The following is a 57,671-nucleotide window of genomic DNA, read 5'->3' as shown; positions in this document are numbered from 1 at the left end:
TGTAGCGATTGTCGTAGGTGATGTAGGGGTGATCCAGGTCCACCCAGTAGCCCATCTCTGAGGTGAGCTTGCGCCACTCAGCGGTATACTTCATCACCTCCTTGCGGCACGCTTCATTGTACTCATTGACAGAGATCTTGGTGCCGATGTCTGCCTTGGTGATGCCGAGCGTCTTCTCCACACCGATCTCTACTGGCAGTCCGTGGGTGTCCCACCCTGCCTTGCGGTCGACGAGGAAGCCCTCCATGGTCTTGTAGCGACAGATAATATCCTTGATCGTGCGAGCCATGACGTGGTGTATCCCCGGCATACCATTAGCTGAGGGAGGACCCTCGTAGAAGATAAACCTCGGTGCCCCCTCGCGCCACTTGAGTGAGGCTTCGAATGGGTCTTCTCTCTTCCACAACTCCAGTACCTCCCGATCAATACTCGAGAGGCTTAGCTGATCGTAAGTCTTATAATTCTTCTTCGTCATGCTCGTATCTGCTCATTCCTCAGCGTCCCCTCTTCCCTCAGAGCGGACGCTGAGCGAAGTACGACTGGGTACCTCTGCATTTTTGTCACGCAAAGATACGCTTTTTTGTCCCCTCGGACTAATACCGGTATTAGTGAAACCTAATATCGGTATCAGAGAAATCTTTTATCGGTATTAGAGAGATCTTTTATCCGTACAAGATAAGGCCCACAGGGAGCGCCGTAAATCAGCTGTGCTCGACCCCCTATTTGGGTGCCCCGGGAAAAAGACAAGAGAGAGACAGGCGTATCGGCCCATCTCTCTCTTATCTTAATATAAGATTGGTGTGTTACTTTCTGTCTCTCAGCCTATACATAGACCGGACGGTCATCTCGTCGATCGCTATGGCGCGGTACGCTAGTACGTCCAGCACAATAGCCAGCAGGGGGAGGATGGCTACCAGCCACTTAAGCCGCCAGCCCATATAGCCCTCGCCCAGCGCTGAGATAAAGCTGTAGGTGGTAACGCCCGCCAAGATCATTACTCCGACTGTCAGTAGGATATTGAATACCGTGAGGCGCATCTGGAGGGGTCTCTTCTTGTAGAGGAATATCGTGACAAGGCTGACGAAGATGATGATGAAATTGAGTATCATCAGTGGCCACTCAAAGGTGACAAGCTCATCCCCGGCACCCAGCTGTGTAAAGCCTGTAGTGTCTCCCTCGAAGAGGGTGTCCGAGGACGTGATCACCACGTAGGGGAAGAAGAGCGGCGCCAGCATGAGGAGCGCTGCGAGGAGGAGCCAGAGTGATTGTTTCCGCTGTATCATCCCGTGGCGTCAGTCGTCCATGATGTTGTCCATCAGGTCATCGTCCATCTTGTCTAAGGGCAGATGCCAGGTAAGCTCTCCTTCCTCAAACTCCTTGATCGCCATCAGGAGAGGCTTGGGCTGCTTCTCGAAGTACTTCGAGAGCTCAGCCTGCTCGTTGTTGATCTCCTCGACGTCCTCACCATCATCGGTGGTATAGGTCGAGAATTCCTTGACCTTGTCATCGAATTCCTGCTTCATGTCGGCAGCGATCTGATTGGCCCGCTTTGCCATGATCAGGATGGAGTCATAGATATTCCCCGTAGGCTCGACAAACGCATTGATGTCGCGTGTCACGAGGGTCTGGGGTGCATTTTTGCTCTTATTGTCCATTTGTGCTTCTTGGATCAAGTGATCGTGATGTGAATTATGTGTGCTTACTCGTCATTGCCATCGATGAGACGATAGGCAAAGTCGTAGTATTTATTCGCTTCCTTGCGATGCTTCCCCTCAGGAAATTCGTTGACGAAAGCGAAGTACTCATCTCTGAGGGAGCGTACCCGCTCCTGCTTTTTGGACTCAATGCTATACCTCGCAATCTCGTAGAGTGAGGAGAGGACGTAGAAGTGTATGTCCTCCCTGTACTTACTGTACGGGTAGTCCTTCAGAGCATTGCGCCCTGTGATGATGGCTGACTCGTAGTTATTGAAGATGTAATTACCGAGGTTGTAGTACAGCTCGACATTCAGCAGCTCCTTGAGTGCAAGGTTCTCCTGGAGGTCAAAGAGCAGCTGGGTAGCCTCCTCTGCCTTCTCGCTCTGGGGGTAGAAGTCGAGGAAGAGCTGCAGCTCCTTGATCGCACGGTAAGTAGGCTCCTGGTCAAGACGCGGGTCGGGCATCTGCTTAGCCAGACCATAGCCGCTGTAGAAGCGGGCCAGCTCGGTGTACTCGCCATTGGGGTAGGTGGTGTAGTATTTCTCAAAGACGTCTGCTGCCTCCCGATAGTTCTTGTTAGCATAGTAGCTCTTAGCTAGGAGGTAGAGGGCTTCCTCACCCTCCCCGGTGCCACGGAGATAGGGTACTACCGTCTCAAGCAGCTCTGCGGCTTGCTTGTACTTCTCAGTATTGTAGTACTTCTTGGCGTACGAGTAGCGCTCTGTGACGTCGGTGCTTTGTTGCACGCGCATATACTCACCGCACGAGGAGGCGATCAGTAGGATGAGTGTGCTTAGGAGGAAGCAGGCTGGATAATGTTTCCGGATCATTATTCTCTGAGTATATAACGTGCAAATATACCGCTTTTTTTGAGATGAGTGCATCACTCACTTTTTTTGGCTGGGTGCATTCCTTGCTTTTTCTATCCTTTCTCTCCCGGAGGTGGTCTTTCTTTGGGGATAAAATGGTAGATTTGTGTGTCTCGATCAAGTTAGCAAACCATTCAATAATTAATATCCTTATATAGTATGAGTCAAACTTCTATCAATGCAGCTGCTCGTGATGTCCTGAGAGACTTGGCGGCGATGTCTGTGGGGGCAGTGAGCGGTATAGTCATATACAACGCCCTGAAGAGCCGCTATCGTAGAGTGGAGACGCCCACGTCCCTGATTGACTCTATCACTTGCTACGAGGGACGGCATCCCTCATCGGTACTGACTTTTGGGTGGGATGAGGATGAGAAATTTTCCTGGGCAAGACGGATCTCTTTGGATAAGGAGGGCAACCGCCTACATGAGTCACTTATAGAGGCAGAGGTATACGACCGGAAGCTGCTCGTCGTGGAGACCGACTGCCTGGAGGAGTGCAATACGCCCGAGATCACTACGGTCGATCTTGACCCCTTCGGTATGGGGACGTCTCTCTCCTTCCGCCGGACGAGTGGTCGAGAGGAGCACTGGGATCTGAGGCTCTATGGCGGTCAGCTCGACAGCATCATCAGTCAGGATGGTGAGATGGATGTGACCTGGGACACGGAGGGCAATATCATCTCTATCACCGGGCACGAGGGGGAGTATCGCCAGGAGATGACCTACTACAGTAATGTGGGTAATCGGGTATTCCCTGACCTGAATTACCTCAATGATGTGAGCTCTGTCAATTTCCTCTCCAGCTTCATACTCGGCTCCAGGTCCTCCAACCTCATCTCCTCTATGGTGATCCGCCGACCGGACTACCACTACCACTTACTTGCCTCCTACCTCTGTGACCGCTTTGACCAGCCCCTACAGGTACGGCACGAGATCAAGGAGATCAAGGACGGGGAGGTCAAGGAGTCTACCCGTCGGTACGACATTAAGTACCTCTAATTTATAGCGCATTAGATATTCACACTAACTATTTTTGTATAAATGGATGATATAAGAGCCTTGCTCCTGAGGATTATCACTGGCTTTGACCTCGGGATCGAGCATGGATCCTTTGCCTACGAGATGCTCGTGCTGGGGATCGTCGTTGTATTCTTGGTGATTGTGGACTTCTTACTCCGGCTGATCTTTATCAAGGGTCTGAGGGGTCTCTTGGGTAAGATTCCGTGGTTCAATAGCTCAACGGCCGATGCGCGCAGTAAGAAGGTCCTGAGTAAGCTTGTGAGCCTGATCGTTACCTCGATATTCATAGGGCTACTTACACTGCCGTTTCCCAATGGCGGTGCGTGGTATGTCGGCTTGTTGTTAGTGGCTCGACTTTGCCAGACTTATTTCTTCTTTAGCTTACTGACTGCTGTCATCGACACCGGTCGGGCGTGGATGCTCAGGCAGCCACAGTATAGGGACAATCCTATGGTCGCACTCCTGCAGGCCTTTAAGGTGCTGGCCATATTCCTTGCGGTCTTGGTGGTGATATCGCTACTCTTCCGCATCGATATGAGCACGATATTCGGCAGTCTCGCAGCACTCTCAGCAGTGCTGATGCTGATCTTTAAGGACACCATCCTTGGGTTTGTAGCCAGTATACAGCTGACAGGTAGCGATATGGTCCATGTGGGCGACTGGATCACCGTGCCGGGTAAGAGCGTCGATGGCAACGTCATGGAGATCTCTCTTACGACGGTCAAGGTGATGGGCTTTGATAACTCGATGTACACAATCCCTCCCTATGACTTAGTGAGCAATCCGGTGCAGAATTGGTCTAATATGCAGCGCTCCAATGCCCGTCTCTGTGCTCGCTCGATCTATATCGATATCTCCTCGATACGTTATGCGGATGATCAATTGATCAAGCGTCTGCGTCAGTCGGGTATGCTGAGTCAGGTAATGGATCAGCTGATTGCCGAGGTGGAGGATGAGAATAAGAAGCAGAGCCTGACGGATGACTTGACGCGGGTCAGGGTGACCAACCTGGGGCTCTTCCGGAATTATGTGCTTAAGTTCCTCGAGCAGTCCGAAGCTGTCGATCACAACTACGACGTGATGTGCTTCCAGAAGCCGATGACAGAGATGGGACTGCCGCTCCTCGTACGGTTCTTCACAAAGACCTCCAACTGGGGGATGCATGAGACCATAGCTGCCAATACCTTTGAGCACCTGATGGCAGTGATCTCGCTCTTTGACCTCAAGATATATCAGAAAGTATCCTCCAGCAACTTAGCCTCAGCTACAGAGTCAGAGCTTAAGGAGATGCTTGCGACTAAGCAGGCTGCAGCGGACTCAGATACCGAAGAGGCAAAGTGATCTGAGGGTCACGCTTGGTAATAAAAAAGGGAGATGCGCCCAACCGGTGCATCTCCCTTTTTGGTGTTGGTATGGTCGGGGGCTATTGCTTGCCGGATCGCTTCCGGATCTGCCTCTCGTACTCTATGACAGCCTTGGCGATCTCATTGGCGATCTTGGTCTGCCCACTCCGAGAATTGATGTAGCGCTCTTCGTCTCTATTGGTGATGAAGCCGATCTCGATGAGGACGCTCGGCATGGCAGCCTCACGCAGTACCAAAAAGCCCGCTTGGCGTACCCCTCGGTCGTATCGACTGGCGGACTTGAAGCCGCTCTGGACCAGCTTGGCAAGTCTCAAGCTATTCTCCAAGTGCTTATTTGCCATGAACTGGAAGATGATGTACGACTCGCTTGAGGTGGGATCAAAGTCCTCATACTTCTTTGAGTAGTTGTCCTCCAGGAGGATGGCGCTATTCTCCTTCATCGCCACCCTTAGGTTGTCCTCTGTCCGGTGAAGTCCGAGCACATAGGTCTCTGTACCGCTGGGGGAGTGGCTGTTGCTAGCGTTGGCATGGATGGAGACAAAGAGGTCAGCATTTTTCTTGATCGCAAACCGGGCTCTGTCCTGCAGACCGATGAAGTTATCGTCTGGTCGGCTGTAGTAGACCTTGATCTCTGGTGCCAGTTCATTGATCTTGGCTCCCACCTTTTTGGACACCGCAAGGACGACATCTTTCTCGTAGGAGACTTTGCCCTTTGCTCCGCTGTCGTGTCCCCCATGTCCGGCATCGATAACCACGATAAACCGTCCCTCCTTGTCCCTCGCATAGAGAGAGGGAGATCCGAAAAGGGCCAGGAGCAGGATCGCAATGAGGGTGCAGGTGGGTGACACTCCGAGGTATGAGGTAGTATGGAAATGGTATCTGGTCATATGGTATGAAAAGCTTGATGGACCGGAAATATACCGAAATTGTCTGGATGGAAGGATAAAGAAAGCCTGAAACTACTCAGGAAAAGTAGTCTCAGGCTTTGCATAACTGTGGTTAGTGAGTCTCTACGGACGCACGAAGTTCTTACTCGGCAGGCGTTTCCTCAGACTCAGTCTCCTCGTCGCTCTTCATGATGATCTTCTGGAGCTCATCGGCAGTCACCTCTTTGGTCTCTACAGTGATCAGGTTGTCCTCGTGGATCTTCTGGGCGACCATCTGGCGAAGCATATTCTGCTGGGTGTTGTAGCGGAAGTTCTCATTGCTGAGGGCGCGCTGTACCTGTCCCTCGATCATGTCCTCCGTGGGAGAGGAGAGACCGATCTGTGCCAGCTGGTTGATCACGTAGGAGCGGGTGAAATTCTTCAGATCCTCCTCAGTGACCTCAAGGCTGTACTTGTCTGTAAAGTGGTTGATGATTATGTCAAGCTTAAGACCCTTCATCAGCTCCTTGAAGTTGCTGTCGATCTCCTCGTCGGACTGATCCTTAGCCATCTCGGAGCCCTTGTACCACTCCTTGATAGTCTCCTCTGCGAGGTCCACCTTGTCGGTCTTCTCTTCGGTGATGAGACTGATGAGATCCTCGGTGAACTTATAGTCAGCATTGGCCTTGATATTCTGCTCCATCTTGGACTTCAGCTCCTCGCGTGCCTCCTCCTCGGTGTGCACCTTGTCGGGACCAAAGACCATATCGAAGAACTCCTGATTGAGCTCCGCACGCTGTGAGTAGCTGATCTCCTTGATCTCGTAGGAGAACTCGCTCGCCTTGTACTTCTCCACCTCCTCATCGGTCATGTCGTCAAGGTGGAAGAGCGCCTTAAGCTCAGACTTCTGACCGCCATAGGCTTTGTAGGGATTGAAGACTACGATGCTGTCCTTGGGGGCGTTCTCAAACTTCGCCTTCTCCTCCTCGTCGGTCATAAAGTCCACGTAGATCGTGGTCCGATCGAGCTGAATACCTCCCTCGCGGGGTGAGTCTCCATCAAGCTCTGCCAGTGCTCCGGATACGAAAGCATTGGGGACAATGTGGTCTCCGTCAACGAACTTGGAATTGGCCCTCTGGAGCTGCTCCATCTGCTTAGTCACCTCCTCGTCGTCCACGGTGGGCTGGTAGTAGGTAAGGGTGTCCTCGCTGCTGAGTATGTCGTCGCTCAGAGTGGGGATCAGCGCCAGGTGAAAGGTGATGGTCATCTCATCCTGCAGCAGCTTATCTCCCTGGTTGAGCTCCTTTGGCATAATGGGCTGACCGATAGTCTTCAGCTCCTTCTCCCGGATGAAGTCCATAAGCTTCGAAGTAACAGCCTCGCTTACTGCATCGACGTGGATGCTGTCACCGTACATCTTAAGGATGAGTCCCTTAGGCACGTGACCCTTGCGGAATCCGCGCATCGAGGCGTTGGCGCTGATGTTATTGAGACGCTTTTTGTAGTCCTCTGCGTAGTCCGACTTCTCGACAGTTACGTCTATGCGGGCAAAGTTATCTTTCTGCTCTGCGAGAGTGATATCCATTGTTATGTCTTTATGTGATTTGGTTTCAGTTGTTAGCGTGCAAAGTTAGCATTTTTGCCTCTATTGCCCAACCCTCAGGCTGACTCGGCATAAGTCCTGCGCCTGTAGCAGGGCCATCTAGGGGGGGTAGGGGTCGAGACCTGTTACTCGCTCGCCTTCTTGGTCATTGCCGGGCTTATGTCCCCTTGAAGTAGAGGTCGATGACAACGATCTCGGACCTGCTCCCGATGCGTAGACGCGAGGTGGAGGCACCGTAGCCGGAGGAGATGATGAGTGTGCCGTCTCCAGAGGGGTGGCAGCCGTAGTTGTGGCTAAAGAGAAGCGGCTGGAAGATCTGCATCGGGAAGATCTGCCCGGCATGGGTGTGTCCCGTGAGGGTGAGGTCTATTCCGCTGACATCCGGGTCCCTCTCCCAGTGCTCACGAGGCCGGTGCTGTAGCAGTATGGAGGTCGACCCATCAGGAACCTGTTCCGCTAAGCTACTGAGTGGCACCACGTCCTTATCCAAGGCTTTGTAGTAGTCTCTGCCTATGAGGTAGAGACCTGGGCGGAGTCTCACGACGCTGTCGCGGAGCAGTTTCCCGAGCGAGGAGATCCACTGCACATTCTCATCCAAGTCACCATAGTACTCATGGTTGCCAAGGACGAAGTAGAGACCTTGGACCTTCTCTCTTAGGTGGGCGAAGTGGTATGCCGCCGTGAGGGTGTCCACATCGCTTAGATTTCTATCGATCAGGTCTCCCCCGATGAAGACATAGTCCGGTGAAGCTTGCTCAATCATTTGCTCCATCCTTGCAAGATGCTCCTCCCCGAAGAGTTCGCCCAAGTGGATGTCAGTCACGAGTGCTATCCGTACGCTGTCCGAGAGCTTCTTGTCCGGCAGCACGATGCGGTAGCGGGTGGTGATTGGCTCCCGTACATTTCTTCTCCCTGCGATCATCACCGGAAGGATCAGTGATAGGCAGAGTAGGGCGGTCACGCGACCGTAGTGGCTCTTCGTGGCGCTGTCGAGGAGTGCGAAGAGTGCGGCAAAGTAGATCTCAGCGATGAGTAGGTCTGTCACCAGCTCGGGTGCTCTGCCCTTCAGGAGTGAGGTGGTCAGGATAAGCCCTATGGAGAGGATCGGAATAGCGATGACGCTCCACTTTTGCACCTTACGGAGCAACTGATCGCCGGGGACCCGACGTCCGACGTAGCGGCAGAGGGCATAGCCCAGTGCGATCTGTACGAAGACAAAGATAATGTATCGCATGCTCAGTCACGTTGCTTAGTCCGATGATAGGGGTGAGCCAGCTTGCGGAAGTAGGATGAGGTCATCGTCATGCATAAGATCATCGACAGTACATCCGCTACTGGTAGTGCGGTCCAGACGCCGGTGAGACCCATGACACGCGGCAGGATCGCCAGTGCAGGCACGAGGAAGATCAGCTGTCGAGAGAAGCTCAGCAGGAGGGCACGGGCAGCCTTACCAAGACTCTGGAAAAACTGTACTCCCGTCACCTGGATACCCACAGCCCACATAGCGGCGAGCTCGATCCGTAGCCCTACCTTGCAGACTGCGATCAGCTGAGGGTCAGACGTGAACGCCCGAGCCACGATCTCAGGCCATATCAGGGTCACGGAGGCTCCAAAGACACCGATCAGGAAATTCATCTTCCGAGCGATCCGGAAGGTATCTCTCACTCGCCCGAGGTTCCCGGCCCCATAGTTGTAGCCAAGGATAGGCTGTGTCGCCTGCGAGATGCCGAACATAAACATCAGCGTCAGCATAGCCACGCTCTGGATCACTCCATTGGCTGCCACCGCTAAGTCTCCGCTGTAGAAGTCTATCGGGGAGGTCATCCCGTAGTCGTAGAGCAGTCGATTCTTATAGATATTGACGATGCTCGCCATCAGGTGGGTCACAAAGGGAGCCACACCGATAGAGACGATCGCGAGGGTGTAGCCCCAGTTGAACTTGAAGTTTCTCACCCTAAGCTTGACGTTGGTATCCGGTCGAGTAAAGTGGTGGAGTACCCAGATCATACCGATAATCATACTGATCACGGTGGCGAGGGCGACCCCTGAGATACCCATATCGAATACGAAGAGGAACACGGGGTCGAGTACAAAGTTGAGTACCGCACCGATGAGCATCGTCTTCATCGCCTTTTTGGGATAACCGGTTGCTCTCATCACCGCATTGTACGAGTAGGTGATGTTGGCAAAAATATTTCCCGGCAAGACGATATTCAGATAGTCGAGGGCATAGGGCAGGGAAGCCTCCGAGGCACCAAATTGCATCAGAAGTGGCCGTGCAAACATCATCAGCAAGACGATCACAAGGCTGCTGATCGTGAGTGATAGGAGGAAGGCACTGCCCAGCATTTTCTCTCCCTCCTCTCTCCTCTGCTGCCCGAGCAGTATGGAGATCCTCGAGGCGGCACCCATGCCGACGAGGGTACCTACAGCCTGGGTTACGCCCATCACGGGCATAGTGACCGAGAGACCGGATAGGGCCAAGCTATTGACCCCTTGTGCAATATATATCCGGTCGACTACATTGTATAGGGTATTGACGACAGCCCCTATGACTGAGGGCCAGGCGTAAAATTGTAATAGTTTCTTGATCGGAGCGGTGCCGAGGATGTCGGCATTCTCCATGTTGATTCTTTTGTCTTCTCTCTTCATCCAGTGTTTTGTCGTTCATCCGTGACGACTGACATCTACGAGGGCGGTCTCCTTAAGTATCTGTATCTCCTTTCCCTGTAGTGCTATCATCCCATCCTCCTCTAGGGATCGCAGGACTCTGGTGGCATTGCTGGTGGTCATATTGCTCAGACCACCCAGCACGCCCCTCGTCAGTCTCACCCGGAGCGTCTGTCCGTCCTCCTCTCTCCCGAAGATCTGATCCAAATAGAGCAGCGTCGAGGCCATCCTCCCCGGCATGCGACGTGTATTGAGTACGATAAGGCGCATATCCTTAGTATGCAGAGTCCTGAGAGCTCGTGTCAGGAGTAGCTTGGAGGCCCGTGCATTATTGTCTACCACCATCTCCACGATCTCTGCGGGGAGAGCGAGGACGAGGCACTTCGTGAGCGCCTTGCAGGTGTACCAGTCCTCCATACCGGTGAGCAGTCGCGCAAGCCCCAGCATCTCCTTACCGGTAAAGTGTATGGGCACTTCGCCATTGTATAGATAGTAGGTCAGTGCCTGACCCTCTACTAAGGTGATGACTCTCCGCTCCTCTCCCCGCTCCTTAGGCGTGTGCGGGTAGATACGCTCCCCCTCCTCACAGGTGTACACCTTGCTCCGTAGGATGAATACCTCCCTCTCTCGGTCCGTGAGACAATCCCACAGCTCCGGGATCAGCTTGGAGATGTGGGGAAAAGGGGTCCTCGACTCAGAGGTATGATGCGACATATTTCTCCTGTCTCGGCGCTTGACTCACTTCAGGAGTGGCTTAAGGTCCTCAAATGCCTGCTCCGGCTTGACGTGCTCATAGAGTATGTCGTAGACCGCGTCCGCAATCGGTATCTCTACGCCATATCTCTTATTCACCTCATGGATGCACTTTGCTCCATAAAAACCCTCTGCGATCATCTCCATCTCGAGCTGCGCCTCATAGACTCCGTAGCCCTTGCCTAAGAAGTTTCCGAAGGTCCTATTACGGCTGTAGCGGGAGTAGGCGGTCACCAAGAGATCCCCTAAGTAGGCAGAGTCGTAGACCTGCGGTCGACTCTCGGTGGCGGTGCGGATAAAGCGCTTGATCTCTCCGGTGGCGTTGCAGATCAGCACTGCCATAAAGTTGTCTCCCAGCTTCATCCCCTGAGTGATACCAGAGGCGATGGCGTAGATATTCTTCAGCACGCTGCTATACTCAATGCCCCTCACGTCGGTACTGATCACAGTATGGACATAGGGCGCATGAAATAGCGGGGCAAGCCGTAGTGCCGTCTCCTCGTCCTCGCAGCCAATCGTGAGGTAACTGGTCCGATCTATCGCCACCTCCTCAGCGTGCGTGGGACCGGAGATGACAGCGATCTGAGACATCGGTATGCCAAATTCGCTGGACAGGAAGTCTGATACCAGCTGATAGCTGTCGGGGATAATTCCCTTGACAGCATTGAGGAAGACCTTCCCCTTATACTTCTCCGGATCAACCTTCTGCAGTATGCCCTTGAGGTATGGAGAAGGGGTGCAGAGGAGCAGGGTGTCGCTCTCCTCTACCAGCTCTGTGAGGTCGCTGTAGAAGTGGACCTTGGAGGTGTCAAAGCTGACTGAGGTGAGGTAATTGGGGTTATGCCCTTGCTTCTTGAAAGCCCGGATCTGGCTGCGGAACCTGAAGTACCAATTGAACTCCTGACCTGTCTCGTGCAGGATCTTGGCTAACGCCGTAGCCCAGCTCCCGCTACCGATGAGTCCGATCTTGGTCGCCGGTGTGGCGGAAGACTTAGGGTCTGTCGCACTCTTAGAGGCTGTCTCCTTCATACTCACTCGCTATCAGAGTCCGCTTCCTCCTCCTCCACTTCGCCCTTGGGCTGAGATATAGGCTTCATCGTGGGGAAGAGCAGTACCTCCTGGATCGTATCCTGCTCAGTCAGGAGCATCGCCAAGCGATCCATCCCTATCCCGAGACCACTCGTTGGGGGCATACCATACTCCAAGGCTCGGACAAAGTCTTGGTCGATAAACATGGCCTCATCGTCTCCCTTCTCTGACAGTCTCAGCTGATCCTCAAAGCGCTCCAGCTGGTCGATCGGGTCATTGAGCTCGGTGTAGGCATTGGCAAGCTCGCTGCCATTGATCATCAGCTCAAAGCGCTCCGTCAGTCCGGGCTTGGTGCGGTGCATCTTCGTCAGCGGTGACATCTCCACAGGGTAGTCGGTGATGAAGGTGGGCTGGATCAGGTGCTCCTCGCAGATCTCGCCAAAGAGCTCATCGATTAGCTTGCCCTTACCGAAGGAGTCGTCCACCTCGATCCCTAGCTCCTTGCACTTGGCCCTCAGCTCCTCCTCGGTCTTGTCGGTGATGTCGTAGTCCCCATACTCCTTGATGGCATCGGTCATGGTGAGTCGCCGGTAGGGAGCCTTGAGGTCGATGGTCTTGCCATCCAGCTCCACGGTCGTCTTGCCATTGACCTGAAGTGCGGTGTACTCGAGCAGCTGCTCGGTCATCTCCATCATCCAGTTGTAGTCCTTGTAGGCGACATATACCTCCATCCCGGTAAACTCGGGATTGTGCGTACGATCCATCCCCTCGTTGCGGAAGTTTTTCCCAAACTCGTACACAGCATCGTACCCTCCGACGATCAGTCTCTTGAGGAAGAGCTCGTCCGCTATCCTCAGGTAGAGAGGGATATCCAGAGCATTGTGGTGGGTGACGAAAGGACGAGCCGACGCTCCGCCGGGGATCGTCTGCAGAATGGGCGTCTCCACCTCGAGGAAGCCGCGAGAATTGAAGAAGTCCCTGAAGGCACTATACATCTTCGTCCGTTTGATGAAGATGTCTCTATTCTGCGGATTTACGATCAGGTCCACATACCGCATACGGTAGCGTTGCTCCGGATCGGTAAAGGCATCATAGGTCTCCCCATCCTTTACCTTCACGACCGGGAGTGGTCGGAGAGACTTGGAGAGCAGGGTAAGCCTCTGCACATGGACACTGATCTCGCCCATCTTGGTGCGGAAGACAAAGCCCTCCACCCCGATGATGTCGCCAATGTCGAGGAGTTTCTTGAAGACCACATTATAGAGTGTCTTATCCTCCTCGGGGGCTATGTCATCGCGAGTAATGTAGAGCTGTATCCTGCCCTCGCTGTCCTGGAGCTCTGCAAAGGAGGCCTTGCCCATGATCCGTCGAGACATCAGCCGCCCGGCTATCCTCACCTGTCGAGGATGCTCCTCATCATCCGAGAAATGGTCCTTGATGTCCTGCGAGGTGGCATCCACCACATACTCCTCAGCGGGGTAGGGGTTGATCCCCAGGTCACGCAACTTCTGTAGGCTATCACGACGCAGGAGCTCCTGCTCACTATATTGTCTCTCCATGTCTTTTCTGATGATGAGTTCTTAACTGATTAGAGTACAAGTGTATCATGGCTATCTGCCTGGTACACTTTATCTGCAAAGATAACGCTTTTGTAGGGCACTATAAAAGTAGGGCCCTCTCTTCGTCACATCCTATGGTAGTACCGGGACTGGTATCTTGACCGTGAGGAGCGATCGGCAGAGGGGTCTGCTGTCGGTAGGGTATTGAACTTATAAGTAAAGGTCAGCATAACGTACGATGTGACTCCCTCGTACAGTATATCGGTGATGGACTGAGCGGTCGAGGTGCGACGGAAGGTACTCCTCTGTCCCAGCAGATCCAGTGCCTCCAGCTCCAGTGTCCCCCTCCGGTCCTTGAGGAAGGAGTATCCCAGGCTGAGGTCCCATATCCAGAGGTTTCGCTTCACATCGTCATGGTACCCCTTGGCATCTCTGTAGGAGAGACGATGAGAGAGACTGAGACCGAAGGGTGGCGTCCAGGTGGCTTCGCAGAAGAGCCTGTAGTCGAGTGTCTCTCGATCACTCTGGCGGGATACCGTATTGGTTAGGTGGTTGTAGCCCCCAGAGAAGCCCAGCGATGACTGCAGATACTCGCCCGACCAAGTGACTCTCTCCGAGAGATTGATGGTGCTGCTGAGGGAGGTGTTCAGATCTCCATTGACATACCCCTTGCCTCTATTGCCACCGATCCGGCCGTTGGTGAAGGAGGTCAGGCTCTTGGATAAGGGTAAGCTTAGCGACCCGCCGGCACTGTAGGAGTAGACGCCATTCACGTTCTCGTACGTGGTGCGGCTGATGCCCGTCTCTCGGTCTATTTCGCGACGACTGATGATCGCATTATTCACCGTCCCCATGTAGCCAAATATCTGCAGGCTCTGGCGCTTCTCACGATTCTCCATAGATCCACGCATAAATATCATATGCCTAAACGAGGGAAGCAGGTCAGGGTTACCGGTCGTCTGGGAGAGTGGCGAGGTCTGTATGGTGACGGGGCTCAGTTGCTCCATAGAGGGCTGACTGGTGCGCCCTCTATAGTGCAGCATATACTGTAGTCCTCGGTCGTTCCTCAGGTCTACGATGAGCGAGGGCGCATAGTTGACGATGCTTCGCTCGTGGTCGTAGGTGACCTCCTCACCACTCGTGGTGATCGTGTGCGTGTGGGTGGGCAGCGCATCGACTCCGAGGGAGATGCTACTCTTAGGTCTCGGCTGGTACCTCGCCATCGCACCGATCCGGTGGTTGAGGTACCTATTGCTGGAGCCTCTGGAGTAGCGCTTGTCCAGTATGGTGTACTCCCCCTCTGCGTCGGCCTGATAGGCAAGGCGATCGCTCGTCCTGTACTCGCCGTCGAGGCTGTAGCTGCCCTGGAGTGCCCAGTACTTACTGAGAGGCTCCATATAGGAGACGGAGATACCGCCCCGATTACTCTCGTTACGGGAGCTGGTCCGCTGATCTAGGGTCTCGCTTCTGTTGCCCTTGGTGAAGGTGGTGACGCTCTTGAGTGTCCCGTCGCTGTTGCCCGACTCGTGTCGCCCAAAGACTCTGACGTAGATATTTCGCCCATCGTCGTTAAAGGTGTGGCGGAAGTGGAGGTAGCCACTCGCTCCGTCGTCGCGACTCTTCTCCTCCCTCTCCGAGGAGCCGGAGTTGATCGTCTCTCCTGTCATTGCCTCTGTACTGTACTGAGACAGAGAGTGGGATCGGCTCCGACCAATACTGATATCGGGCATAAAGAAAAGTGCAGTCCTCTCAGAGGGTGTCCACTCGAGACGACCACCCATAGAGCCACGACGTGAGAGTTCATCCTGGGAGGAGGTGGTGCGGTCGGTGGTGGTATGAGTGGCTTCTCCGAGGAGGTTTTCCCGAGTCATCCGACTGGACAGGGTGTTGTCGTTCTCTTGATATGAGAGCTCGGCGGTGACGTTGAGCTTATCACTTACTTTATTGTCGTAGTTGGCTCCCACTGAGCGTTGGGTTCGGTCTCCTCTCCCGCGCCTTACCCCGTTAGTGTTATTGAGATTAGCGAGGAGGGTGATCCGCTCGTCTCCTCTAAATGCCGATCCCATTAGGTCTACTCTGTATCGGTCCTTTGTCCCGTAGCCGGCCTTTAGGCTGCCGAGGAGGCCTTTCTTCAGCCCTTCCTTCACGTTGAGGTTGAGTATTTTCGTCTTCTCTCCATCGTCCATACCGGTGAGCCTGGATTGCTCGGACTTCTTGTCGACCACCTGTACGTTCTTGATCAGGTCAGCGGGGAGATTCCTAGTCGCCATAGTCGGGTCGGAGGAGAAGAAGTCTCTGCCGTCCAGCTCCACCCGCTCGATGGCCTCCCCATTGTAAGTGATGTTTCCATCTGCGTCTACCTCGATCCCGGGGATACGGCGTAGCAGCTCCTCCACCGAGGCACCGGGGCGAACCTTGAAGGCATCGGCGCTAAATTGCACCGTGTCCTTCTTGATCGTCACCGGACTCGCCTGTCCCACGACCTTCAGCTCGCTCAGTGCCGTCGCAGACGGGGAGAGCTTGATCCGTCCGAGGTCGATCTTAGAGTTCGCTCCGATGGATACCGCCTTGCGGTAGGGCGTGTAGCCAATGAAAGAGATGTCTACGAGATAGCTCCCGGGCGTGGAGACATGGAGTCTGAAGCGTCCCTGCTTGTCGGTCATCACCCCTTCCTCCAGAGTGGAGTCGGTGGCACTCAGGAGCCGCACACTCGCTGCGGTCATCCACTCCTCCTCATCCGTGTCGTAGACACGCCCCTTGATCTCTGAGGAGCTGCTCTGGGCATAGGCTCTCGGCAGGAGGATAATGCAGAGAGCTACGCCTATAAGCAGTAGAGTAGGGTGCTTAGGGGTGGATGAGCGGTGCATCGAAGGATCAGGTGAGGAATGGTGAATGTGCAAAAACTGTCGAAGGGAGTGCGAGGGTCACTCTCAAGAGCAAACTTACCCAATCTGACGTAAGTAAGGAAGCGACTGTAAGTACGATGGCTCGTCACTTACAGTCGCTTCTTGATGAGAGCCTTCTATAGGACTCGAACCTACGACCATCTGATTACAAATCAGAAGCTCTACCAACTGAGCTAAGAAGGCGGGTGGGCAAGCTGTCTACATCGCGTCGCTACAACCCACTACCCTTGCTGCGATCAAGCCCTGGGGGGATTCGTGGGGAGCTGACCGTGTAGGACTTGCCCGGATATTGTCGGCTTGACACTGCAAAGGTACAGACTTTTTCCCGTCCCTCAAAGAGGACCCTCTCTTCGGTCATTCCCTCTGCTCTCGATAAAGGATTGAGGACCATTTAATATGGTCGAAAAGTAACTCTGCCTCCTGTGGCATATTTCTTTCACCGATATTAGGCGCGCCTAATATCGGTAAAAGAAACGTCTAATACCGATAAAAGGAATGTCTAATATCGGTATTAGACTCCGCTCACTCCGGCTCTCCTTTCATTTGCCTCAGCCGCTGGAGTAGCTGAGCCTCTTGGGCATTGTCCGCCGGTCTCCAGAAGGAGGTGCCCACCACTTCGTCGGGGAGGTATTGCTGCGGAGCATAGTGGTCCTTGTAGTCGTGGGGGTAGATGTACCCCTTTCCATACCCCAGCTCGTCCATAAGCTCCGTGGGTGCATTTCTCAGGTGCATCGGTACAGGGTGGGGTGGACTCTTACGGACGAATGCAAGAGCTTGGTTGATAGCAGTGTAGGCGCTATTGCTCTTGGGGGAGGAGGCGAGATAGATGGTCGCCTCCGCTAGTGGGATACGCCCCTCAGGCCAGCCTATGCGCTCCACAGCGGTAAAGGCCACTTCGGCGATCAGCATAGCATTGGGGTTGGCGAGGCCGATGTCCTCGGACGCCGAGATGACCAGTCGGCGAGCGATAAACTTTGGGTCCTCTCCCCCATCGATCATCCTGGCGAGCCAGTATATGGCAGCGTCGGGGTCACTTCCACGGATGCTCTTGATGAAGGCTGATATGATGTCGTAGTGCATCTCGCCACCCTTGTCGTAGACACCGGGATTTCTCTGGATCTGTTGAGCCACGATCTCATCGGAGATGGTGAAGCTCTTTCGCTCCAGAGCCTCCGGTGTCGTCGCGATGAGCTCCAGGATATTGAGGAACTTGCGGGCATCCCCTCCCGAAGCAGCGAAGAGAGCATCCGTGGAGTCGATCTGCACCTCGTACTCCCTCAGTACCTCATCCCGGGTGAGGGTGTAGTGAAGGAGCTCATCCAAGTCACCCTGTGTGAGAGGTTTCAGCACGAGTACCCGGCAGCGAGATAGGAGTGGGCGGATCACCTCAAAGGATGGGTTCTCGGTTGTGGCACCGATCAGCACCACGCTCCCTTGCTCCACGGCGTGCAGCAGAGAGTCCTGCTGGGACTTGCTGAATCGGTGAATCTCGTCGATGAAGAGTATTGGTGCACCCTGGGCAAAGAGACCATTTCTGTAGTCCTCGGCCTGCTTGATCACATCGCGAACCTCCTTGACCCCCGAGCTTACTGCGCTGAGGGTGAAGAAGGGGAGGTCAAAGTGCTTGGCTACGATCCTCGCCAAGGTCGTCTTACCCACTCCCGGGGGACCCCACAGGATGAAGGAGCGAAGGAGGCCCGTCTCAAGCATATCGTGAATAGGTCCTCCGGGGCGGACTAAGTCGCTCTGACCGAAGTAGCCCTCAAGTGTGCCGGGTCTCATCCGTTCCGCGAGAGGGGGTAGGTTGGTATTCATCTTTTAGTCAGTGATCGCAAGTGTTATGTACAAATGTACCATTATTGTGTGTGACAATCATACCTTCTTCGCACCTCTTGAATCTTTGGCACTGACTTTGCCTACTGAGATATAAACGAAGAATTAAGTCATAAAACAGATAGATAATGGACAAAAATCAGACGACTGGGAAGATTGGCGTGACAAGCGACAATATGTTCCCGATCATTAAGAAATTCCTCTACAGTGACAATGAGATCTTCCTCAGGGAGATCGTCAGCAATGGTGTGGATGCCGTGCAGAAGCTGAAGACCTTGGTCTCTAAGGGTGAGTACTCCGGTGAGGTCGGGGATCTCCAGGTCGAGGTGAAGATCGATGGCGACAAGCTGATCATTTCGGATAACGGCATCGGTATGACGGCCGATGAGATCCACAAGTACATCAATGAGATCGCCATCAGTGGTGCTGAGGAGTTTGTCAAGAAGTATGAGGATCAGCACAGCATCATAGGGCACTTCGGCCTCGGCTTTTACTCCGCCTTTATGGTGTCCGACAAGGTCGAGATCTACACTCAGAGCTATGATGAGACGGCCCCCAGCATCCGCTGGTCCTGCGAGGGCAATCCGGAGTATCAGATGGAGGAGGCTGAGAAGAGACCTCGGGGGACGGATATCATCCTCCATATCTCTGAGGAGGATAAGGAGTTCCTCGATGAGAATCGCATACTGGCGCTCCTAAAGAAGTACTGCAGCTACCTCCCCGTGCCTATTGTCTTCGGTAAGGAGAAGGAGTGGAAGGATGGCAATCAGGTCGATACGGATAAGCCACGGGTGATCAACGAGACGGACCCGACGTGGATCAAGCAGCCCTCTTCCCTCACGGATGAGGATTACAAGGAGTTTTACCGGACGCTCTTCCCGGGCAATGATGCTCCGCTCTTCTGGATCCATCTCAATATCGACTATCCATTTAACCTGACCGGGATCCTCTACTTCCCGCAGATCAAGTCCAACCTCGATATGCAGAAGAGCAATATCTCGCTCTACTGCAATCAGGTCTACGTGACCGACAACGTAGAGGGCATCGTCCCTGACTTCCTCAATCTCCTCCACGGCGTGATCGACTCACCGGATATCCCGCTCAATGTGAGCCGCAGCTATCTACAGTCCGATGCCAGGGTAAAGAAGATCTCGACCTACATCACGCGTAAGGTGGCAGATAAGCTGACAGAGCTCTTCAAGTCCGATCGTGCTGCCTACGAGGAGAAGTGGCCTGCGCTCGATCTCTTCGTGAAGTATGGCATGCTGACGGATGAGAAGTTTGCCGAGAAGGCTAAGGGGATCCTGCTCCTCAAGGACACCGATGAGAAGTACTACACTCTCGAGGAGTACAAGACCCTCATCGAGGGTAACCAGACCGATAAGGACAAGAAGGTTATCCACCTCTACGCTCAGGATCCTGATCGTCAGTACAGCTATATCCGTGCGGCGAAGGATAAAGGCTACAGCGTACTCTTGCTCAATGGTCCCTTGGATATGCACTTGATCGGGATGCTGGAGCAGAAGTCGGAGGATAGCCACTTTGTCAGTGTTGACAGTGACACACTGGAGAATCTCGTACGTAAAGATGAGAAGCCGGTCGGTCAGGTCGATATGACTGAGGAGGATCAGTCTATCCTGAGACAGCTCTTCCAGAGCCGGGTACCTGAGGGCGATGAGAAGCAGATGATCCACGTCGCCACGGCTAATCAGGGTGCAGAGGCTAAGCCAATCGTGGTGATCCAAAATGAGTATATGCGGCGTATGAAGGATATGGCCCATATGCAGCAGGGGATGGATATGTATGGGTCTATGCCGGACAGCTATATGATGACCCTCAATATTGACCACCCGCTGATCGGTGCGGTGCTTAAGAGGTTCAGAGCATCAGATCAGATCGATACGTACACTCAGCTGATGGGTGACCGAAATGGCTTTGTTGCTCGGCGGGCTGAGATAGACAGTCAGCTCTATGACGATAAGAATAAGCCCGACGAGGCAAAGAAGAAGTCTCTCGAGGAGGATCTCAAGGAGACCAATGCCCACATCGATGAGCTGGATGCGAAGCTCAGCACCATCTATGCTGACTTTGCTGCCGGTCAGCCGGTGATCGAGCGTCTCGTCGACCTCGGACTCCTGGCGAGCGGTCTGCTGCGCGGAGAGGCGCTGGATCGCTTTGTCTCCGACTCTATGAGCGCTATCTCGGATAAGCTGGACGACTGACTACTAAGTCCGAAAAGCAAAAGGGGCTGCATCGCCATAGCGGTGCAGCCCCTTTTGCTTTATATTATGGTGTCAGTGCTTACTCAGCCTTGCTGGCCTTGCAGGCACACTTCACCGCCTGCTCTGGCTCTGCGTACCACTCCTCGATGGTCTTCCAGTCGATGATCTCCCAGAGGGCCTTGAGGTAGTCAGCGCGTACGTTGCGGTAGTCTACATAGTAGGCATGCTCCCAGACATCGGCAGTCATCAGCGGGCAGAGACCCTCAGTGATGGGGTTATAGGCGTTTGAGCCCTTGTCGATGCTGAGCTTCCCATCCTTGTCGGCTACGAGGAAAGCCCATCCGGAGCCGAAGAGACCGGCAGCCTCCTCCTGGAACTTCTGCTTGAAGTCCTCAAAGGAGCCCCACTCCTTCTCGATCGCCTCCAGCAGCTTGCCGGTAGGAGCCTTCTTGGCCTCGTCCTTCGGACGGAGCTGCAGGAAGAAGAGGTTGTGATTGAGGATCTGACCGGCCTGATTGTACATCTTGCCCTCAGCCTCCTTCACGATTGACTTGAGGCACTTGTCCTCGAAGGCGGTGCCCTCGATCAGCTTATTTAGAGTGTTGACGTAGCCATTGAGATGCTTGCCGTGGTGAAGAGAGACTGTCTCCTCACTCATCACAGGCTCCAGAGCATCCTTGGCGTAGGGCAGGTCAATGAGCTTGAATTTCATGGTAAGAATAATTTGTGGATTAGAAAAAACAAGAGCGTCATCACCTCCGATCACTCAGAGGAATGGCTCCACTATCAGTGGAGTGAAAACTGTCGTGAGGTCTCCATGCTCCACTATATTACATTACTTGCTGTATCTCTCCTTGAGTACAGTGAGCATATCGGTGGTCATGGTGTCGAGGTCATACTCGGGCTTCCATCCCCACTCCTCTCTGGCGCAGCTGTCATCAAGAGAGTTGGGCCAAGACTCAGCGATGCCCTGACGCAGCTCGTCGACATCGTAGGTCATGGTAAAGCTTGGCATCTGCTTCTTGATGGCCGCGTAGATCATCTCCGGGTCGAAGCTCATGCTGGCGATATTGAAGGAGTTGCGGTGCTTCAGCTTGGCAGGATCAGCCTCAAAGATCTCGTACATGGCGCGGAGAGCGTCCGGCATATACATCATATCCATATAGGTGCCGGCCTTGATCGGGCAGACAAAGCTCCCGTCCTGTACCGCCTTGTAGTAGATATCCACGGCGTAGTCGGTCGTGCCGCCACCGGGGAGGGTGACGTTGGAGATCAGACCGGGGAAGCGCACCGATCTGGTATCGACACCAAACCTCTTGAAGTAGTAGTCGCTCAGGAGCTCACCGGATACCTTCGTCACACCATACATGGTCGTGGGACGCTGGATGGTATCCTGAGGGGTCTTATCCTTAGGCGTGGAGGGCCCAAATGATCCGATGGAGCTGGGGGTGAAGACAGCGCACTTCTTCTCCCTCGCTACCTCGAGGACGTTGCAGAGTCCACCGATGCCGATGTGCCATGCGAGCTGGGGCTTCGCCTCTGCCACCGCCGATAGGAGGGCAGCGAGGTTGTAGATGGTATCGACATCATACTTCTCCACCACATCAGCGATCTGCTGTGCGTTGGTGATGTCTACGATCTCCGAGGGACCACTCTCCTTGAGCTCTCCCTTGACGGGAGCTGCGGGGATATACCCAGCGATGATTTGACCATTGGGGATGATGCTCCTCAGCTTCATCGTAAACTCTGACCCGATCTGTCCGGTCGAGCCAATGATAAGGACATTCTTCATAAGACAAACACTTGTCAGACGTTGCCGTCTTGCTCAGTTATTGTTTAAAGGTTGGTATGGATAAAACTATACGTGTAACTAACAGCGAGGGGTATAATCCGCTCGACAATACAAAGGTGCACAAATTACCTGACACACACACATACCCTCGTGACTATCTCCCTCATAGGAGACAGGTCCACGACCGACTTGTCAGTCATGGACCTGCCTGGATGATGTCACCTCGGTGGACGATCAGTCTACAGGGTGGTACTGCACGAAGGCCTCAATAGCCTCGTAGCGAGCAAATCCAAGGTCGTGATAGATCTTGGCCGTCCCTCTATTGCGGTCCTCCGATCGTTGCCAGAAGAGGCGCTCGTCATCTCCGAGGAAGGGGGCAGCGTCCATCTGTGTCTGGTGCTTAAGGATAGAGTCTCTCTTGAATCGGAGCTCCTCTGGACTCATCGGCACAGCCATCTCAATGTCGTCGATATTCCACTCCGCCCATGCTCCTCTGTACATCCAGATGCGACAGTCCTTAAGCCACGCTTCGTCCCTCAGCTCATCGAGAGCTGCGAGTACCGCATTTGTGGCGACGCGGTGTGTCCCATGAGGGTCACGGAGGTCTCCAGCGACGAAGATCATATGGGGCTTGATGCTCTGGATGAAGTCCGTGACGATCAGCACATCCTCCTCAGAGAGTGGCTTCTTCTTGATCGCACCGGTCTCGTAGAAGGGGAGGTCGAGGAAGTGGACGTGGTCATCCTTAAGTCCCACATGACGATCTGCCGTGCGGGCCTCCTGACGACGGATCGTCCCCTTGAGGTACCGAGTCTCGTCTGTCTCATTGTCTCCCTCTCTCTTGATCTCAGTCAGGTAGTGACGCGTCTTGAGTAGCTTCTTGCATAGCTCGTCGTCCTCTCGCCCTTCGTTCTGGTAGAGGGCGTGCACAAAGTCGATGTACCGGATCACCTCCTCATCATTGACAGCGATATTTCCTGAGGTCTCGTAAGCGACGTGCACATCGTGACCGTGCTTGACAAGCCTATGGAACGTCCCTCCCATAGAGATGACGTCGTCATCGGGGTGTGGGGAGAAGACGATCACGCGCTTGGGGAAGGGTAGAGCGCGCTCAGGTCGCTTGCTGTCATCCGCATCGGGCTTACCTCCGGGCCATCCTGTAATCGTATTTTGGATGTCGTTGAAGACCTTGATATTGCAGTCGTAGGCTGAGCCGTACTGACGTAGCAGGTCGCTCAGCTGGTGGGTGATGTAGTCCTGGTTGGTCAGGTTGAGGATCGTCTTGCCGGTCTGATTGCAGAGCCAGACTAAGGCGCGACGAACCAGCTTATCCGTCCATCGGGGATCGGTCACTCTCCATGGGGTGTGGATTCGGGCCAGCTCGTCAGCCGCCTCCAGGTCGGTGTAGACGCATGCCCTCGGGTGGGTCTGAAAGATAGAGGCCGGGATATTGTCATCCTGAGGCTCCTCGACGACCTGCCTCAGGATCTCCTTCTTCGCCTCGCCCCATGCCAGCAGGACAATGCTCTCGGCCGCTCGTATCTCATTCATCCCGATGGAGACAGCAGTCTCGGGGACGTTGTCGGAGAGGTTAAAGGAGCTGATCGCCTCATTGCGTGAGGTGTCGTCAAGTACCACAAGGTGGTACGAGGAGCTGAGTACGTCACCTGGAGCGTTGGTCGCGATGGTGCCTCGAAGCCCGATACCCATCAGGCAGAGGTCAAAGCCTCCGAGGTCACTAAGCGCTCTCTCGTAGTCCGCCCAGGACGAGGGGATATCATCCTTGTCTATGCGGATGTCAAAGGAGTGAACGCACGAGTCGGATATGCTGATCTTGTCGAGGAACTCCTCCCGCAGGTGGGCAAGCACGCCCTCGTTGTTATTGAGGAGAGGGTAAAACTCATAGAGAGGGAAAATGTGTACGCCCTTGAAGGAGAGCTTTCCACTCTCGTGGAGCTTGATCATCTCGCGGAGGACAGGCAGAGGGCTGGTACCTCCCGAGATGCCGAGGACATAAGTCTCCCCCTTGTCTTGGTGAGCCTTGATATCCTTTGCGATGCGGAGAGCGAGCTCAGCACCTGCCTGCTCGTCGGAGGGATAGATGTGCGTGAGGATCCGCTCGTAGCTGGTGAGCATAGTCTCTTCATACTCATTCTGAGGGTTGTAGAGCCGCTCCTCAACCTGCTCGAGAGAGATCTGTGATGTGAGATTAAGTCGCATGGTCATATAGATATATGTGTAGATTGTTTGATACTATGGTAAGGAAGATCGGCGTGCGACCTTCCGATTCGATGCTAAAGATAAGAAAAAAATTTACCATCAGGTTGCGAGGTCTTGATTTTTATACCTAATGCCCGCTTTCTATCCCGCTATAGTGTTGATAGTTGTAATTATGGAAATATGTCGGTAATCTTCTTGGGAAGATCGTAGAATTGGGCTAAATTTGCAACACTGACTGATTGTCGCACGACAAAGTTACTTCGAATACCAACAACAGTTTTATCAAATCCCATGTGGTTGACTAATTCTTCTATCGGAAGGAAGGTGGTGATGAGTGTCACCGGTGTCTTTTTCTTCCTCTTTCTGCTTTTCCACGGAGCAATGAACCTGGTGGCAGTCTTCTCGGCTGAGGGCTACAATGAGATAGCCCACTTCCTGGGGACTAATCCCGTCGTACAGTTTATGGTGCCGATCCTGGCAGCCATGATCCTGATCCATATCATCTTCTCGATTATGCTTTGGAGCCAAAATCGCAAGGCTCGGGGTAATGATCGCTACGAGGTGGCTGGTAAGGCCAAGATCGACTGGGCATCCAAGAACATGCTGATCCTCGGACTTATCATCCTTGGTGGACTGGTGCTTCATCTGATCAATTTCTGGGCAAAGATGCAGCTCCAGACCTGGATGGGCAATGCCTCTGTCTTGGCCTCTACTCAGATGGAGTACATCTTTAGTAAGGAGTGGATCGTGATCATCTATCTGGTCTGGTTCTGCGCCATCTGGTTTCACCTCTCTCATGGTATCTGGAGTGCGGCTCAGACAGTGGGGCTCAATAATAAGAAGTGGATCAACATCTGGAAGACGATCGGCTACGTCTTTGCGACACTTATCTTCATCATGTTCGCCTTTGTCGCCATCGCCTTCTACCTCAAGTCTGTAGGTGTTTGGCCTCAGGTCGGTGATATCTGGCACCTTGGTGCAGCCGGGGAGATCCCTGCATCACAGTACTATGGCTTCTGATCCGATTGTTTCACGCTCTAAATAGATAAGAATGACTATGTCTACACAAGATATAAATCTCGAGAAGAAGCTGGACGCCAAGATCCCTGAGGGTCCCCTTGCCGAGAAGTGGACCAATTACAAGGGTCATCAGAAGCTGGTCAACCCCGCCAATAAGCGTAAGCTCGATATCATCGTCGTGGGAACCGGTCTCGCCGGTGCTTCCGCCGCGTCTTCGCTGGCTGAGCTGGGCTTTCATGTCAAGTCCTTCTGCATCACCGATAGCCCCCGTCGCGCTCACTCTGTAGCCGCTCAGGGAGGTATCAATGCGGCGAAGAATTATCAGAACGATGGTGACTCTGTCTACCGTCTCTTCTACGATACCATCAAGGGTGGTGACTACCGCTCTCGTGAGGCTAATGTCCATCGTCTCGCTGAGGTCTCTGCTGATATTATCGATCAGTGTGTGGCTATGGGTGTCCCCTTTGCCCGTGAGTATGGTGGCACGCTCGCCAATCGCTCCTTCGGCGGTACGCTCGTCTCCAGGACCTTCTACTCCAGAGGGCAGACCGGTCAGCAGCTCCTCCTCGGAGCCTACTCCGGACTGATGCGCCAGGTAGGGCTCGGTCACGTAGAGATGTACGCTCGCTATGAGATGGTCGACCTCGTCATTATTGATGGTCGTGCACGTGGTATCATCGCCCGTAATCTCGTCACCGGCAAGCTCGAGCGCTTTGGTGCTCACGCTGTTGTCGTCGCAACCGGCGGCTATGGCAATGCCTACTTCCTGACCACCAACGCTCTCGCCTGCAATGGCTCTGCAGCATGGCTCTGCTACAAGAAGGGCGCATACTTCGCCAACCCCTGTATGGTACAGATCCACCCGACCTGTATCCCCAAGCAGGGTGACTACCAGTCCAAGCTGACCCTTATGTCAGAGTCTCTCCGCAATGACGGGCGCATCTGGGTACCTAAGAAAAAGGAGGATGCGGAGGCGATCCGAAATCGCACGAAGACCGCCCTCGACATCCCTGAGGAGGATCGTGACTACTATCTCGAGCGTCGCTACCCGGCATTTGGTAATCTCGTACCTCGTGATGTGGCCTCTCGTGCTGCTAAGGAGCGCTGTGATGCCGGCTATGGTGTCGGCACGGGAGAGGCTGTTTACCTTGACTTCTCCGAGCCGATCCAGCGACTGGGAAGGGAGGCGATCACTGCCAAGTATGGCAACCTCTTCGATATGTACAAGCTGATCACGGATGTGGATGCGTACACCTACCCGATGGAGATCTTCCCTGCTGTCCACTTTACCATGGGTGGTCTCTGGGTAGACTACGAGCTGCAGACTACTATCCCCGGTCTCTTCGCCATCGGTGAGTGTAACTACTCCGACCACGGAGCCAACCGCCTCGGTGCCTCTGCTCTCATGCAGGGATTGGCAGACGGCTTCTTCGTGCTGCCCTACACGATGCAGAATTACCTCGCTGACCAGATCGAGCTGGGTCATGTAGACACCAATGCACCTGAGTTTGAGGCTGCAGAGAAGGAGGTATATGAGCGTGAGAAGAAGCTGATGGATATCAAGGGCGACCTGACCGTCGACGACATCCATAAGAAGCTTGGTGCCATCCTCTGGGAGCACTGCGGCATGAGCCGAAATGAGGCGAGCCTCAAGGAGGGTCTCCGCAAGCTTGATGAGCTGACCAAGACCTTCTGGACCCGCGTCCGCATCCCCGGTGAGATCGAGGATCTCAATACCGAGCTGGAGAAGGCTTGGCGTCTCGCTGACTTCATCGAGATGGGTAAGCTGATCGCTCACGATGCGCTTGACCGTAAGGAGTCCTGTGGCGCCCACTTCAGAGAGGAGTACCAGACGGATGAGAATGAGGCACTCCGCAACGATAAGGACTTCAGCTATGTATCTTGCTGGGCTTACACCGGCGAGAATACACCCCCAGTGATGTATAAGGAGGATCTTAACTACCAGTATGTAGTGCCTCAGACACGTAATTACAAGAAGGCATAATAGAGACGACGCACACTTAAGATTATGGATAAGTTTATTGACATTAAAGTTAAGGTTTGGCGTCAGCGGAACCGTCATGAGAAGGGTCACTTCGAGACCTACGAGGTGAAGCATGTCGATGAGAACGCTTCCTTCCTCGAGATGATCGATATGCTCAATGATCAGCTCATCCGCGAGGGCAAGGACCCGGTTGTCTATGATAATGACTGCCGCGAGGGTATCTGTGGCGCCTGCTCTATGTATGTGGATGGTCACCCCCATGGTCTCCTCCCCGGAGCAACCACCTGCCAGCTCTATATGCGTAACTGGAAGAGTGGTGACACCATTACCGTAGAGCCGTGGCGCTCTGCAGGCTTCCCGGTCATCCGTGACCTGATGGTGGACCGCTCCTCTTTTGACAAGATCCAGCAGGCCGGAGGCTTCATCTCGATGAACGCCGGCTCCGCCCCTGATGGCAATGCGATCCCTGTATCGAGGGTTAACTCTGAGCTGGCTATCGATGCCGCCTCCTGCATCGGCTGTGGTGCGTGTGTCGCAGCGTGCAAGAATGGCTCCGCGATGCTCTTCGTCAGTGCCAAGGTGAGCCAATTTGCTCTCCTCCCGCAGGGTAGGGTTGAGGCCAAGAAGCGCGCTCGCGCTATGGTGGCCAAGATGGACGAGCTGGGCTTCGGTAACTGCACCAACACCCGTGCTTGTGAGATGGAGTGCCCGAAGAGCATATCGATCTCCAATATCGCCCGTCTCAATCGCGAATTCATTAAGGCTAAGTTCGGTCAGATCGACTGATAGTAGCTATCCGGATCGTTTATATCCTAAGGAGAGGCTCCCCTTGCGAGAGTCTCTCCTTTTTTTGCACCTCAGCCTATGACTTAGTGAGGGTAGGGAGGCGCATTAAGGCTTTGCAGAAAGCAGTCAGGCGCTCCATATCGGGGTGGATCTTGATGAGGAGGCACACACCGGGGCACCACACTCTCTTGCTCGCCTGATATGTGAGGAGTGTGTATCCCTACGGATGCGGTCATACACAGGTCTGTTGGCCCTCTAATGCACCCTCCCTCAGCCGTCATTCTAATACCGATATTAGAGATTGCTAATATCGGTATTGGTGAAGTCTAATATCGGTAAAGGATTTGACCCTGAAGTCTAGGCTGATTTATCCCGACACTTTTGGCGCGGGTGCGAGTGTCACAGACTAGCTGCTAAGCGGGCCGTGGCGAGCGCTTTGGTACGCTGATAGCTCCGAGACTATAGCATATTAGTCCGAAATGCCTGTGGAGCGGACGCTCTCGCGGGTGGATTACTCCCTTACTCGAGTGATTTCCATGCGATCCTCATGTGTTGCCCCGTGATGGAGGAGAATTACATTGTTAAGCTCGCTAATTATCTTTAGATTTGCATAGGGGAGTGGACGTTTCCATATCTCGAAGTAAACTACTGTAAACCAATAAAATTTCAACCTTTTTCATCATGAAAAGAGATCAACAGATTTTTGACCTGATCGACCAGGAGCGTCTGCGCCAGAAGCGCGGAGTGGAGCTGATCGCATCAGAGAACTTCGTCAGCGAGGAGGTACTCCGCGCTATGGGCAGCATCATGACTAATAAGTACGCTGAGGGCTATCCCGGCAAGCGTTACTATGGTGGCTGCCAGATCGTCGACCAGAGCGAGCAGCTGGCCATCGATCGCATCAAGAAGCTCTACGATGCAGAGTATGCCAACGTGCAGCCTCACTCCGGTGCTCAGGCCAATATGTCTGTCTTCCAGGCTTGCCTCAATGCCGGCGACACCTTTATGGGTCTCAACCTCGACCATGGTGGTCACCTGACCCACGGCTCGCTCGTTAATGCCTCCGGTATCCTCTACCACCCCGTAGCTTACGGTGTGCGCAAGGAGGATGGTCGCGTAGACTACGATGATATGGAGCGCAAGGCTAAGGAGACCCACCCGAAGCTGATCGTCGGTGGTGCCTCTGCCTACTCTCGCGAGTGGGACTACAAGCGTATGCGCGAGATCGCTGATAGCGTCGGTGCCATCCTCATGATCGATATGGCTCACCCTGCAGGTCTCATCGCTGCCGGCCTCCTCGCCAATCCGGTGAAGTACGCCCACATCGTTACCTCTACGACCCACAAGACCCTGAGAGGTCCGCGTGGTGGTATCATCTTGATGGGTAAGGACTTTGAGAACCCCTGGGGCAAGGCTACCAAGAAGGGTCGCGTCAAGATGATGTCAGAGCTGATCAACTCTGCCGTCTTCCCCGGTGTACAGGGTGGACCTCTGGAGCACGTGATTGCTGCCAAGGCGGTTGCCTTCTACGAGGCTCTGCAGCCTTCCTTCAAGACCTACCAGACTCAGGTGCATGCCAATGCGGTAACCATGGCAAATACCTTCCTTGAGCTGGGCTATGACGTGGTCTCTGGCGGTACTGACAACCACCTGGTGCTGCTGGACCTCCGCAAGAAGTTCCCCGAGCTGACCGGTAAGGAGGCCGAGGATGCGCTGGTGAAGGCTGACATCACGGCCAATAAGAATATGGTCCCCTTCGATGATCGTACCCCTGCCAAGACGAGCGGTATCCGCATCGGAAGCCCTGCAGCCACGACCCGTGGACTGAAGGAGGGAGACTTCAAGACCGTCGTACACTGGATCGATGAGATCCTCAGCAATCCTACCAGCGAGGAGGTGATCAAGAAGGTCCGCTCTCAGGTCAATGAGCTGATGGAGGATCGTCCTCTGAACGTCTGGGAGGATCGCGACTAATCTATCTGTAACTTAAGCACATTTAATATCGACTTAATGAGATTCATCAAGCATGTAGTCGTGGCTTTTGCCGGCATGCTTCTCTTTTCCGGTTGTGGTAATGGTGTGGAAAAGTCTCTCGACGAGGCTCCCTACAATCAGGGGATACACATCATACCTCAACCGGTAAAAGTGAATATGGGCCATGAGCAGGGTCGCTGGACACTGACCTCTTCGACTAAGATTATCGCAGACGAGAGTCTTGCCATTGTCACTGACTTCCTCAGGGACAAGATCGCAAGCTCCACCGGATACGATCTGTCCGTGGAGCCCACGAGCAGTAACCCCGCCAAGGAGATCCGCTTCGTCATCGTGACTGACGAGGTGATCCCTCACGAGGAGGGATACACTCTCGACGTCACCTCTGACGGTGGTGTCCTGATCCAAGCATCCACCACCCGCGGTGCCTTCTGGGGTATGCAGTCTCTCCTCCAGCTCTTCCCGGCTGAGATCGAGAGTTCCTCCAAGGTCAATGCCAAGAGCTGGACCATCCCCTATGTCAGCATTGTGGACTATCCGCAATTCAGCTACCGTGGTCAGCACGTGGATCCGTGTCGTCACTTCCAGACGATAGATGACGTGAAGAAGACCATCGATGTCCTCTCTATGCTCAAGATCAATAAGCTGCACTTCCACCTCACCGAGGATCAGGGATGGCGCATTGAGATTAAGAAGTATCCCCGCCTCACTGAGGTGGGTGCTGTGCGTACTGAGGGTGATGGCTCGACCTATGGTCCCTACTTCTACACGCAGGAGGAGATCAAGGATCTCGTCGCCTATGCTGATGCTCGATTCGTGGAGATTATTCCCGAGATCGAGCTGCCCGGTCACGCCGTCTCTGCACTCTCAGCTTACCCCTGGCTTGGATGCAAGGGGGAGGACTTCCCCTACGAGGTGCGTAACATCTGGGGCATCTCCAATGAGGTGATATGTGCCGGCAAGGACTCCTCGATTGAGTTTTACAAGGACGTACTGACGGAGGTGATGCCCCTCTTCCACACCGACTTCATCCACATCGGTGGCGATGAGGCTCCCAAGACGGAGTGGAAGCGCTGCCCCAATTGCCAGAAGCGTATCCGCGAGCAGGGACTTAAGGATGAGGATGAGCTGCAGAGCTGGTTTATCTCCCAGATCGGGACCTTCCTCAGTGAGCACGGCAAGCGGATGATCGGCTGGGATGAGATCCTCGAGGGTGGTATCCCGGAGAATGCTACGATCATGTCGTGGCGTGGCGAGGAGGGCGGTATCAATGCTGCCAAGGCCGGTCATGATGTGATCATGACCCCCTCCTCTCACGGCTTTTACCTCGATTACTACCAGGGTGATCCCAATGTGGAGCCGGTTGCTCTCTGCTGCCGCTCGACGCTGCCTCAAGTGTACGCCTACGTGCCCATCTCCGAGCACATCACTGCTGAGATGGCACCCCACATCCTCGGGGTGCAGGGCAATAACTGGTCGGAGTATATCCCCGATGGTCATCACGCCCAGTATATGGCGCAGCCCCGTATGGCAGCGATTGCTGAGGTAGCTTGGACTCCAGTCGAGCAGAAGAACTTTGACGACTTTGTCGGTCGTCTCGAGAACTTTACCGCCCGTCTCGGACTCCACGACTACAATTACTTTATCCCTCAGCCTGAGCAGCCCGACAATCGGAGCATCGACTGTGTGACCTTTACCGGTGAGAGCGTCACGATCCCCTTTGGGACTGTCTATCCGGTATACAAGATCATCTACACTACTGACGGTACCGATCCCGTGGAGGGTAGTGCTCAGGAGTACACTGAGCCGCTGACCTTCTCCTCCGATACGGAGCTCAGGATCCGCACCCTGACCCAGAGTGGCGCTATGAGCCCAGTGCGCGTCATCACGATACGTCATCAGGACTATGCGCCCGCCGTCTCTGACACTGCTGACGGATACGAGGCAGGTCTCGACCTGACGACAGTCCGCAAGCAGCTCAAGTCCTCTGACGACCTTGAGTCTTACTCCGGTGATGATGCCATCCACCTCCATGGTGTGAAGCTCAGCGAGAGCGGAGAGAGGGTCTACAAGGAGGATATGGAGGAGCACCTGATGAGTAACGTCAACTGGAACGCTCAGGATTACTCCGGCTATGTGATGATCCCCGAGGATGGCATCTACCGCATCCGCTGCAATAGCGACCGCCTCTGGCTCGATGGTGACCTCATCATCGACAATGGCGGTCTCTGCAAGCGCAATACGCACTCTGATGTGACCCTTGCTCTGAGTAAGGGTCTGCATAAGATCCGCTTTACTCAGGTGCTGGACTTTATCGGAAACTGGCCCAGTGGATTCTATGACCAGAGACCCTATATGAGTCGCTTTGATAAGGGAGAGCCGCTTAAGGCGCTTCCCGACGAGGCTTACTTCTGTGATCCGAAGTAATCAGGCAATCAATTAATTACCCATCTGAGGGGGTGCATCCGGTCGATCGGGTGCACCCCCTCCTGCTTGTTGCCCCTTCCTGCCTGGTGCCCAAAAAGGGTTAAGATATTATGGGGCGGAAGTCTGAATTTATAGTGATAGCTAACAAGTTACGACATAGATGGGAGGCGAAATAGTTAGGGGGAAAGGGTAAAAAGGTGTATCTTTGCATACTCTTTGCGTAGAGGCTTGGAGAAGCGGGGTGGGATTAGCGTAGTAGTAATCCAAAATTTATAGCAGCATATTATGATAAAAGCAGACCTTGTCAATGAGGTTTCCAAGAAGACCGGTATCGAGCGCAAGCTTGTCATGACTACGATCGAGTCGGCTATGGATGTGATCAAGGAGACTATGATCAATCAGGAGAACGTCTACTTGCGTGGCTTTGGCAGTTTCGTCGTCAAGGAGAGAGCAGCCAAGACCGCTCGTAACATCAGTAAGAATACGACCATCCAGCTCCCTGCTCGTAGGGTCCCCACCTTTAAGCCTTCTAAGACTTTCGCTGAGAAGGTCGACAAGAATAAGTAATGATATCGCTCAGCGGTCGTAGTCTACGGCTGCCGACTAAGTACTTTCAATTTTAAACGTAAATATTATGCCAAACGGGAGAAAGAAGAAGAGACATAAAATGTCTACTCACAAGCGTAAGAAGAGACTGAGAAAGAACCGTCACAAGAAGAATAAGTGATCGCTCTACCATGTATCTCTGACTTCGATCTCGCATCGAGATCTGACAGCTGAGAGTACAGTGTGCTCATTTTACGCCTTGAATGGTTTTGAGAGTGAGTCTCTACGGGAAGCGGTTTTTTTAGTCGCATGCTCATGTAGGCTCGCTCTTGTTTTTTATTAATAGGCTACCGGCTTTGCGGCCGTAGCCGGATGATTAAATTTACTCGTGTGAAAAGTCAACTTGTCATCGATGTGCGACCTAAGGAGGTCCTCATCGCGGTCCTCGAGGATCGTAGACTGGTGGAGCTCCGGAGAGAGAAGCAAAACATCTCTTTCTCGGTGGGAGATATCTATCTCGGCACGGTGAAGAAGGTGATGCCCGGGCTCAATGCGGCTTTTGTCGACATTGGGCATCAGAGGCAAGCCTTCCTCCACTATCGTGATCTGGGTAGCAGCTTCCTGACAGCTCAGAGCTTCCTCAGCGCGCAGCGTAAGTATGGTAAGAGCTTTTCTCCCGAGCGAGTAAAACTAGAGAAACCGATCCCCAAGACCGGGGACATCGCCGATCAGCTCAAGGCCGGTGATGAGGTGATGGTACAGATCACCAAGGAGGCCATCTCTACCAAGGGCCCGCGGCTCTCGGCAGAGCTCTCCTTTGCCGGTCGCTATCTGGTCCTCATCCCCTTTGCCGACAAGGTCTCTGTCTCCCAGAAGATTGGGAGCAAGGCCGAGCGAAATAGGCTCAAGCAACTGGTCCTCAGCATCAAGCCCAAGAATGTGACAGTCATCGTCAGGACCTCTGCCGAGGGCGTCAAGGTGGCTGAGCTGGACCATGAGCTCCGTAGCCTGATCAAGAAGTGGGACTCCACTGTCGCAAGCCTCAATACTGCTGTACCGCCCTCCAACTCTCGGAAGAAAGGGCAGGGCAATGGTAGGAATAATCCCTCGCCCTCCTTAGACGGCAAGCCCTGGCAGATGCTCCACGAGGAGACCAATCGCGTGATCAGTCTCCTTAGGGACACATACGACTCCTCTCTGAAGGAAGTCTACGTCAATGATCAGAGCATGGTGCGGGAGGTAACGGACTACGTTGACCTCATCGATCCCGGAAAGGGTGAGATAGTGCGGTTTTACGATGGGCGTAACCCCATCTTTGATCACTTCGACATCACTCGTCAGGTCAAGCACCTCTTCGGTAAGATCGTTACTTACCGTCAGGGAGCATACCTGTATATAGAGCAGACTGAGGCGATGCATGTCATCGATGTCAATAGTGGCAATCGTGCACGAGGATCCTCTCAGCAAGAGGATACCGCAGTAGACGTCAATCTATCTGCCGCCGAGGAGATCGCCCGTCAGATGAGACTGAGGGACTTGGGAGGCATCATCGTCATCGACTTCATCGATATGGCTGAGGCTGCCAATAGGCAGAAGCTCTATGACCATATGATCCAGTGTATGACCAATGACCGAGCCAAGCATACAGTCCTGCCACTCACGAAGTTTGGCCTCATGCAGATTACTCGTCAGAGGGTCCGCCAGGCTATGATCGTGGAGACGCAAGAAACCTGTCCCACCTGCTTAGGCACCGGCAAGGTGCAGCCTACGCTCTTCTTCACAGACAAGCTTGAGCAGATGATCAAGCAGCTGACTCAGGAGGAGGGCATCAGGACACTGACGCTTCACGTCCATCCCTATGTCGCTGCCTATATTCGCGATCGTCAGGGCAAGGGATTCTTGGGGCTAATGGGTACCAAGTCTCTCCTCTCCACTTGGAGGACCTCCTATGGGAAGGGCATCGACGTGCTCCCCGACCAGTCCATTGGGATGATCGACTATGAGCTGACAGATGCCGAGGGCAACGACTTGTCTCACTTCCTCGATGAGGATGTGAAGGGGCTGGACCCCGAGGACGAAGAGGCCACCGAAGACTGATGGTACGTAAGTGACCAAAGCTGATTTTACTCGCTCTCGATAAGAGAAGCAACCTAAAGAAACAAAGAGCCGGAGTACTTCCTGACGTCAGGGCAGTGCTTCGGCTCTTTTTGCTTCATAGTGATCCCTCTACCCCAGTCTCGAGTGCCTCGAGACCGACTCGGTGGAGAAGAGGGAGGAGCACCTCGCCCTCGCCGGCATCATTCGCCCCATCGAGGACCCGTGGTGGGACTCGCACACTCGAGATAAAAGGAGGGCTGTCAAAGTATAACGGACTAAATCAGTAATTAGTAATTGAAGGCAGAGCCTTGGGTCGAGTCCCGGACGAATGGCACTCGAGGACCGGACGGGTGGCACTCCGGTGCCGGTGAATGGCACTCCGGTGTCACCCAAGAGCCTGACGGCTAATTCCTAATCGAAACGGGCCCGTTTTCACCAAGTATAGACCCCGTTTCGATATGCTATAGGACCTCTTAAATTGCATATTAGCTGGCAAATTTCAGACACTGTTGCCCGAACTATTTTTCAGCCCCATTCTTTGCCCTTTGATTAGCGGACAAGAGCCTTTAAGGCAAACTTTGGTATCTTAGTACAGTCGTAGGATCACTTGGAGTGGTCCGTGTACCCGCAATTTGAATACTACACAAGAAATAGATCTATGTCACTGTCTCACGAAGAGCTGAGCTGTAGGCTCGCAAAGATCAGACAAGCTATGGCCGCAGAGGGCTGCGAGAGCCTCCTCCTGCGGAGCATCCCATCCCAGCTGTACCTCACCGGAAGCGTAGTCTCCGGCTGGGTTTACGTGCCGGGAGTGGGTGACCCCGTCTTCTTCCCTGACCGAACCGGCAACCGGCTCTCAGACTATGATCCAGCAAGGGTGATCCCGGTGCGGAAGCCGGAGCATATCCCTGCTGAGCTCGAGTTACTTGGATATCGCATTGATAAGGGGACAGCCCTCGAGAAGAGCTACCTCACAGAGTTGGATTACGAGCGGCTGAGCAAGCTCTCTCCCTCAGGCGTCAGCTCCGTCGATGCCGGTGCTCTGCTGCGGCAGGTGCGTATGACTAAGACGCCGGGTGAGATACGCTTGATCAGGGAGACCGCTGCTCGTCACTCTGAGATCTATGAGATTGCCCCGCAGCTCTACGAGCCGGGTATGACTGACCTGGAGTGGCAGTTTGCTCTCGAGTATGAGATGCGTAAGCGTGGCTGGGTCGGTCTCTTCCGCACCTTTGGGACGCAGATGGAGAGCTTCTCAGGCAGTGTCATCGCCGGGGACAACGCCTCCTGCGCCTCCCCCTACGACTTTACGATGGGCGGTAGGGGAGTGGCTTCCTTCCCACTTGGAGCTGCTGGACACGTCATCCGATCAGGTGAGTCGGTGATGGTGGACTTGGCGGGTGATTACACCCAGTATCAGTCGGACTGCACGCGGACCTACTATGTGGGTACTCTTCCCGATGAGGCTTTCCGCTGCCACGAGATCTCGCTACGTATGCACGAGTGGCTTGAGGAGGTGGGAGAGCCCGGCTTCCCCATAGGTGAGATCTACAATCATTGCCTTCACCTGGCGGAGCAATTCGGAGTGGCAGATCACTTTATGGGAGATGAGCTGAGAGCCCGCTACGTGGGGCATGGCGTCGGGCTGGAGATCAATGAGCTCCCGATCCTCACCGGTCGCTGGCCGGGTGTGCTGGAGGAGGGTATGGTGATCGCCTTTGAGCCCAAGATCATCCTTCCCGGTGTCGGGGCGCTTGGGATTGAGGACACTTACCTCGTGCTGCCCGATGGGCTGGAGTGCCTCACCACACCGGAGCGGACACTCGTCAAGCTTTGCTAAGTCTGTTCCCTCGCTCGGGGTCTTAACCATCTGCGCATGACTATCCATCCCACATACGACCTGCAGAGCAGAGCCCGCTTCAGCCAGTTGGTCTTCCTCTTTGCGGTGATGCTGATTATGGCGGGAGTGTTCTCCTTTCTGATCACTCCGGCTCTCCGCATGACATCACTCTCGGAGACTAAGTCCTTACTTGTCTCACAGATCTGCTCGTCACTGCTGGTCTTTTGGGTCCCGCCCCTTCTGCTCAATACGTACTATAAGGCTCGGCACCTAAGTCCATTCTTTCACCCTCTTGCGTCGGTGAGGCTACCTCAAGTGGCATTGGGGCTTGCAGTAGCTCTCTTGGCTCTCGTCCTTTCGTCCTTGCTGGAGGACCTCATGCGGATGATCCCGGAGCCTGAGGCACTTGCTCCTTTGTCGGCACAGGTGGAGCGGACCACCGAGATGATGATCTCTGACCACAGCGTGGGAGGGATCACGCTGGCGTTGATAGCCCTCGTAGTGGTTGCTCCGCTGGCTGAGGAGTATCTCTTTCGCGGCGTGCTGCAGCAGTGGGTCCTCTCGGTCACCCGGAGCGGGCATACCGCAGTGTGGGTGGTGGCGCTGCTCTTTTCGCTGATACACATGGAGTGGGGCGGACTCCTGTCTCGCGCCTTCATGGGGGTGCTGCTGGGCTACGCTGCTCTCTATGGAGGAATAAGGGTCTCTGTCCCTATGCATGCCCTGAATAATCTACTGGTCTATCTCCTCTTGCTCTGTGGCAACCCAGAGCCGTGGAGCCCTCTTCCCCTTGGGATCGTCTCCGTGCTGATATCCATAGTCTGCCTGATCGCTATTGGCGTCCTTCTCCGATATATGTCTCAAAGAACGAAATCCGAATATCATGAAACGATCAACTAATTTACTTGCTCTCTTAGCACTAACTCTTCCACTGCTCAGTCTCTTGACCTCCTGCAAGGAAGCAAAGCAGAGTACCTACTATACCCAGCGAGTGGACTTCCCTGAGGGAGCTACGCTTGACACGAAGGTGGAAATGGCCTCGCAGCTGATCCCGTCCGAGAAGCAACAGACGTGGCAGGAGCTGGAGCTGACCGCTTTTATCCACTTTGGGGTCAATACATTCACCAATCAGGAGTGGGGCGATGGGACGGAGGATCCTGCCATTTTCGTCCCGGAGCATCTGGACACCGATCAGTGGGTGAAGACCCTCAAGGATGCCGGCTTTCGCCTCGTGATCCTTACCTGTAAGCACCACGATGGGTTCTGCCTCTGGCAGACAGAGACCACGGACCACTCGGTGAAGTCCTCCCCGTGGCGCAATGGCGAGGGCGATGTGCTGAGGGATCTGTCGGCATCGTGCAAGAAGTATGATATGAAGCTGGGTGTCTACCTCTCCCCCTGGGATCGCAATGCAGCATCCTATGGAACCGGCAAGGACTACAATGACCTCTACATCGCTCAGCTTACGGAGTTGCTCTCGGACTATGGCGATATTGATGAAGTATGGTTTGATGGTGCCTGCGGTGAGGGTCCCAATGGTAAAGTACAGGAGTACGACTGGGAGCGGGTCTTCGACACGATCCATAAGCTGCAGCCCAATGCCGTCAGTGCCATCATGGGTGAGGATATCCGCTGGGTGGGCAATGAGAGTGGTCTCGGTCGCGAGACGGAGTGGAGTGCCACCATCCTCGCGCCGGACTCCTATCCCGAGAGTGACAGCCTCTACAAGGCACTTGATATAAATGCTATGTCAGAGGACCTCGGCAGTCGGGAGATGCTCGCCAAGGCAGGGTCCCTCTACTGGTATCCGAGCGAGGTGGATGTATCCATCCGTCCGGGATGGTTTTGGCATCCGGAGGAGGAGCCGAAGTCTCTAAAGCAGCTGTCGGACATCTACCTTCAGTCGGTGGGGCGCAACTCAGTCCTCTTGCTCAATATTCCTCCGACTCGTGATGGACTGCTCGATGAGCGTGATGTGAAGCGAGTGGGTGAGCTTGGGCAGTGGATCCGCCAGCTCAATGAGCAGCGTGCCGCTACAGAGGATCTTGCTCACGAGATCAAGGTGGGAGGAAGTGTTGTGACGGAGCTTGATCCGGATATGCAGGTGGGGGTGATCCTTCTGCAGGAGGACATCTCCCGTGGGCAGAGAGTCGAGAAGTTTCACGTAGACGGTCTGATGGACGACGGTACTTGGTCGCAGATTGCCAAGGGAACCACCATCGGCTACAAGAGACTTCTCCCGCTGGAGGTACAGGCGAAGTATAGCAAGATCCGTCTCGTCATCGATGAGGGTCGTGGAAGCTCGGTCTTCATTCGTCACATCAATGCCCTCATACTGCCGCCGCTGTCAAGCTCAGAGCTGGTCGATGGCATGCCCGGGATTACGCCTCTCCCCAAGCAGGGCTGGACCGTCTCGAGTGTTAGTCCACTGGAGATCCTCTTTGGCAAAGAGCTGAGTGTACAGGGACTTATCTATACACCTGCTAAGGGTCGCGATGCCACCACACTCCCCTTCACCTACCTTCTGGAGGGATCGGAGGATGGCAAGAGCTGGCAGACGCTGGCAAGGGGCGAATTTTCAAACATCGTCAATAATCCGATCCCGCAGAAGATCAAGCTCGACCGAGCCTATTCGCTTCGTGGGATGCGCCTTACCGGCACTACGGTGGAGGGTCATGGAGTGCCACTTGAGGAGTCTGAAGTAGTAATCTATTAATCCCTATCACAATGACGAAATATATCGGTGCGCACGTCTCCAGTGCGGGTGGGGTGCAAAATGCTCCGCTGAATGCGAAGGAGATCGGTGCCAATGCTTTTGCCCTCTTTACACGAAACCAGCGTCAGTGGTTCCCCAAGGCGCTGAAGGAAGAGGACATCGAAGCCTTTAAAGTCAATATGGCGGAGTGTGGCTTTGAGCCGCAGTATGTCCTGCCCCACGCCAGTTACCTGATCAACCTTGGCTCGCCTCGGGAGGAGGTGATGAAGAAGAGCCGGCACGCCCTTACGGATGAGATGCAGCGGTGTGAGCAGCTGGGCTTGGGGATGGTCAACTTCCACCCCGGTGCCAATCTCGGAGAGACCTCCGTGTCAGCGTGTCTGGCTCAGATCGCTGAGGGCATCAACATCTCACTTGAGCGAACTGAGGGTGTGAAGGCGGTGATCGAGAATACCGCCGGTCAGGGATCCAATCTTGGCTTCACCTTTGAGCAGATTGCTGAGATCATCGATGCGGTAGAGGATAAGAGTCGTGTCGGTGTCTGTATCGACACCTGCCATGCGACCGCAGCAGGGTATGATATCCTGACTGAGCAGGGATATCATGCGATGATGAAGTCCTACGAGGAGCTTATCGGGCTGGAGTACCTCTGCGGCATGCACCTCAATGACTCCAAGAAAGGGGTGGGCTCTCGTGTCGACCGCCACGAGTCGCTTGGGGATGGCGAGATAGGTATAGCCCCCTTTGAGTGGATCATCCGCGATCCCCGTACCGATCATATCCCGCTGATCCTCGAGACCCCCAATCCGGATCGATGGGCTGAGGAGATCGCCTTGCTGAGGACCTTTGAGACCAAGTAAGGGATGATCGCTTTTCCTCAGGCTAAGATCAATATTGGTCTCCGCGTCACCGGTGTGAGACCGGACGGCTACCACGAGCTGGAGACACTCTTCTACAAGATCCCGCTCTGCGATGCTTTAGAGGTGGTGCCGGCAGAGAGTGATGCCCTCGATGATGGAGGCTTTGGTGACCCGCAGCATAATCTGGTCGTGCGGGCTGTGGAGATTATGCGCGAGGAGGGGGTCGCTATTCCCCCGCTGGAGGTGATCCTTCGTAAGCGTATCCCCACCGGTGCTGGTCTGGGGGGAGGCTCCTCCGATGCCTCCTTGATGCTCCTCATGCTGAGACAGCTCTATTCCACTGACCTCTCGGATGAGCGGCTGGCAGAGATGGCACTTAGGCTGGGGGCGGACTGTCCCTTCTTCCTCACCTCCGGTGCCCAGATCGGTCGCGGGGTGGGGGAACTCCTTCATCCCTTCTCTCTCGACTTATCCGGATGGGTGCTGACCTTAGTCCTTCCGGGGATCCATGTCTCCACGGCTGAGGCTTATCGTGAGATAGGGATTACGGAGCCTGCTCAGCCTCTCGAGGAGATACTGGAGCGACCTGTGGCGGAGTGGCGTGACCTTGTGATCAATGACTTTGAGGTTCCCATCTTCGCCCATCATCCCGAGCTGGCTGAGGTAAAGGATCAGCTCTATGACTCCGGTGCCACTTATGCATCCATGACCGGGTCCGGCTCCTCCCTCTATGCCCTGAGCCCGGCTCCACTAAGTCGACTTACTACCCAATACACTACATATTCCTATCTATTATGAAGAAAGTACTCTTTCCGATAGTTCTTTCTCTACTGGTGGGCGGACAGGCACTGGCTGCACATCCGACCGATACCTTAACCATCTTTCGCTACCAGGCACTCCCTGTGACAAAGCTCACTGCTCCGATGGAGACCGACAGTGTCAATCTCTACGGCAAGTCCCGCGACTCCTTTACGTCCTCGACCGATCTGCCTATGGTAGTGCCTGACAGCCCCTTACTGACGGACTTCATCGCACCGGTGGATACGGTTATCCGCCTCGAGGGGGGCAGGCTGTACCGCCTCTCTACCGCCATACTCTCCACATCGTACGAGAAGGCCTCCCTGATGGTCTCCTGTACGATGCCCTACAAGCTCTACTTCGATGGCAAGGTCCTTGGGGAGAAGAATAGAGTGCTGACTGACCCGCAGGAGGATCACTATGACCTGACCATCTATCCCTCTGCACGGCGTACTTTGTCCATTGCCATAGAGGCAAGAGACTCGGCCAGGTTGGTTATGTCGGTCGTCCCCGAGAGATCAGGTCATACCCTCTCCCTCAGTACTGATCCTGTAGAGTATATGAGTATGGACTTCGGGCTCACCGGGGAGACTCTGACAGGTGTACGTATGTCCCCCAGTGGTCGCTTCACCATTCTCTCCTCTGTCTGCATTGTTGACCTCAAGCGTCATTACTCCTCCACGCTCTACGAGGGGACCCATCGCATCGGGACCCTTCCCGATGGCGTAGCCAATGGTAGCTGGATGCCCCGCTCGGATCGGCTCTACTATACGGTACAGACCGACCTCGGCAGGAGTCTGATGACCTACGACCCGGCGACTGGTGCTGAGGAGCTCCTCTGTGAGGCCATCCCTGAGGGATCCTTCACGATGGCTCCGAGTGAGGATCGCTTGATCTTCTATAGAGAGACAACAGGTGACAAGCACTCCACCTATGTGGACCGGGTGCTGGGTCGAGATGATCATAGGGACCTAATGGAGCCCCGAACTCGGTATGACCTTTACCTCTTTGACTTCGCCACACGAGACTATCGACCTCTGACCTATGGCTATCGCTCTGTGGGGCTGGAGGACATTAGTCCGGACAGCAGGCAGATCATTTTCTCAGTGACGGATGAGGATGTCACGGAGTCTCCCTTCTACGCCACTGCCTACTACGAGATGGATCTGGAGACGATGGCGGTCGATACCCTCTTTGCTCCCACTTCTGATCTCTCCTACGTTGGCTATACCCATATGCCGGGTCAGTTGCTTATCCAAGGCAATCCTGATGCCTTTGGCGGTCTGGGACGCAATCTCCCCGATGGTATGACGACAAATACCTACGAGACGGATATCTACCTCTATGACCGGAGGAGTAAGACGGCTAAGGTCTTTACGAAGGACTTCGCCCCCTCCGTGCAGTCAGTCCGCCTCGCTCAGGACCGGATGCAGGCGGTCTTCCGTGCCGCGGACCGGGACTACCAGTGGCTCTACTCGCTCGACCTGACAAGCGGAAAGATCAGCCCTCTGCCGGTGAGTGTCGACTATGTCGGATCCTACGCTGTGGATGCCCGGTGCAAGACCTTTGCTTACGTCGGTGAGAGTGCCAATAGAGTGGCAAATGCTTACCTGGGAGATGTCACACGCCGCACCTCCTCGGTCCTCAGAGATATAGCCTCTGAGCGGATGAAGGATGTGAAAGTGGGAAGCGTGCAGGACTGGAGCTTCACCATGCCGGATGGTGGTCAGGTGCCGGGACGCTTCTACTTGCCACCAACCTTTGATCCTCAGAAGAAGTACCCGCTCCTGGTGTACTACTACGGCGGTACCTCACCCGTTGGGCGGATGTTTGACTGGTACTACTCTCAGCCGATGTATGCCGCACAGGACTACGTCGTGCTGGTGCTCAATCCCAGCGGTACCATTGGCTGGGGTCAGGAGTACGCAGCCAGGCATGTCAATGCCTGGGGTGACCGGACCGCTGATGAGATCATCGCTGCCACTAAGGGCTTCGTCAATAGTCATCCCTATGTCAATGGCAAGCGGATCGGCTGCTTCGGTGCCAGCTACGGAGGCTTTATGACCCAGTATCTCCTCACTAAGACGGATCTCTTTGCCTGCGCCATCAGCCACGCCGGCATCAGTGCACTCTCCTCCTACTGGGGACAGGGCACCTGGGGCATCGGATACAGCACGGTCGCCAGTACCGACAGTTATCCATGGAATAATCCCGATCTCTATGCCAAGCACAGTCCGCTCTTCCGTGCCGACAAGATCCACACCCCCCTGCTCCTCACCCATGGCACATCTGACACCAATGTCCCCTTCGGGGAGAGCGTCCAGCTCTACAATGCGCTCAAGATCCTCGGACGACCGGTGGAGATGATCCGCGTCTATGGTGAGGATCACCATGTGATGGAGCTCCACCGCCGGCAGATCTGGATGCGCTCGATGATGGCATGGTTCCAGAAGTGGCTCAAGGACGACCCCGCCTGGTGGGACGATATGTATCCTGAGCGTCACTACTGATCCGCATATCCCCTTAGGTGGGTAAAAAAGAGGTCTCCTTGCTATCCGGCAGGGAGACCTCTTTTTTTTGCTCTATCCTTTACTCCACTACTCGTCCCATCCATCGTCGATATACTCCCAGCTGTACTGATCTTTCTCTGGGTCGAGAGTCAGCAGGAGGTAGCCCTCCTCTGTGCCATCTAAGGGTCCCTGCCACCAGGCGCCACTTACAGCACCTCCCATCAGGAGCCAAGTGCCGTGACTGAATAGCTCCTCATGGACGTGATTGTGTCCCTGTAGCACCGCCACCGTATGATACTCCGCGAGGAGATCCCAGAGGGGCTTGAAGTTACTTATCAGGTCCTTGTCATACACCTTTCCCTCCGTGGCAGCATAGTACAGCGACTGGATCGGCACGTGGGTAACCACGATCAGAGGGCAGCCCTCCGACATTTTCTTTAGGTCCTTCTTGATCCACTCCATCTGCTCCAGAGAGATCGCATAGTTGCCCTTCTTAGTCGGGACGACCGAGTTGATCACCACAAAGTGGACCCCTTTGTGGTCTATGGAGTAGGTCGAGCGACAGAGGTGCTTCTCGAAGAGCTCCACCCCCGTCGGCTCCTTGCTGCCATCCTCGCGGTAGTAGTAGCGGTCATGATTTCCGATGGTGTAATAGGTCGGGATGCCGGTCTCCTCGGCCATGCTGCGTATCCTGTCGAGAGCGAGTCCGGCCCTCTCGTAGTCCTCCGGCAGACGTCGATCCAAGTCGGCTAGGTCACCTCCAAGGATCATAAGGTCCACGTCGTGATCCTTTACGCTATCCAGAGCACGCTTGTAGCCGGCGCACTTGCGAGGCGTCCCCTGTACGTCGAGGTGAATGTCTGTAAGGAACGCTACTCGGAATGGTCCCGACTCCTCGGCCTCCATTGTTAGTGGGGTGATCAGTAGGGCGGTGAGTAATGGGAGGAGTAGTCTCGAGATAAGACCTGTGCCCGAGGGTCCCAGAGTGTGTTGTGTCATGAGATAGATGATTGATCGATTGTTACTTTTCGCAAATCTACCACGCCCCTGTCTCATATGCGTGTCGATATGGATACAGATTTGTTTCTGTCACCATAGGTGAAAATGCCTATCAGTGAATCGCCTGAAGATCATAGCGGAAGAGCCTCTGCCTATTGGATCATTTCTTTTACCGATATTAGGCGTCACTAATACCGATATTAGTGACGCCTAATATCGGTATTAGTGCAATGCGATATTACTGATCCGGAAGAGATGGTCGCCTAGGACCTTTTGCTCCTCGGACCGACCTCTTGTCTGAGCCCTTCCGTCGGTAATAATGGCTATCTTTGTCTCCGTACTAGACTATATTGATATGAAACGACTATTTTCGGTGCTCCTCCTGATCGGCTCCCTCCTCGTTGGGGGGACCTCTCTCGCACAGCAGGCAGCACATCCCCTGACTGTGGGAAGCTTCAACCTCAGGTACCTCAATGACCACGATGGTGAGAATAGCTGGGCCAACCGCTGCCAGATGGTCACCGACCTGATAGCCTACTACGGCTTTGACTTCCTCGGCACCCAGGAGGGCTACCTGGAGCAGCTGAAGGATATCGATACCCTCGATAGCTATGACTACATCGGGGTAGGGCGTGATGATGGTAAGGAGGCTGGTGAGCACTCTGCCATCTTTTACCGGACCGACCGCTTTGACCTGCTGGATCAGGGAGACTTTTGGCTGTCAGAGACACCCGAGGTGCCGTCTCACGGCTGGGATGCCTCGGAGTGCCTCCGCATATGTAGCTGGGGACACTTCCGTGATCGGATCAGCGGCAAGACGTTGTATTTCTTCAATGTCCACTACGACCATGTCGGTCAGGAGGCGAGACGGCAGTCCTCGTACCTCCTGCTGAGCCGTATCCGTCCCTTGCTCGCGAGGGGAGAGACGGTGATCCTCACCGGTGACTTCAATGCTGGTCCCGATGAAGAGCCGATACGGATCCTCCGGGAGGCAGCACTGCTCCGCGACTCGAGAACGATCAGCCAGGCAAAGCCCTATGGTCCCTCCGGCACTTTTCACGACTTTGATCTGAGCAACTTCTCTGATGAACCGATCGACTACATCTGGGTGTCGCCCAATATTAGGGTGGATAACTATCGGACTATCACCGACCAAGACCATGGCAGGCTTCCCTCGGATCACTTCCCGATCATGACTCACCTCACATTTTGAGGGATAGTAGAGGGCTATCCCCTTGCAGTGTCCAATAAAATTCTTACCTTTGCAGAGCAAAACCGAAAGAAACAGTGTCAGAGAGACCTGTAAGAGTTCTGGAAGTTAGGTGCGGTAGTTCAGCTGGTTAGAATGCCTGCCTGTCACGCAGGAGGTCACGGGTTCGAGTCCCGTTCGCACCGCAAATGAAGGAGAGACCGTAAGTCGCTGATATCAAGCACTTACAGTCTCTCTTTTTTTGCTTTTTCTCCACGATTTCTTCATGCGATCTGTGCCTCCGATTTGCTTCAAATAGTATTGTTTTGCCCCAAAATGCACTTCGACCCCGCAAAAACCACGCAGTTTTTTAGATCCTGTCTTTAGGTCCATAGACGTACGGAATGGAGGAATTAGGGGGAAAATGGTAAATTTGAGCGCAGTAAGCTAAGGAGTAGCTCTTCGGGTGCACAGCGAGCCCGAGGAGTGGTTTTCTCTGACGAGTAAAAACTTCGCTGTACGAGTCAATTAATGAGTAGAAAGAAGCCAAAGAATCAAGTGCCGGAGCCTGTCCTCCGTCGTCTGCCGTGGTATCTGGCGTACATCAAGCTGCTACAGGCGCGAGGTAAGGAGGTGGTCTCCAGTACCTACATCGCTCGCAGCATTGGGATCGATCCGTCTCTCGTTGCCAAGGATCTGTCGTATGTCAATATCGTCGGTAAGACTCGCGTCGGCTACTCGACCGATGAGATGGTAGAGGTGCTGGGAAAGTTTCTCGGCTTTGTGGCTCAGCATAAGGCCTATGTCTTTGGATGCGGTAATCTGGGAGCCGCTCTCATCAGGGATAAGGGACTCTATCAGTATGGTCTGGACATCGTGGCGGGCTTCGATACCAGCCCTTCCGTGATTGGCGATGACTCTCTGGGTGTGCCTATCTACGATATGGCTGAGCTGGATCAGCATCTCGACGAGGGGGTACAGATCGGTGTGCTGACCGTCCCGGTCGAGTATGCTCAGGAGGTTACGGATCGACTTGTGGAGAGTGGACTGAGGGCGATATGGAATTTTACCCCCTTTCGGATCGCTGTGCCGGACGATGTGGTGGTAGAGAATCTCTCGATGTATGCCAGTCTGGCGGTGATGTTCAATCGCGTCCACGCTATGGGTCACGAGGAGATATGAAGGTCTTCTGCACTGACTTTGACCTCCTTGTGGGTATTCCCTCCACGGAGGACACCTTAATGACAAGCCTCTATCTTAGGGGGGATCATACGCTCCTTAATAGTGGTAAGCGTGTCATGATCACCTCCTGGATGAGGGGACTGAGCTATATGCCCCAGCTGGTCGTGAGGATTGACCGTGCGGGTAAAGGCTTCGAGCCACGCTTTGCTGAGAGGTACTACCGGAGGGCTGCGTGGGGGGTCGCTTTGGCTGATCGACAACTGGTGCTCGATCGTCTCTCTGAGCGTATGGATCCCGGTGTGGCTTACTCCTTTGATGGGTCGCTTGCAGTGGGGGACTTTTGCCCTATCGAGGAGCTAAGGTCTAGTCGGGTAACACTCCTTGAGACTGAGGGAGCTACCCCGCTTCGTGAGTCTTCGGATCCGCTTCCCCTGCCCTCGGACGATAGGATCAATGAAGTGGTCTCGGCGATAGCTCAGCTCTATCTCCTCAAGACGGGTGACTGTATTTGTTTTCCCCTCGGAGATGAGTACAAGACCATTGAGGGCGGACATTACCTCTTTATTGCAGAGGGGGATCAGGAACTACTAAGAATAGGTATAGAATGAATATCGAAAAGAAATGGATCGCTCTGACGCTGCTGATCCTCACGCCCTTCGCGAGGTTGTCGGCTCAGGAGCCAGCCACGGAGCCCTCGGATCACTCCTGGTCTCCGAGAGTGACCGGTGCGCCCTCCCTCCTGATCACTCCTGATGCGGGGTCTGCAGCTATGGGTGAGAGTGGTCTCCTCTCTGCCCACGGAGCCTTTGCCCTGATGCAAAATATGTCACTGCTACCGATATCCGATGGGAAGACGTGGGGGGTGTCGCTCTCCTTTACACCGTGGATGCCGGATCTTACGCGGGATATAAACCTCTCGACTGTCACAGGGTACTACACCTTTGATGGGGCATTGGATCTGCGTCACTCCGTGGCGCTGGGGATGAGGTATTTCAATATCGGTCACACCCTCGCATTCCCAAAGAGTAAGCGAGGCGTTATGGAGACACGTCCCTACGAACTCTCTGTCGATCTTGGCTATGGACTGAGGGTCCTCCCTACGCTCAGTGTCGGGATCGGGCTCCGATACGTTGCCTCCGACTACAATATTTCGCAAAATGGAGTAAGTAGCCTTGCTCAGACCGTAATGGGTGATCTCAGTGTGACCTATCGCCAGTCCTTCTCTATCAAGAGTCTGCCGACCGAGCTTACTGCAGCCCTGGCTCTACGCAATGTGGGGGGAAAGATGACGCACGATGGCGGGCTCTCCTATCTCTACTCGCCTGCTACGCTTGACCTCGGAGTGGGAGCGAGACTTCAGCTCACCGAGTCGGATGAGCTTTTCCTGCAGGTCTCAGGAGACAAGCTGATGGTTCCCGAGTATCCCACGTCTGCTAAGACCGGCAGTCTGGATGAGGCACGAAAGGCCTACTACCGGTACTCTATATGGCAGGCTATGGGACAGTCGTGGCGGGATACCGATGCATGGCGCGATCTTGCTGCCTCCATCGGTGTGGAGTATGGGTATAAGGGACGGCTCTTCGCTCGAGCAGGCTATAGGTTTGTCCATCCTGATGCCGGGCTTGGCGCTGGCTTGACCCTCGGTGGAGGCTTTCGCTACGAGATGGCAAGGCTTGACCTCGCCTACTTTGTGGCAAGCGATAGTAAGTCGCCACTCAATAATACCCTGAGAGTCACCCTGAGTGCAGACTTCTGATGATGCAAAAGATAAGGGTCGGCTACGGCTATGATGTTCATCGTCTCGTAGAGGGACGGCCACTGACACTCGGTGGGGTCCGGATCCCCTCATCCAGAGGGCTCCTGGGGCACTCCGATGCAGATGTGCTGCTCCATGCGATCGCTGATGCTCTCCTCGGAGCTGCTGCCCTGAGAGACATAGGCTTCCACTTTCCCGACACGGATCCCAAGTATGCCGGAGCTGACTCTACGCTCCTGCTTGCCGAGGTCTATAGCCTGCTCTGTGAGAGGAACTACAGAGTGGGGAATGTCGATGCGACCATTGTGGCGGAGTCTCCGAAGCTAAACCCCTTTGTGCCACAGATGCAAGAGCGGATCGCAGAGCTCCTGGAGGTCTCTCCAGAGGATATTTCGATCAAGGCAACCACTAATGAGCGGATGGACTCGGTCGGGAGAGAGGAGGGGATGACCGCTTATGCCGTCGCGCTTATCTATGGGACGGAGTGCGGGGATAGTGGTGAGCTGAAAAAACGCTAATTTTGCCCCGCAATCGGATACAGGTATTATGTATATAGGAGTATTGAAGTCTAAGATCCATCGAGTCCACGTCACTGAGGCAAACCTTAATTACGTGGGGAGTATCACCATCGATGAGGAGCTAATGGATGCCGCTCACCTGATTAGGGGAGAGAAGGTGCAGGTGGTTAATAACAATAATGGTGCTCGGCTGGAGACCTATGTGATCCCCGGTGAGAGAGGTAGCGGGACGATCTGTCTCAATGGAGCTGCTGCCCGACACTTCCTGCCCGGTGACATTGTCCTCATCATCTCCTATGCACAGATGACTCCGGAGGAGGCTCTTCACTTTGAGCCGACAGTGATTTTCCCGGATACAACTACTAATAAACTTGTCGACTAATCCTTATGACTAATAGATCATATCATACCCTTGAGAATCATCTCCAGAGAGCGGTATCGGATGCTCTGAAGGCCCTTTTTGACATAGACCTATCACCTGAAGAGGTACGGCTTGATCCCACTAGGAAGGATCAGGAGGGGGACTTTACCCTTGTCGTTTTTCCTTTTCTCAAGCAGGCTCATATGAAGCCCGAGGAGCTGGGTAATGCCATTGGTGACTACCTGACAGCCCACTTCCCTCGGATGATCCAGAGCTATAATGTGGTCAAGGGATTTCTCAATCTCTCGCTTACTTCTGCCCTCTATGTGGATCAGCTCGGTGAGGTGGCTGATCAGCAGCGATTCGGGACTCGGTCCGCTGGTGAGGATGCGCCGCTCTACATGATCGAGTACTCCTCTCCTAATACGAATAAGCCACTTCACCTTGGTCACGTGCGGAATAACCTCCTTGGGTACAGCCTTGCACAGATACTTAAGGCAAACGGCTGTCGGGTGATCAAGACTAATATTGTCAATGACCGCGGCATACACATCTGTAAGTCGATGCTGGCTTGGCTCAAGTGGGGCGATGGCGTTACGCCGGAGAGCTCGGGCAAAAAGGGGGACCACTTGGTGGGAGACTTCTATGTCCTCTTCGACAAGCACTACCGTGCCGAGGTAAAGGAGCTGATGGACTCTCAGGGACTCTCTAAGGAAGAGGCTGAGGCAGCCAGTCCGCTGATGAAGGAAGCTCGGCAGATGCTGGAGAAGTGGGAGGCTGGTGATGAGCAGGTCCGCTCGCTCTGGAAGAAGATGAATGACTGGGTCTACACCGGATTTGATGAGACTTATAAGCGGCTGGGGGTCGACTTCGATAAGATCTACTACGAGAGTGACACCTATCTGGAGGGAAAGAAGGAGGTGCTTCGCGGACTGAACGAGGGACTCTTTGTCAGGGACGAGGACCGCTCCGTATGGGCTGATCTCCGCGAGGATGGTCTGGACCGCAAGATCCTGCTTCGCTCCGACGGCACATCGGTCTACATGACTCAGGACATAGGCACGGCAAAGATGCGCTTCGCTGACTACCCCATCGATCGTATGATCTACGTGGTGGGTAATGAGCAGGAGTACCACTTCCAGGTCCTCTCCATTCTCCTCGATAAGCTCGGCTTCCCCTTCGGCAAGGAGCTTGTCCACTTCTCCTATGGTATGGTGGAGCTGCCCAACGGCAAGATGAAGAGCCGCGAGGGTACGGTCGTCGATGCAGATGATCTGATGCAGGCGATGCACGAGGAGGCGCATAATGTGAGCGAGACTCAGGGGCAGATCAAGGAGCTTCCCGAGGATGAGCGCAACGAGGTCGATGAGATCGTCGGGATGGGCGCTCTGAAGTACTTCCTCCTGAAGGTTGATCCGCGGAAGAATATGATGTTTGACCCCGAGGAGTCCATTGACTTCAATGGGAATACCGGTCCATTCATCCAGTACACCTATGCTCGTATCTGCAGTCTGGTCAGCAAGGCTGGTGATCGAGTCGACTGGAGAGGTGCCGCACTCGAGCTGGAGGAGAAGGAGAAGTCCCTCGTGCAGGCGATCGACCGCTTCCCGAGCGTGGTGTCTGCCGCTGCTGATGATCTCAATCCCGCCGCGATCTGCAATTACACATTTGACTTAGTAAAGCTCTATAACCAGTTCTATCACGACTGCCCTGTCCTTCGGGAGGAAAATGCGCAGCTCCGCTCCTTCCGCGTCAGCCTGAGTGAAGAGACCGGCAAGGTGATCAAGACCGCTATGGGGCTCCTCGGCATTCGCGTACCTCAGAGGATGTAACTCTCTATAGCTCGATAAGGCAATGGCTCTATCTCACGAGGAAAAGAAGCAGCTGGAGGTCGACAAGAAGTACCTCCGGATGGCTCGTATATGGGCGGAAAACTCCTACTGCACGCGTCTCAACGTGGGAGCGCTCATCGTCAAGGACAAGATGATCATCTCCGACGGGTACAATGGCACTCCGTCCGGATTTGAGAACAAGTGCGAGGACGATGAGGGTAAGACGAAGGCTTATGTGCTCCATGCCGAGGCAAATGCCATTACCAAGGTCGCTGCCTCTAATAATAATAGCACAGGCGCCACCATCTACGTGACAAACTCCCCCTGTATGGAGTGCGCAAAGCTCATTATCCAAGCCGGCATCCGCAGAGTGGTGTATGCCACGCAGTACCGCATCACTGAGGGCATCGACCTCCTTCGTCAGGCGGGCATCACTGTGGATCATATTGACATTGATTCCTCGGAGGATCTCTAATCACACCACTGAGCTATGACTAAGGAAGCTATCCGTAATATACTTGCTACTCTCCTTGTGGGGCTTGCGACACTCCTCCTGGCGGGGGGCGGGTACTGCCTCGGCCGTTACAGGGCAGGACTAGGGAAAAACTCTGCCCTGAGTAAGCTCCAAGCCTCTCTCGACCTGATCAACACTCAGTATGTGGATGAGGTCTCGAGTGACAGCCTGGTGGAGACCCTGATCCCGAGCCTTATGTCTCACCTCGATCCTCACTCAAGCTACCTGACGGCAGAGCAGAGGAAGAAGGAGAGAGAGGAGCTGGAGGGCTACTTCTACGGCATTGGTGTGGTCTTCAATTCCCTCAAGGACACCGCCATTGTGATCCGGACGATACCCAATGGTCCCTCTGATCTCGTCGGAGTCAGAGCGGGTGATCGCATCATAAGTGTCGATGGACGATCCATCGAGGGGAAGATTCCTACTGATACGATCATGGGTCTGCTCAAGGGAGCCAATGAGAGCATGGTGACCCTCACTCTCCGTGATCCCTCCACCAATGACCAGAGGACAGTCCGGGTAAAGCGTGGTCCCGTCTCGACCAGTAAGGTCGGCGCGAAGTACATGATGAGTGACTCGCTGGGTGTGATCCGCCTGGATGGGTTCTCCCTCAGCACCTACAATGACTTCATGCAGGCTTTCGCTCAGTTGCAGCAGGCAGGGATGAAGGGTCTTGTACTTGACTTGAGAGACAATCCCGGTGGTATCCTCGAGTCTGCCCTGAAGATGATCAATGAGATGCTCCCAAAGGATAAGCCGGTGATTTACATTGAGGGTGCGCACTATCCGAGGGAGCAATACCTCAGCAGTGGGGGGGGCAGTCTGGTCGACTTCCCTCTGTATATCTTGATCAATGAGTCCTCCGCCTCAGCAGCCGAGATCGTCAGCGGAGCAATGCAGGATAACGACGCAGCGATCGTCATCGGTCGGCGCTCCTTTGGTAAAGGACTGGTACAGAAAGTCTTTGAGTACCCTGATGGTTCCTCAGTTCACCTCACCATCGCCCGTTACTACACGCCCTCAGGTCGCTGCATCCAGAGGGAGTACCACACAGGCGACAGTGGCGAGTATTTTAGCGACTGGGCAAAGCGATTTAGCAACGGTGAGCTCTACAGCTCCGACTCGATCCCGACAGACTCCTCCAAGGTCTACAAGACCGGGCGCGGACGCCTCGTCTATGGTGGTGGCGGCATTATCCCGGACATCTTCATCCCTCAGGATAGCTCCAAGCTTACAGGCTACACGATGGACGTCTTGCGTAGGGGGGGCCCGCAAAAGTATGCTTTTCTCTACGCTGATAGCCACAGGGCTTACCTGACAAGTATGGGTGACGAACTGCAGTGCTATGACTTCCTGAGGCTACAGGGACTGCCGTGGATGATGGGCAACTATGCTGCCCGCGAGTATAATATCCCGCTGCGGGGCTACCTCCTCTCTCACGATGAGGAGTATCTCAGTGACCTGATGGCTCAGTCTGTCATCATGTATATCTATGGAGACGATGCGATGGCAAGGGTGGCAGCGCAGAGTGATCCGATGATCAGTCGCGCGGTGGACCTCTTTAGCCGGCAGATCTACTCACCGATGAGACTTTCGTCGGAGAGGTAATCGTAGACTTTCTTTATCCCAAATCATGACACCAGTATTTAGCTCTCCGGTCACCAAGAAAGAGATTCGGGCCCTTGTCCGGGACCACTTCAGGGTGCTCTCTCCTGAGGAGCGTGACGAGCGGTCGGCAAGAGCTTGCCGCTCCCTCTACGAGAAATTCTTGAGGGGGCGTCAGGGGCAGAGTGTGGGGCTCTTTATGAGTATGAAAAATGAGGTGCAGACGGCTGCCCTCATTAGCATTCTCCGTGAGGAGGGCTCACGTCGCCTACTTGTCCCGAGATGTGATGATGGTGAGACTATTCGCTTCTACCCTATGGGTGACATCTCCGACTATGAGCTCTCCGGCTACGGGATCCCTGAGCCGACCTGCCCGATAGAGGATGAGGAGGTGCCTGAGTTACTCGTCGTCCCCGGGGTGGCATTCGGTCGCCAAGACGGGGGCAGAGTGGGGCATGGCGTAGGGTACTACGACCGTTACCTCGAGAAGCATGCCTCGGAGCTGAGGCTTGTCGTCGGACTGGGTCTCGAGTTTCAGATCTTTGACACAGTGCCTACGGACCCTCACGACTATCCCCTGCAGGGGCTCGCTTGGGAGGATGATACAGCGCTCTGCGGACCATCCCGGTAAAGCCCCCTGACAAGACAACCTGCATAAGCACTCGGACTAATACTGGTATAAGATTTCACTAATATCGGTATTAGAAAACTCTAATATCGGTATTAGGTAACACTAATATCGGTGTTAGAATTATCCCTTGGCTGACGAGGTAAATGGGACAGGATTGTCCGTCGTCGGATAGCCCTTGAGACGGGTGTATTTTTCTTCCCTGATCCGCATTATTTCGCTATCTTTGTATAGTAACAAAGAAGAGAATTATCAATCCATGAATACCGAAATAGAGACACCTAAGCCACAGGTGTATGACGCGTCCGACATCCAAGTACTTGAGGGACTGGAGGCGGTCCGTAAGCGGCCGGCTATGTACATCGGAGACGTCAGCTCGAGAGGGTTGCACCACTTGGTCAACGAGGTGGTCGACAACTCTATCGATGAGGCAATGGCCGGGTATTGCGATAGGATCGAGGTGGATATCAATGAGGACAACTCGATCACAGTCCGCGATAACGGGCGAGGCATTCCGGTCGATATGCATCCCAAGCTTCATAAGCCTGCCGTCGAGGTAGTGCTTACTGTGCTGCATGCCGGTGGTAAGTTCAATAAAGACTCCTACAAGGTCTCCGGAGGACTTCATGGTGTGGGCGTCTCCTGTGTAAATGCCCTCTCCAATAAACTTCGTGTGGAGGTCTATCGCGATGGTAAGATCTATGCTCAGGACTATGAGAAGGGCAAGCCGGTGAGCCAGCTGGAGGTGATCGGCACGAGTGATCACACCGGTACGGTAGTCAGCTTTCTCCCCGATGACACCATTTTTACTACCACCCAATACCAGTTCTCAGTCCTGGAGGAGCGTATGAGAGAGCTTGCTTTCCTCAATGGAGGGCTTGAGATCCAGCTGACCGACTACAGAGATAGGGACGAGGATGGTAACCCTAGGCGTGAGTCATTCCACTCGGCTCATGGTCTGGTCGACTTCGTGAGGTATCTGGATGCCAATAAGGAGCCACTCATCAGCGATGTCATAGATATCGATACCGTGCGTGATGATGTCCCGGTGGAGGTGGCGATGACGTACAATACGGACTTCAACGAGAATATCTTTACCTACGTCAATAATATCCATACCGGAGAGGGTGGTACTCACCTGACCGGCTTCCGTCGCGCGCTGACACGTACCCTGAAGAAGTATGCCGATGACTCCGGCATCCTCGAGAAGGAGAAGGTCGAGATCACCGGTGATGACTTCCGTGAGGGACTTACGGCCGTGATCTCTATCAAGGTGGCTGAGCCACAGTTTGAGGGTCAGACGAAGACGAAGCTCGGCAATTCTGAGATCACAGGCATCGTCGACTCTGCCGTCAGCGATGCACTGACGGAGTACCTCGAGGAGCATCCCAAGGAGGCTCGTGCCATCGTCGACAAGGTGGTCCTGGCGGCTAAGGCGCGTACTGCAGCCAAGAGAGCGCGAGAGATGGTTCAGCGCAAGGGACCGATGTTCTCCGGTGGTCTACCCGGCAAGCTGGCAGACTGCCGCAGCCGAGATCCTGAGGAGTGTGAGCTATTCTTAGTCGAGGGAGACTCTGCAGGTGGTACTGCCAAGCTGGGCCGAGACTCCAAGTATCAGGCTATCCTGCCTCTAAGAGGAAAGATCCTGAATGTGGAGAAGGCGATGCCCCACAGAGTATTTGAGAATAAGGAGATCCAGTCGATGTACACCGCCCTCGGTGTCTCCGTCGGTACAGAGGATGATCCCAAGGCGCTTAATTACTCCAAGCTGAGATACCACAAGGTGATCATCATGACCGATGCCGATGTGGATGGTGCGCATATCGCCACCCTGCTGCTCACCTTCTTCTTCCGCCATATGCGTGCCCTTGTGGAGGAGGGATACATCTATATTGCCAATCCGCCACTCTATCAGTGCCGGACCAAGAGTGGGGACAAGATCGACTACTGCTTTAATGATGAAGACAGGGCGGACTTTATCGCCCAGTATGGCGCCGGTGACGAGTCTAAGATCATCACCCAGCGCTACAAGGGTCTTGGAGAGATGGACGCCAGTCAGCTCTGGGAAACGACAATGGATCCTCAGGGACGCTATCTCAAGCAGGTCACTCTGGAGAATGCCGTGGAGGCTGATCGAGTCTTCTCGATGCTGATGGGTGAGGATGTGGAGCCTCGTAGAGACTTCATCAAGGAGAATGCCACCTTTGCCACTGTAGATGCATAGTATGTACGTCCGTCTGCAGGAGGAGGATTATTAGATTTTAAGCGAGTGCGGCTGACAGGTTTGTTGGTCGCACTCGTCATTTATGGAGATTTACTTTCTAAAGAAATAGATTATTATGAGACACTTGACAGAGGAGGAGATTAGACTTCTGGAGGAAAATAGGCGGTGTCAGGCAGATGACTGGAGCCACATCGAGGTGAGTGATACCTTTGCCCCCTCACAGCTGACCGAGGTGACGTTTGTGGGTCACTGTACCCTCGGAGACCTATCCGGCACCCACATAGATAGGTATGGGATCAAGCGGAGTAATGGTATCTGTCACGCTCTCCTGAAGGACACAACCATAGGGGATGGAGCGTATATTGCCAATGTCCGCGACTGCATATCGGACTACGATATAGGAGCTGACGTCACGGTAAGTAATGTCAATGCCATCTATATGTCCGGCTCGTCGACCTTTGGCAATGGCGTTTCTGTGCCGGTACTCAATGAGACCGGTGGCATAGAGGTGCCTCTCTCGCGCAAGTTGACCGCTCAGATTGCCTACCTGCTGGTGACTACCCCTGACTCGGATCCCATCCATAAGGAGCTGACACGGCTGATTAGCGAGGACGTGGAGGAGTGTCGCTCGGAGCGAGGGACGATAGGAGACAACGTGAGGATCGTCAATACTGGTACCATCATCGATGGGTACATAGGCGATGGGAGCATCATCGATGGTGCATCAATCCTCAGCGACTTCTCCCTCTGCAGTCGCCCCGGATACCCGGCTGTGGTCGGTAATGGAGTGATCGGTAAGCACTTCATCGCGGCTGCCGGTGCTTCGATGTTGGATAATTGTACGCTACATATGGTCTTTGTCG

Annotated in this window: 45 protein-coding genes, 2 tRNA genes and 1 other RNA gene (2 of these 48 cut by a window edge); 29 read left to right on the top strand and 19 right to left on the bottom strand. The window is 54.3% G+C overall.

Features of this window, described 5'->3' with window-relative positions:
* From ileS to bamD, 4 genes are all read right to left on the bottom strand, one after another.
* A protein-coding gene (ileS, locus tag QZR17_RS01835; protein WP_297126893.1) for an isoleucine--tRNA ligase crosses the window boundary here: on the bottom strand, positions 1 to 475 show its start. 2,939 nt of this gene lie to the left of the window's left edge; 475 of the gene's 3,414 nt are visible here — the first part of the coding sequence; the start codon lies at positions 473 to 475; the stop codon falls past the left edge of the window.
* A gap of 328 nt (positions 476 to 803) precedes the next feature.
* Complete coding sequence (locus QZR17_RS01830; protein ID WP_296165318.1) at positions 804 to 1,283, bottom strand: DUF4293 domain-containing protein; 480 nt, start codon at positions 1,281 to 1,283, stop codon at positions 804 to 806.
* Positions 1,284 to 1,292: 9 nt separating this feature from the next.
* The gene (locus QZR17_RS01825; protein ID WP_296165313.1) at positions 1,293 to 1,655 is read right to left on the bottom strand and encodes a DNA-directed RNA polymerase subunit omega; all 363 of its coding nucleotides are present in this window, start codon (positions 1,653 to 1,655) and stop codon (positions 1,293 to 1,295) included.
* Positions 1,656 to 1,699: 44 nt separating this feature from the next.
* The gene (gene bamD, locus QZR17_RS01820) at positions 1,700 to 2,527 is read right to left on the bottom strand and encodes an outer membrane protein assembly factor BamD (RefSeq protein WP_297126890.1); all 828 of its coding nucleotides are present in this window, start codon (positions 2,525 to 2,527) and stop codon (positions 1,700 to 1,702) included.
* 198 nt (positions 2,528 to 2,725) lie between these two features.
* Between bamD and QZR17_RS01815 the strand changes: the two genes are divergently transcribed.
* Positions 2,726 to 3,565, top strand: a complete 840-nt coding sequence (locus tag QZR17_RS01815; protein ID WP_297126887.1) for a hypothetical protein — start codon at positions 2,726 to 2,728, stop codon at positions 3,563 to 3,565.
* Positions 3,566 to 3,607: 42 nt separating this feature from the next.
* Entirely contained in the window at positions 3,608 to 4,927 is a 1,320-nt protein-coding gene (locus QZR17_RS01810; RefSeq protein ID WP_296164534.1) for a mechanosensitive ion channel domain-containing protein, read from the top strand.
* Between the two features lie 82 nt (positions 4,928 to 5,009).
* Here QZR17_RS01810 and QZR17_RS01805 read toward each other — a convergent pair whose 3' ends face one another.
* From QZR17_RS01805 to QZR17_RS01755, 11 genes are all read right to left on the bottom strand, one after another.
* Entirely contained in the window at positions 5,010 to 5,837 is an 828-nt protein-coding gene (locus QZR17_RS01805; protein ID WP_297126883.1) for an N-acetylmuramoyl-L-alanine amidase, read from the bottom strand.
* A gap of 142 nt (positions 5,838 to 5,979) precedes the next feature.
* Positions 5,980 to 7,401 (bottom strand): trigger factor, encoded by a 1,422-nt coding sequence (locus QZR17_RS01800; protein ID WP_297126880.1) that lies wholly within the window; start codon positions 7,399 to 7,401, stop codon positions 5,980 to 5,982.
* A 175-nt stretch (positions 7,402 to 7,576) separates the two neighbouring features.
* Positions 7,577 to 8,653, bottom strand: a complete 1,077-nt coding sequence (locus tag QZR17_RS01795) for a metallophosphoesterase (RefSeq protein ID WP_297126877.1) — start codon at positions 8,651 to 8,653, stop codon at positions 7,577 to 7,579.
* Between the two features lie 2 nt (positions 8,654 to 8,655).
* A complete protein-coding gene (locus QZR17_RS01790; protein WP_297126875.1) occupies positions 8,656 to 10,071 on the bottom strand; it encodes an MATE family efflux transporter in 1,416 nt (471 codons plus the stop codon).
* Between the two features lie 15 nt (positions 10,072 to 10,086).
* The gene (locus QZR17_RS01785) at positions 10,087 to 10,803 is read right to left on the bottom strand and encodes a Crp/Fnr family transcriptional regulator (protein WP_297126873.1); all 717 of its coding nucleotides are present in this window, start codon (positions 10,801 to 10,803) and stop codon (positions 10,087 to 10,089) included.
* A 24-nt stretch (positions 10,804 to 10,827) separates the two neighbouring features.
* Positions 10,828 to 11,871, bottom strand: coding sequence for an NAD(P)H-dependent glycerol-3-phosphate dehydrogenase (locus QZR17_RS01780; protein ID WP_297126871.1), 1,044 nt, complete (start codon positions 11,869 to 11,871; stop codon positions 10,828 to 10,830).
* A gap of 2 nt (positions 11,872 to 11,873) precedes the next feature.
* Entirely contained in the window at positions 11,874 to 13,430 is a 1,557-nt protein-coding gene (lysS, locus tag QZR17_RS01775) for a lysine--tRNA ligase (protein WP_297126868.1), read from the bottom strand.
* 125 nt (positions 13,431 to 13,555) lie between these two features.
* Complete coding sequence (locus QZR17_RS01770; protein WP_297126865.1) at positions 13,556 to 16,297, bottom strand: TonB-dependent receptor; 2,742 nt, start codon at positions 16,295 to 16,297, stop codon at positions 13,556 to 13,558.
* Between the two features lie 149 nt (positions 16,298 to 16,446).
* Positions 16,447 to 16,519, bottom strand: a tRNA-Thr gene (locus QZR17_RS01765).
* A 1-nt stretch (position 16,520) separates the two neighbouring features.
* An RNA gene (gene ffs, locus QZR17_RS01760) (signal recognition particle sRNA small type) lies at positions 16,521 to 16,620 on the bottom strand.
* Between the two features lie 238 nt (positions 16,621 to 16,858).
* Positions 16,859 to 18,151: a replication-associated recombination protein A gene (locus QZR17_RS01755; RefSeq protein ID WP_297126862.1), complete on the bottom strand. Its 1,293-nt coding sequence runs from the start codon at positions 18,149 to 18,151 to the stop codon at positions 16,859 to 16,861.
* A gap of 146 nt (positions 18,152 to 18,297) precedes the next feature.
* On the opposite strand from QZR17_RS01755, the gene htpG reads away from it, so the two are divergent.
* A complete protein-coding gene (htpG, locus tag QZR17_RS01750; RefSeq protein WP_297126859.1) occupies positions 18,298 to 20,391 on the top strand; it encodes a molecular chaperone HtpG in 2,094 nt (697 codons plus the stop codon).
* A 79-nt stretch (positions 20,392 to 20,470) separates the two neighbouring features.
* Here the strand turns inward: htpG and QZR17_RS01745 are convergent, their stop codons facing one another.
* The 3 genes from QZR17_RS01745 to QZR17_RS01735 form a co-directional block, all read right to left on the bottom strand.
* On the bottom strand, positions 20,471 to 21,103 hold the full coding sequence (locus QZR17_RS01745; protein WP_296164873.1) for a superoxide dismutase: 633 nt from the start codon (positions 21,101 to 21,103) through the stop codon (positions 20,471 to 20,473).
* 123 nt (positions 21,104 to 21,226) lie between these two features.
* Positions 21,227 to 22,183, bottom strand: coding sequence for an NAD-dependent epimerase/dehydratase family protein (locus QZR17_RS01740; RefSeq protein WP_297126855.1), 957 nt, complete (start codon positions 22,181 to 22,183; stop codon positions 21,227 to 21,229).
* A gap of 234 nt (positions 22,184 to 22,417) precedes the next feature.
* Positions 22,418 to 24,403: a 6-phosphogluconolactonase gene (locus QZR17_RS01735; protein ID WP_297127144.1), complete on the bottom strand. Its 1,986-nt coding sequence runs from the start codon at positions 24,401 to 24,403 to the stop codon at positions 22,418 to 22,420.
* 291 nt (positions 24,404 to 24,694) lie between these two features.
* On the opposite strand from QZR17_RS01735, the gene QZR17_RS01730 reads away from it, so the two are divergent.
* The 13 genes from QZR17_RS01730 to QZR17_RS01670 all read left to right on the top strand — a co-directional run bounded on the left by QZR17_RS01730 (position 24,695) and on the right by QZR17_RS01670 (position 44,000).
* Entirely contained in the window at positions 24,695 to 25,423 is a 729-nt protein-coding gene (locus tag QZR17_RS01730) for a succinate dehydrogenase cytochrome b subunit (protein WP_297126852.1), read from the top strand.
* A 37-nt stretch (positions 25,424 to 25,460) separates the two neighbouring features.
* On the top strand, positions 25,461 to 27,428 hold the full coding sequence (locus QZR17_RS01725; RefSeq protein ID WP_297126849.1) for a fumarate reductase/succinate dehydrogenase flavoprotein subunit: 1,968 nt from the start codon (positions 25,461 to 25,463) through the stop codon (positions 27,426 to 27,428).
* 24 nt (positions 27,429 to 27,452) lie between these two features.
* Positions 27,453 to 28,214 (top strand): succinate dehydrogenase/fumarate reductase iron-sulfur subunit, encoded by a 762-nt coding sequence (locus QZR17_RS01720; protein WP_297126847.1) that lies wholly within the window; start codon positions 27,453 to 27,455, stop codon positions 28,212 to 28,214.
* Between the two features lie 681 nt (positions 28,215 to 28,895).
* Positions 28,896 to 30,188 (top strand): serine hydroxymethyltransferase, encoded by a 1,293-nt coding sequence (gene glyA, locus QZR17_RS01715; RefSeq protein WP_297126844.1) that lies wholly within the window; start codon positions 28,896 to 28,898, stop codon positions 30,186 to 30,188.
* A gap of 36 nt (positions 30,189 to 30,224) precedes the next feature.
* On the top strand, positions 30,225 to 32,633 hold the full coding sequence (locus QZR17_RS01710; RefSeq protein WP_297126840.1) for a family 20 glycosylhydrolase: 2,409 nt from the start codon (positions 30,225 to 30,227) through the stop codon (positions 32,631 to 32,633).
* A gap of 285 nt (positions 32,634 to 32,918) precedes the next feature.
* Entirely contained in the window at positions 32,919 to 33,200 is a 282-nt protein-coding gene (locus QZR17_RS01705; RefSeq protein ID WP_070467117.1) for an HU family DNA-binding protein, read from the top strand.
* A gap of 369 nt (positions 33,201 to 33,569) precedes the next feature.
* Positions 33,570 to 35,276, top strand: a complete 1,707-nt coding sequence (locus QZR17_RS01700) for an Rne/Rng family ribonuclease (RefSeq protein WP_297126836.1) — start codon at positions 33,570 to 33,572, stop codon at positions 35,274 to 35,276.
* Positions 35,277 to 35,934: 658 nt separating this feature from the next.
* A complete protein-coding gene (locus QZR17_RS01695; RefSeq protein WP_297126833.1) occupies positions 35,935 to 37,116 on the top strand; it encodes a Xaa-Pro peptidase family protein in 1,182 nt (393 codons plus the stop codon).
* A gap of 36 nt (positions 37,117 to 37,152) precedes the next feature.
* Positions 37,153 to 38,016 carry a CPBP family intramembrane glutamic endopeptidase gene (locus QZR17_RS01690; protein WP_297126830.1) on the top strand — a complete coding sequence of 288 codons (864 nt, stop codon included), beginning with the start codon at positions 37,153 to 37,155 and terminating at the stop codon, positions 38,014 to 38,016.
* Complete coding sequence (locus QZR17_RS01685; protein ID WP_297126828.1) at positions 38,000 to 39,832, top strand: alpha-L-fucosidase; 1,833 nt, start codon at positions 38,000 to 38,002, stop codon at positions 39,830 to 39,832. The genes QZR17_RS01690 and QZR17_RS01685 overlap by 17 nt, the downstream gene beginning before the upstream one ends.
* An 11-nt stretch (positions 39,833 to 39,843) precedes the next feature.
* On the top strand, positions 39,844 to 40,692 hold the full coding sequence (gene nfo, locus QZR17_RS01680; protein WP_296119432.1) for a deoxyribonuclease IV: 849 nt from the start codon (positions 39,844 to 39,846) through the stop codon (positions 40,690 to 40,692).
* Between the two features lie 3 nt (positions 40,693 to 40,695).
* Positions 40,696 to 41,490: a 4-(cytidine 5'-diphospho)-2-C-methyl-D-erythritol kinase gene (ispE, locus tag QZR17_RS01675; protein WP_297126825.1), complete on the top strand. Its 795-nt coding sequence runs from the start codon at positions 40,696 to 40,698 to the stop codon at positions 41,488 to 41,490.
* Complete coding sequence (locus QZR17_RS01670; protein ID WP_297126822.1) at positions 41,487 to 44,000, top strand: prolyl oligopeptidase family serine peptidase; 2,514 nt, start codon at positions 41,487 to 41,489, stop codon at positions 43,998 to 44,000. Before ispE ends, QZR17_RS01670 begins: the two co-directional genes overlap by 4 nt.
* Positions 44,001 to 44,087: 87 nt before the next feature.
* Here QZR17_RS01670 and QZR17_RS01665 read toward each other — a convergent pair whose 3' ends face one another.
* Entirely contained in the window at positions 44,088 to 44,999 is a 912-nt protein-coding gene (locus QZR17_RS01665; protein WP_297126819.1) for a metallophosphoesterase, read from the bottom strand.
* Between the two features lie 355 nt (positions 45,000 to 45,354).
* On the opposite strand from QZR17_RS01665, the gene QZR17_RS01660 reads away from it, so the two are divergent.
* The 13 genes from QZR17_RS01660 to QZR17_RS01600 form a co-directional block, all read left to right on the top strand.
* Entirely contained in the window at positions 45,355 to 46,212 is an 858-nt protein-coding gene (locus QZR17_RS01660; RefSeq protein ID WP_297126816.1) for an endonuclease/exonuclease/phosphatase family protein, read from the top strand.
* A gap of 108 nt (positions 46,213 to 46,320) precedes the next feature.
* Positions 46,321 to 46,394: transfer RNA gene (locus tag QZR17_RS01655), tRNA-Asp, on the top strand.
* Between the two features lie 325 nt (positions 46,395 to 46,719).
* A complete protein-coding gene (locus QZR17_RS01650) occupies positions 46,720 to 47,370 on the top strand; it encodes a redox-sensing transcriptional repressor Rex (RefSeq protein WP_296164321.1) in 651 nt (216 codons plus the stop codon).
* Entirely contained in the window at positions 47,367 to 47,978 is a 612-nt protein-coding gene (locus QZR17_RS01645; protein ID WP_297126812.1) for a hypothetical protein, read from the top strand. Before QZR17_RS01650 ends, QZR17_RS01645 begins: the two co-directional genes overlap by 4 nt.
* Complete coding sequence (locus QZR17_RS01640; RefSeq protein WP_297126809.1) at positions 47,975 to 49,126, top strand: PorV/PorQ family protein; 1,152 nt, start codon at positions 47,975 to 47,977, stop codon at positions 49,124 to 49,126. Before QZR17_RS01645 ends, QZR17_RS01640 begins: the two co-directional genes overlap by 4 nt.
* Positions 49,126 to 49,644: a 2-C-methyl-D-erythritol 2,4-cyclodiphosphate synthase gene (gene ispF / locus QZR17_RS01635; protein WP_297126806.1), complete on the top strand. Its 519-nt coding sequence runs from the start codon at positions 49,126 to 49,128 to the stop codon at positions 49,642 to 49,644. The genes QZR17_RS01640 and ispF overlap by 1 nt, the downstream gene beginning before the upstream one ends.
* 28 nt (positions 49,645 to 49,672) lie before the next feature.
* Positions 49,673 to 50,026, top strand: a complete 354-nt coding sequence (gene panD / locus QZR17_RS01630) for an aspartate 1-decarboxylase (protein WP_018107645.1) — start codon at positions 49,673 to 49,675, stop codon at positions 50,024 to 50,026.
* Positions 50,027 to 50,031: 5 nt separating this feature from the next.
* The gene (gene argS, locus QZR17_RS01625; protein ID WP_296158706.1) at positions 50,032 to 51,837 is read left to right on the top strand and encodes an arginine--tRNA ligase; all 1,806 of its coding nucleotides are present in this window, start codon (positions 50,032 to 50,034) and stop codon (positions 51,835 to 51,837) included.
* Between the two features lie 22 nt (positions 51,838 to 51,859).
* Positions 51,860 to 52,312: a dCMP deaminase family protein gene (locus QZR17_RS01620; protein WP_296158705.1), complete on the top strand. Its 453-nt coding sequence runs from the start codon at positions 51,860 to 51,862 to the stop codon at positions 52,310 to 52,312.
* A gap of 15 nt (positions 52,313 to 52,327) precedes the next feature.
* The gene (locus tag QZR17_RS01615) at positions 52,328 to 53,959 is read left to right on the top strand and encodes a S41 family peptidase (protein ID WP_297126801.1); all 1,632 of its coding nucleotides are present in this window, start codon (positions 52,328 to 52,330) and stop codon (positions 53,957 to 53,959) included.
* 25 nt (positions 53,960 to 53,984) lie between these two features.
* Positions 53,985 to 54,587, top strand: coding sequence for a 5-formyltetrahydrofolate cyclo-ligase (locus QZR17_RS01610; RefSeq protein WP_297126798.1), 603 nt, complete (start codon positions 53,985 to 53,987; stop codon positions 54,585 to 54,587).
* Positions 54,588 to 54,843: 256 nt separating this feature from the next.
* Complete coding sequence (gene gyrB, locus QZR17_RS01605) at positions 54,844 to 56,808, top strand: DNA topoisomerase (ATP-hydrolyzing) subunit B (protein WP_297126795.1); 1,965 nt, start codon at positions 54,844 to 54,846, stop codon at positions 56,806 to 56,808.
* A gap of 115 nt (positions 56,809 to 56,923) precedes the next feature.
* A protein-coding gene (locus QZR17_RS01600; RefSeq protein WP_297126794.1) for a DUF4954 family protein crosses the window boundary here: on the top strand, positions 56,924 to 57,671 show its 5' end (the start). It continues 1,220 nt past the right edge of the window; only the first 748 of its 1,968 coding nucleotides appear in the window; its start codon is at positions 56,924 to 56,926; the stop codon falls past the right edge of the window.

Origin of the sequence: uncultured Porphyromonas sp., from assembly GCF_900541275.1 — a bacterium.
Taxonomy (GTDB): domain Bacteria; phylum Bacteroidota; class Bacteroidia; order Bacteroidales; family Porphyromonadaceae; genus Porphyromonas_A.
The sequence above is the reverse complement of the archived record's forward strand: the minus strand, read 5'-3'. Positions and strand labels throughout refer to the sequence as shown.

Bases quoted from the DNA above. Each gene is read 5' to 3' on its own strand.
- QZR17_RS01830 (WP_296165318.1), bottom strand. From the start codon at position 1,283: ATGATACAGCGGAAACAATCACTCTGGCTCCTCCTCGCAGCGCTCCTC.
- QZR17_RS01825 (WP_296165313.1), bottom strand. From the start codon at position 1,655: ATGGACAATAAGAGCAAAAATGCACCCCAGACCCTCGTGACACGCGAC.
- bamD (WP_297126890.1), bottom strand. From the start codon at position 2,527: ATGATCCGGAAACATTATCCAGCCTGCTTCCTCCTAAGCACACTCATC.
- QZR17_RS01815 (WP_297126887.1), top strand. From the start codon at position 2,726: ATGAGTCAAACTTCTATCAATGCAGCTGCTCGTGATGTCCTGAGAGAC.
- QZR17_RS01810 (WP_296164534.1), top strand. From the start codon at position 3,608: ATGGATGATATAAGAGCCTTGCTCCTGAGGATTATCACTGGCTTTGAC.
- QZR17_RS01805 (WP_297126883.1), bottom strand. From the start codon at position 5,837: ATGACCAGATACCATTTCCATACTACCTCATACCTCGGAGTGTCACCC.
- QZR17_RS01800 (WP_297126880.1), bottom strand. From the start codon at position 7,401: ATGGATATCACTCTCGCAGAGCAGAAAGATAACTTTGCCCGCATAGAC.
- QZR17_RS01795 (WP_297126877.1), bottom strand. From the start codon at position 8,653: ATGCGATACATTATCTTTGTCTTCGTACAGATCGCACTGGGCTATGCC.
- QZR17_RS01790 (WP_297126875.1), bottom strand. From the start codon at position 10,071: ATGAAGAGAGAAGACAAAAGAATCAACATGGAGAATGCCGACATCCTC.
- QZR17_RS01785 (WP_297126873.1), bottom strand. From the start codon at position 10,803: ATGTCGCATCATACCTCTGAGTCGAGGACCCCTTTTCCCCACATCTCC.
- QZR17_RS01780 (WP_297126871.1), bottom strand. From the start codon at position 11,871: ATGAAGGAGACAGCCTCTAAGAGTGCGACAGACCCTAAGTCTTCCGCC.
- lysS (WP_297126868.1), bottom strand. From the start codon at position 13,430: ATGGAGAGACAATATAGTGAGCAGGAGCTCCTGCGTCGTGATAGCCTA.
- QZR17_RS01770 (WP_297126865.1), bottom strand. From the start codon at position 16,297: ATGCACCGCTCATCCACCCCTAAGCACCCTACTCTACTGCTTATAGGC.
- QZR17_RS01755 (WP_297126862.1), bottom strand. From the start codon at position 18,151: ATGAATACCAACCTACCCCCTCTCGCGGAACGGATGAGACCCGGCACA.
- htpG (WP_297126859.1), top strand. From the start codon at position 18,298: ATGGACAAAAATCAGACGACTGGGAAGATTGGCGTGACAAGCGACAAT.
- QZR17_RS01745 (WP_296164873.1), bottom strand. From the start codon at position 21,103: ATGAAATTCAAGCTCATTGACCTGCCCTACGCCAAGGATGCTCTGGAG.
- QZR17_RS01740 (WP_297126855.1), bottom strand. From the start codon at position 22,183: ATGAAGAATGTCCTTATCATTGGCTCGACCGGACAGATCGGGTCAGAG.
- QZR17_RS01735 (WP_297127144.1), bottom strand. From the start codon at position 24,403: ATGCGACTTAATCTCACATCACAGATCTCTCTCGAGCAGGTTGAGGAG.
- QZR17_RS01730 (WP_297126852.1), top strand. From the start codon at position 24,695: ATGTGGTTGACTAATTCTTCTATCGGAAGGAAGGTGGTGATGAGTGTC.
- QZR17_RS01725 (WP_297126849.1), top strand. From the start codon at position 25,461: ATGTCTACACAAGATATAAATCTCGAGAAGAAGCTGGACGCCAAGATC.
- QZR17_RS01720 (WP_297126847.1), top strand. From the start codon at position 27,453: ATGGATAAGTTTATTGACATTAAAGTTAAGGTTTGGCGTCAGCGGAAC.
- glyA (WP_297126844.1), top strand. From the start codon at position 28,896: ATGAAAAGAGATCAACAGATTTTTGACCTGATCGACCAGGAGCGTCTG.
- QZR17_RS01710 (WP_297126840.1), top strand. From the start codon at position 30,225: ATGAGATTCATCAAGCATGTAGTCGTGGCTTTTGCCGGCATGCTTCTC.
- QZR17_RS01705 (WP_070467117.1), top strand. From the start codon at position 32,919: ATGATAAAAGCAGACCTTGTCAATGAGGTTTCCAAGAAGACCGGTATC.
- QZR17_RS01695 (WP_297126833.1), top strand. From the start codon at position 35,935: ATGTCACTGTCTCACGAAGAGCTGAGCTGTAGGCTCGCAAAGATCAGA.
- QZR17_RS01690 (WP_297126830.1), top strand. From the start codon at position 37,153: ATGACTATCCATCCCACATACGACCTGCAGAGCAGAGCCCGCTTCAGC.
- QZR17_RS01685 (WP_297126828.1), top strand. From the start codon at position 38,000: ATGAAACGATCAACTAATTTACTTGCTCTCTTAGCACTAACTCTTCCA.
- nfo (WP_296119432.1), top strand. From the start codon at position 39,844: ATGACGAAATATATCGGTGCGCACGTCTCCAGTGCGGGTGGGGTGCAA.
- ispE (WP_297126825.1), top strand. From the start codon at position 40,696: ATGATCGCTTTTCCTCAGGCTAAGATCAATATTGGTCTCCGCGTCACC.
- QZR17_RS01670 (WP_297126822.1), top strand. From the start codon at position 41,487: ATGAAGAAAGTACTCTTTCCGATAGTTCTTTCTCTACTGGTGGGCGGA.
- QZR17_RS01665 (WP_297126819.1), bottom strand. From the start codon at position 44,999: ATGACACAACACACTCTGGGACCCTCGGGCACAGGTCTTATCTCGAGA.
- QZR17_RS01660 (WP_297126816.1), top strand. From the start codon at position 45,355: ATGAAACGACTATTTTCGGTGCTCCTCCTGATCGGCTCCCTCCTCGTT.
- QZR17_RS01650 (WP_296164321.1), top strand. From the start codon at position 46,720: ATGAGTAGAAAGAAGCCAAAGAATCAAGTGCCGGAGCCTGTCCTCCGT.
- QZR17_RS01645 (WP_297126812.1), top strand. From the start codon at position 47,367: ATGAAGGTCTTCTGCACTGACTTTGACCTCCTTGTGGGTATTCCCTCC.
- QZR17_RS01640 (WP_297126809.1), top strand. From the start codon at position 47,975: ATGAATATCGAAAAGAAATGGATCGCTCTGACGCTGCTGATCCTCACG.
- ispF (WP_297126806.1), top strand. From the start codon at position 49,126: ATGATGCAAAAGATAAGGGTCGGCTACGGCTATGATGTTCATCGTCTC.
- panD (WP_018107645.1), top strand. From the start codon at position 49,673: ATGTATATAGGAGTATTGAAGTCTAAGATCCATCGAGTCCACGTCACT.
- argS (WP_296158706.1), top strand. From the start codon at position 50,032: ATGACTAATAGATCATATCATACCCTTGAGAATCATCTCCAGAGAGCG.
- QZR17_RS01620 (WP_296158705.1), top strand. From the start codon at position 51,860: ATGGCTCTATCTCACGAGGAAAAGAAGCAGCTGGAGGTCGACAAGAAG.
- QZR17_RS01615 (WP_297126801.1), top strand. From the start codon at position 52,328: ATGACTAAGGAAGCTATCCGTAATATACTTGCTACTCTCCTTGTGGGG.
- QZR17_RS01610 (WP_297126798.1), top strand. From the start codon at position 53,985: ATGACACCAGTATTTAGCTCTCCGGTCACCAAGAAAGAGATTCGGGCC.
- gyrB (WP_297126795.1), top strand. From the start codon at position 54,844: ATGAATACCGAAATAGAGACACCTAAGCCACAGGTGTATGACGCGTCC.